The 57671-nt window shown below is 52.3% G+C and carries 45 protein-coding genes, 2 tRNA genes and 2 rRNA genes (2 of these 49 only partly in view); 41 read left to right on the plus strand and 8 right to left on the minus strand.

Annotated elements, in window-relative coordinates:
* The 28 genes from KJW29_RS28590 to KJW29_RS28725 all read left to right on the plus strand — a co-directional run.
* Positions 1-1688, plus strand: a 23S ribosomal RNA gene (locus KJW29_RS28590); it begins 1245 nt to the left of the window's first position.
* A gap of 88 nt (positions 1689-1776) precedes the next feature.
* Positions 1777-1893: ribosomal RNA gene (rrf, locus tag KJW29_RS28595) — 5S ribosomal RNA — on the plus strand.
* Between the two features lie 848 nt (positions 1894-2741).
* Complete coding sequence (locus tag KJW29_RS28600) at positions 2742-3917, plus strand: RNA-guided endonuclease InsQ/TnpB family protein (protein ID WP_214627203.1); 1176 nt, start codon at positions 2742-2744, stop codon at positions 3915-3917.
* 250 nt (positions 3918-4167) lie between these two features.
* The gene (locus KJW29_RS28605; protein ID WP_214627204.1) at positions 4168-4773 is read left to right on the plus strand and encodes a hypothetical protein; all 606 of its coding nucleotides are present in this window, start codon (positions 4168-4170) and stop codon (positions 4771-4773) included.
* Between the two features lie 36 nt (positions 4774-4809).
* Positions 4810-6030 carry a GNAT family N-acetyltransferase gene (locus KJW29_RS28610; protein WP_214627205.1) on the plus strand — a complete coding sequence of 407 codons (1221 nt, stop codon included), beginning with the start codon at positions 4810-4812 and terminating at the stop codon, positions 6028-6030.
* Between the two features lie 143 nt (positions 6031-6173).
* Positions 6174-7631, plus strand: coding sequence for an IMP dehydrogenase (guaB, locus tag KJW29_RS28615; RefSeq protein ID WP_087570014.1), 1458 nt, complete (start codon positions 6174-6176; stop codon positions 7629-7631).
* Positions 7632-7896: 265 nt separating this feature from the next.
* Positions 7897-9186: a D-alanyl-D-alanine carboxypeptidase family protein gene (locus KJW29_RS28620; RefSeq protein ID WP_087570013.1), complete on the plus strand. Its 1290-nt coding sequence runs from the start codon at positions 7897-7899 to the stop codon at positions 9184-9186.
* 149 nt (positions 9187-9335) lie between these two features.
* Positions 9336-10220, plus strand: coding sequence for a pyridoxal 5'-phosphate synthase lyase subunit PdxS (pdxS, locus tag KJW29_RS28625; RefSeq protein ID WP_214631357.1), 885 nt, complete (start codon positions 9336-9338; stop codon positions 10218-10220).
* 60 nt (positions 10221-10280) lie between these two features.
* On the plus strand, positions 10281-10871 hold the full coding sequence (pdxT, locus tag KJW29_RS28630; RefSeq protein WP_281426390.1) for a pyridoxal 5'-phosphate synthase glutaminase subunit PdxT: 591 nt from the start codon (positions 10281-10283) through the stop codon (positions 10869-10871).
* A 72-nt stretch (positions 10872-10943) separates the two neighbouring features.
* Positions 10944-12224, plus strand: a complete 1281-nt coding sequence (gene serS / locus KJW29_RS28635; protein ID WP_214627207.1) for a serine--tRNA ligase — start codon at positions 10944-10946, stop codon at positions 12222-12224.
* 189 nt (positions 12225-12413) lie between these two features.
* Positions 12414-12502 (plus strand) — tRNA-Ser (locus KJW29_RS28640).
* Between the two features lie 1067 nt (positions 12503-13569).
* A complete protein-coding gene (locus KJW29_RS28645; protein ID WP_087570004.1) occupies positions 13570-13917 on the plus strand; it encodes a hypothetical protein in 348 nt (115 codons plus the stop codon).
* A 12-nt stretch (positions 13918-13929) separates the two neighbouring features.
* On the plus strand, positions 13930-14106 hold the full coding sequence (locus KJW29_RS28650) for a hypothetical protein (protein WP_187103197.1): 177 nt from the start codon (positions 13930-13932) through the stop codon (positions 14104-14106).
* Between the two features lie 47 nt (positions 14107-14153).
* Positions 14154-14306, plus strand: coding sequence for a small acid-soluble spore protein P (locus tag KJW29_RS28655; RefSeq protein ID WP_108991715.1), 153 nt, complete (start codon positions 14154-14156; stop codon positions 14304-14306).
* Positions 14307-15073: 767 nt separating this feature from the next.
* Positions 15074-16132, plus strand: coding sequence for a hypothetical protein (locus KJW29_RS28660; protein WP_214627208.1), 1059 nt, complete (start codon positions 15074-15076; stop codon positions 16130-16132).
* A 352-nt stretch (positions 16133-16484) separates the two neighbouring features.
* On the plus strand, positions 16485-17171 hold the full coding sequence (locus KJW29_RS28665; protein ID WP_214627209.1) for a hypothetical protein: 687 nt from the start codon (positions 16485-16487) through the stop codon (positions 17169-17171).
* Between the two features lie 2 nt (positions 17172-17173).
* Positions 17174-18670: a polysaccharide deacetylase family protein gene (locus tag KJW29_RS28670; RefSeq protein WP_214627210.1), complete on the plus strand. Its 1497-nt coding sequence runs from the start codon at positions 17174-17176 to the stop codon at positions 18668-18670.
* Between the two features lie 181 nt (positions 18671-18851).
* On the plus strand, positions 18852-20366 hold the full coding sequence (locus KJW29_RS28675) for an ABC transporter substrate-binding protein (protein ID WP_246608908.1): 1515 nt from the start codon (positions 18852-18854) through the stop codon (positions 20364-20366).
* A 78-nt stretch (positions 20367-20444) separates the two neighbouring features.
* Complete coding sequence (locus KJW29_RS28680) at positions 20445-21383, plus strand: carbohydrate ABC transporter permease (protein WP_187103202.1); 939 nt, start codon at positions 20445-20447, stop codon at positions 21381-21383.
* Between the two features lie 22 nt (positions 21384-21405).
* Complete coding sequence (locus tag KJW29_RS28685) at positions 21406-22245, plus strand: carbohydrate ABC transporter permease (RefSeq protein WP_214627212.1); 840 nt, start codon at positions 21406-21408, stop codon at positions 22243-22245.
* Positions 22246-22281: 36 nt separating this feature from the next.
* Entirely contained in the window at positions 22282-24108 is a 1827-nt protein-coding gene (locus KJW29_RS28690) for a cache domain-containing sensor histidine kinase (protein WP_214627213.1), read from the plus strand.
* Positions 24083-24826 carry a response regulator transcription factor gene (locus tag KJW29_RS28695; RefSeq protein WP_214627214.1) on the plus strand — a complete coding sequence of 248 codons (744 nt, stop codon included), beginning with the start codon at positions 24083-24085 and terminating at the stop codon, positions 24824-24826. The genes KJW29_RS28690 and KJW29_RS28695 overlap by 26 nt, the downstream gene beginning before the upstream one ends.
* Positions 24827-24839: 13 nt before the next feature.
* Positions 24840-27086: a heparin/heparin-sulfate lyase HepB gene (hepB, locus tag KJW29_RS28700; RefSeq protein WP_214627215.1), complete on the plus strand. Its 2247-nt coding sequence runs from the start codon at positions 24840-24842 to the stop codon at positions 27084-27086.
* A complete protein-coding gene (locus KJW29_RS28705) occupies positions 27070-28644 on the plus strand; it encodes a sulfatase-like hydrolase/transferase (RefSeq protein WP_214627216.1) in 1575 nt (524 codons plus the stop codon). The genes hepB and KJW29_RS28705 overlap by 17 nt, the downstream gene beginning before the upstream one ends.
* A gap of 19 nt (positions 28645-28663) precedes the next feature.
* Complete coding sequence (locus tag KJW29_RS28710) at positions 28664-30592, plus strand: ulvan lysase-like protein (RefSeq protein WP_214627217.1); 1929 nt, start codon at positions 28664-28666, stop codon at positions 30590-30592.
* Between the two features lie 26 nt (positions 30593-30618).
* Positions 30619-31749 carry a glycoside hydrolase family 88 protein gene (locus KJW29_RS28715; RefSeq protein ID WP_214627218.1) on the plus strand — a complete coding sequence of 377 codons (1131 nt, stop codon included), beginning with the start codon at positions 30619-30621 and terminating at the stop codon, positions 31747-31749.
* A gap of 33 nt (positions 31750-31782) precedes the next feature.
* Positions 31783-33219, plus strand: a complete 1437-nt coding sequence (locus tag KJW29_RS28720; RefSeq protein ID WP_214627219.1) for a sulfatase family protein — start codon at positions 31783-31785, stop codon at positions 33217-33219.
* 39 nt (positions 33220-33258) lie between these two features.
* On the plus strand, positions 33259-34758 hold the full coding sequence (locus tag KJW29_RS28725) for a DUF3604 domain-containing protein (RefSeq protein WP_214627220.1): 1500 nt from the start codon (positions 33259-33261) through the stop codon (positions 34756-34758).
* 77 nt (positions 34759-34835) lie between these two features.
* On the opposite strand, the gene KJW29_RS28730 is transcribed toward KJW29_RS28725, so the two are convergent.
* Both KJW29_RS28730 and KJW29_RS28735 read right to left on the minus strand, forming a co-directional pair.
* Positions 34836-34911, minus strand: a tRNA-Arg gene (locus tag KJW29_RS28730).
* 62 nt (positions 34912-34973) lie between these two features.
* Positions 34974-35807: an aminoglycoside adenylyltransferase domain-containing protein gene (locus KJW29_RS28735; RefSeq protein ID WP_214627221.1), complete on the minus strand. Its 834-nt coding sequence runs from the start codon at positions 35805-35807 to the stop codon at positions 34974-34976.
* Between the two features lie 317 nt (positions 35808-36124).
* Between KJW29_RS28735 and KJW29_RS28740 the strand changes: the two genes are divergently transcribed.
* Both KJW29_RS28740 and KJW29_RS28745 read left to right on the plus strand, forming a co-directional pair.
* On the plus strand, positions 36125-36457 hold the full coding sequence (locus KJW29_RS28740) for a PadR family transcriptional regulator (RefSeq protein ID WP_087569987.1): 333 nt from the start codon (positions 36125-36127) through the stop codon (positions 36455-36457).
* 2 nt (positions 36458-36459) lie between these two features.
* Positions 36460-37797, plus strand: coding sequence for an FtsW/RodA/SpoVE family cell cycle protein (locus KJW29_RS28745; protein WP_214627222.1), 1338 nt, complete (start codon positions 36460-36462; stop codon positions 37795-37797).
* Between the two features lie 63 nt (positions 37798-37860).
* Here the strand turns inward: KJW29_RS28745 and KJW29_RS28750 are convergent, their stop codons facing one another.
* Positions 37861-38664, minus strand: a complete 804-nt coding sequence (locus KJW29_RS28750) for a DUF2935 domain-containing protein (protein ID WP_214627223.1) — start codon at positions 38662-38664, stop codon at positions 37861-37863.
* 396 nt (positions 38665-39060) lie between these two features.
* On the opposite strand from KJW29_RS28750, the gene KJW29_RS28755 reads away from it, so the two are divergent.
* The 5 genes from KJW29_RS28755 (at position 39061) to KJW29_RS28775 (ending at position 47219) form a co-directional block, all read left to right on the plus strand.
* The gene (locus KJW29_RS28755) at positions 39061-40020 is read left to right on the plus strand and encodes an ABC transporter permease (protein WP_246608422.1); all 960 of its coding nucleotides are present in this window, start codon (positions 39061-39063) and stop codon (positions 40018-40020) included.
* Between the two features lie 17 nt (positions 40021-40037).
* Positions 40038-40943 carry a carbohydrate ABC transporter permease gene (locus tag KJW29_RS28760; RefSeq protein ID WP_087569984.1) on the plus strand — a complete coding sequence of 302 codons (906 nt, stop codon included), beginning with the start codon at positions 40038-40040 and terminating at the stop codon, positions 40941-40943.
* Between the two features lie 116 nt (positions 40944-41059).
* Complete coding sequence (locus tag KJW29_RS28765) at positions 41060-42781, plus strand: ABC transporter substrate-binding protein (RefSeq protein ID WP_214627224.1); 1722 nt, start codon at positions 41060-41062, stop codon at positions 42779-42781.
* A 128-nt stretch (positions 42782-42909) separates the two neighbouring features.
* A complete protein-coding gene (locus KJW29_RS28770) occupies positions 42910-45195 on the plus strand; it encodes a helix-turn-helix domain-containing protein (RefSeq protein WP_214627225.1) in 2286 nt (761 codons plus the stop codon).
* A 29-nt stretch (positions 45196-45224) separates the two neighbouring features.
* Positions 45225-47219: an alpha-amylase family protein gene (locus KJW29_RS28775; protein ID WP_214627226.1), complete on the plus strand. Its 1995-nt coding sequence runs from the start codon at positions 45225-45227 to the stop codon at positions 47217-47219.
* A 76-nt stretch (positions 47220-47295) separates the two neighbouring features.
* On the opposite strand, the gene cuyB is transcribed toward KJW29_RS28775, so the two are convergent.
* A complete protein-coding gene (cuyB, locus tag KJW29_RS28780) occupies positions 47296-48018 on the minus strand; it encodes a cysteate racemase (protein ID WP_087569980.1) in 723 nt (240 codons plus the stop codon).
* A 40-nt stretch (positions 48019-48058) separates the two neighbouring features.
* Entirely contained in the window at positions 48059-49582 is a 1524-nt protein-coding gene (locus KJW29_RS28785; protein ID WP_214627227.1) for a UDP-N-acetylmuramoyl-L-alanyl-D-glutamate--2,6-diaminopimelate ligase, read from the minus strand.
* A gap of 448 nt (positions 49583-50030) precedes the next feature.
* On the opposite strand from KJW29_RS28785, the gene KJW29_RS28790 reads away from it, so the two are divergent.
* Positions 50031-50228 carry an aspartyl-phosphate phosphatase Spo0E family protein gene (locus tag KJW29_RS28790; RefSeq protein WP_087569978.1) on the plus strand — a complete coding sequence of 66 codons (198 nt, stop codon included), beginning with the start codon at positions 50031-50033 and terminating at the stop codon, positions 50226-50228.
* Positions 50229-50235: 7 nt separating this feature from the next.
* Here KJW29_RS28790 and tadA read toward each other — a convergent pair whose 3' ends face one another.
* Positions 50236-50700 carry a tRNA adenosine(34) deaminase TadA gene (gene tadA / locus KJW29_RS28795; RefSeq protein WP_087569977.1) on the minus strand — a complete coding sequence of 155 codons (465 nt, stop codon included), beginning with the start codon at positions 50698-50700 and terminating at the stop codon, positions 50236-50238.
* Between the two features lie 305 nt (positions 50701-51005).
* On the opposite strand from tadA, the gene KJW29_RS28800 reads away from it, so the two are divergent.
* Genes KJW29_RS28800 through rluF form a run of 3 tightly spaced genes read left to right on the plus strand, consistent with a single transcriptional unit; the run spans position 51006 to position 54294 of the window.
* On the plus strand, positions 51006-52835 hold the full coding sequence (locus KJW29_RS28800; protein ID WP_246608423.1) for a PAS domain S-box protein: 1830 nt from the start codon (positions 51006-51008) through the stop codon (positions 52833-52835).
* A gap of 41 nt (positions 52836-52876) precedes the next feature.
* The gene (locus KJW29_RS28805) at positions 52877-53551 is read left to right on the plus strand and encodes a Rossmann-fold NAD(P)-binding domain-containing protein (protein WP_214627228.1); all 675 of its coding nucleotides are present in this window, start codon (positions 52877-52879) and stop codon (positions 53549-53551) included.
* A 41-nt stretch (positions 53552-53592) separates the two neighbouring features.
* Positions 53593-54294, plus strand: coding sequence for a 23S rRNA pseudouridine(2604) synthase RluF (gene rluF / locus KJW29_RS28810; protein WP_087569976.1), 702 nt, complete (start codon positions 53593-53595; stop codon positions 54292-54294).
* Between the two features lie 131 nt (positions 54295-54425).
* Here the strand turns inward: rluF and KJW29_RS28815 are convergent, their stop codons facing one another.
* Both KJW29_RS28815 and motA read right to left on the minus strand, forming a co-directional pair.
* Positions 54426-55277, minus strand: coding sequence for a flagellar motor protein MotB (locus KJW29_RS28815; protein ID WP_214627229.1), 852 nt, complete (start codon positions 55275-55277; stop codon positions 54426-54428).
* Complete coding sequence (gene motA / locus KJW29_RS28820) at positions 55261-56061, minus strand: flagellar motor stator protein MotA (protein ID WP_214631360.1); 801 nt, start codon at positions 56059-56061, stop codon at positions 55261-55263. The genes KJW29_RS28815 and motA overlap by 17 nt, the downstream gene beginning before the upstream one ends.
* Before the next feature lie 305 nt (positions 56062-56366).
* Between motA and KJW29_RS28825 the strand changes: the two genes are divergently transcribed.
* Positions 56367-56660 carry a hypothetical protein gene (locus KJW29_RS28825; protein WP_087569973.1) on the plus strand — a complete coding sequence of 98 codons (294 nt, stop codon included), beginning with the start codon at positions 56367-56369 and terminating at the stop codon, positions 56658-56660.
* A gap of 101 nt (positions 56661-56761) precedes the next feature.
* Positions 56762-57671: the 5' portion of an EAL domain-containing protein gene (locus tag KJW29_RS28830; RefSeq protein WP_214631361.1), read on the plus strand. It continues 317 nt past the right edge of the window; 910 of the gene's 1227 nt are visible here — the first part of the coding sequence; the start codon lies at positions 56762-56764; its stop codon lies beyond the right edge, outside the window.

The following is a 57671-nucleotide window of genomic DNA, read 5'->3' on the forward strand; positions in this document are numbered from 1 at the left end:
GTTGAATACGGATTGAAGTTGGACCGTGAGGACTGGTGGACTGTATTCAAGTGAGAATGCCGGTATGAGTAACGAAAAGACAAGTGAGAATCTTGTCCGCCGAAAGCCTAAGGGTTCCTGAGGAAGGCTCGTCCACTCAGGGTAAGTCGGGACCTAACGCGAGGCCGAAAGGCGTAGTGGAAGGACAACAGGTTGAAATTCCTGTACCACCGTAAGCCGTTATGAGCAATGGGGTGACACAGAAGGGCAGTGACGCGGGCTGATGGAATAGCCCGTCCAAGCAGTGAGGCTGACTTGTAGGCAAATCCGCAAGTCGTTAGGCTGGGCTGTGATGGGGAGCGAAAATTGCAGTAGCGAAGGTCATGTACTCCGGCTGTCAAGAAAAGCCTCTAGCCAGGTGATGGTGCCCGTACCGCAAACCGACACAGGTAGGCGAGCAGAGCATGCTAAGGCGCGCGGAAGAACTCTCGTTAAGGAACTCGGCAAAATGACCCCGTAACTTCGGGAGAAGGGGTGCCTCGGTAGGGTGAATAGCCCGAGGGGGCCGCAGTGAAAAGGCCCAATCGACTGTTTAGCAAAAACACAGGTCTGTGCGAAGCCGTAAGGCGAAGTATACGGGCTGACGCCTGCCCGGTGCTGGAAGGTTAAGGGGAGCGGTTAGGGGCAACCCGAAGCTGTGAACCGAAGCCCCAGTAAACGGCGGCCGTAACTATAACGGTCCTAAGGTAGCGAAATTCCTTGTCAGGTAAATTCTGACCCGCACGAATGGCGTAACGAATTGGGCGCTGTCTCAACGAGAGATCCGGTGAAATTTTAATACCTGTGAAGATGCAGGTTACCCGCGACAAGACGGAAAGACCCCATGGAGCTTTACTGCAGCTTGATATTGGACTTTGGTACGATCTGTACAGGATAGGTGGGAGCCTTTGAAGCCGGAGCGCCAGCTTCGGTGGAGGCGCCGTTGGGATACCACCCTGATCGTATCGGAGTTCTAACCTGGTACCGTGAATCCGGTACGGGGACCGTGTCAGGCGGGCAGTTTGACTGGGGCGGTCGCCTCCTAAAATGTAACGGAGGCGCCCAAAGGTTCCCTCAGAATGGTTGGAAATCATTCGAAGAGTGCAAAGGCATAAGGGAGCTTGACTGCGAGACCTACAAGTCGAGCAGGGACGAAAGTCGGGCTTAGTGATCCGGTGGTACCGAATGGAAGGGCCATCGCTCAACGGATAAAAGCTACCCTGGGGATAACAGGCTTATCTCCCCCAAGAGTCCACATCGACGGGGAGGTTTGGCACCTCGATGTCGGCTCATCGCATCCTGGGGCTGAAGTAGGTCCCAAGGGTTGGGCTGTTCGCCCATTAAAGCGGTACGCGAGCTGGGTTCAGAACGTCGTGAGACAGTTCGGTCCCTATCTGTCGCGGGCGTAGGAAATTTGAGAGGAGCTGTCCTTAGTACGAGAGGACCGGGATGGACGTACCGCTGGTGTACCAGTTGTTCCGCCAGGAGCACCGCTGGGTAGCCAAGTACGGACGGGATAAGCGCTGAAAGCATCTAAGCGTGAAGCCCCCCTCAAGATGAGATTTCCCAGTATGTAAGACCCCTTGAAGACGACGAGGTTGATAGGTTCGGGGTGGAAGCACAGCAATGTGTGGAGCTGACGAATACTAATCGGTCGAGGGCTTATCCTAATCGCTTATTTGGTCATACAGCCGGTAAGCAAGCTAAAGATTCAGCTAAACTTTCGTATCCAGTTTTCAGCGTGCAATCCACGCTACGTTTGGTGGCGATGGCGGAGGGGAACCACGCGTTCCCATACCGAACACGACCGTTAAGCCCTCCAGCGCCGATGGTACTTGGACCGCAGGGTCCTGGGAGAGTAGGACGTCGCCAAGCACGAATAACCCACCGTAATTACTACGGTGGGTTTTTTGTGCGTTCAGGGACGGTTGGATGGAGGCTGTGCCTATCCAACCGTCCCTGGGCGACGTTTCTCTCCCTATAGCTGGGAGAGTGTCCGAACCCTCTGATCGAAGCAATTCGACGATGTTGGCCCGGCCTTAGAGGTAGGTTCAGACGCCGACCGGGGATGCGATTGCTTCGAAGCCAACTCACCCCCGGTGCGGAATGGACATCGCCAAGCAACGGTTGTCGCTCACACCGACAACCTGCCAACTAAACACACTAACTCCTTCACCTAAGTCGGCTACACTGACATACTGCCTCCAAAAACCTATGGTTACTCGAAAATAAGTCGATGAGACCGGCATACTTCCCTATAGACGCACCATGTCCCGCAAATAAGTCGGCGAGACCGACCTACTGAACTCCAAAAGCACCATTTCCCCAAATAAGTCGGCGACAGCGACTTGCTGAGCTCCAAACACAGCATTTCGCTTAAATAAGTCGGTGAGACCGATTTACTGAGCTCCAACCGAACCATTTCTCTTAAATAAGTCAGCCACCGACTTACTGAGCACCAACCGTAGCATTTTCCGCAAATAAGTTGGCGAGACCGACATACTGTCCTCATAAAACGTACCCTTCCTATTTCTGGATTTAACATATTAGGGCCAGAAGTCTCCCGCCTCTAAGCTACCTTACTCGCGATAGTGAGCGCATAGGCGGCGAGATGAATGGGCTGTCTTATACGAATTTTGTTCGCACAAACTCCTTTGTATACGAACATATGTATGGTAAAATTGGGTTGTGAGTAAACGGATATGTTCGATGGAGGTGGTGCAATGATACGAGCTCAAATCGTACATTTTCAGGCATCCAACAGGAATATGGACCGACTATTTGCCTGCAACCGGGAATCGGCGCGAGTGTGGAACGAATGTTTGCAATTGTCCAAGGACCATTACACGGCACATGAGAAATGGATCACACGATCAGAACTCCAGAAGCAAACCAAGGGCAGATTTCACTTGCATAGTCAGTCGATCCAGTCGGTTTGCCATAAATACCTGTTTGCCCGGGATTCCGCTTATCAAGCGGTTCAGCAGGGAGTGAAAACGGCACGGTATCCGTATAAGAACAAGAAACATTACAACACAAAATGGGCGAAAGATGGATTCAAGGTAGCCCGAAACGGGACCCTCTCCCTTTCTATGGGAAATCACCATGGCAAGAGAGAGGAGCCTATCGTGATCCATACGACCGGGCTTCCTGATGGTCAGATCAAAGAAATTGAGCTTTGTTATGACAACGAGTTATACCTGGCTGTTTCCTATGAAGACGGGTTCGAAAGCAAACATTACGAGAAGAAACAGACGGCCGGGGTTGATCCGGGTGAAATTCACACACTATCCGCTTTCTGCGAGGATGGGGAAAGCTTAATGATCACAGGACGAAAGGTGCGCTCTATTCATCGTTTACGCAACAAAAAGTTGGCGGACATTCAGCAGCTGCAGTCTAAATGCAAAAAGGGCTCACGGCAGTGGAGAAGGTACCAGAAAGCCAAACGATATATCCTCAGCAAGTCCGAAAAACAACTGAGAGATGCCTTGCACAAGACCACGAAGCTATTTGTAGATTGGTGTGTCCAGCAGTCGGTCTCCGATGTCCATATGGGAAATGTAGAAGGCGTCCAGCGAAATACGCGTAAGAAAAACCGTGTCAACCGTAAACAAGCACAGCGATTGTCGAATTGGTCTTTCGGTAAAGTGAAACAGTACTTGACCTACAAGCTGGAGCAGCAAGGCATCCAGCTCCATAGCATAGACGAATCCTATACGAGTCAGACTTGTCCAGTCTGCACGAAGAGAAATAAAGTTTCTTCGAGAACTTACCGATGTGCCTGCGGATATACGGAGCATCGGGATATTCATGGAGCGAGGAATATTCTCAGCAAAGCTCTATATGACAAGATGGTCCATTTCGTGGACGCACAAGTCAAGTATCTACGGATTGCGTAAGCAAAAAGTAGTAGATGGGCTGTTCCGCCCCATGTGCCGAAGGCACATGTTGCTTACTTAGACCACTTTCGATGACACCCATACACATGGCTAGAAGGTATGGAGTAGGAGTGGTAAACCCGCTTCTACAGCGTTGTATCGAAGTTGTTGATGGTAAGAAGCCCCCACTTCAACCTGTAAGCGTATGTGGGGGAGGTTCACGTATATACTTAGATCTGTGTTCCAAACGATTCGAAGGAGTAAAGTTACAATGATGGGAAGAACGGGTCTGATGTTTATCTGTGTATTATCGCTGTTAATGACTTCATTTTCTCAATTTGATGTGTTCCAATTATTCAATAATAGGGATTGTAGCTTGTCTCGAATCATGATGATGCATATCCAAATTCAAGAGCCCGGCGATCCTATTCAAGCGGAGCATCCGGAGAAATCATTCCGTATGAGTAAAGCTGAATTCAATCGGATTCCTTTTGTATGCCCGGATGAAAGTGTAATGATTCTCGCAGATGTACCTGATGATACGAAGGTGACGTTAGAGGAGTATTTGATGACTCGTAAAGGCCGGTTGATTGATAACTCGCAAGCACCTCATACAATAGACATCACATTCCGGGGAGGAAGCGCCGAATTAATATTTAGAAGATACGAATTGCCTGCCGATCCCGAGAAAAGCCAGTTTGATCCCATTGACGTAATGGTCGGCTACAAATGGGTAGACGAGTCGGTATCGCAGGAATTTTCTTTTGCGGTAAGGAGCAAGGCATGGTATTTTAAACTTCCCCCTAATGAACGAGGTCAAAGCCCATGCATGCCTCAAGAGCCCAATTGCGATACGGACTTCAGCATGTTACATTAGCGAGTAGTTGAACTTTACATAGATGGAGGGACTGGGATGGAACAGGAAGTACGGATTGAGCGACTCGGTTCGGATCGCTTTGATGAGAGCATGGAGCTGTCGCAATTTGCGTTTCAATATGTACGCTCGGAGCAAGAACTGGAAGCAGCGAGGGAAAGAGTGGAAGACCAGCCTTCAGACCGCTGGGCCGTTTACGTTGACGATGCCATTGCCGCGCAGGCAACGGTGCTGGAGCTGCATACCTATATAGCAGGCAAGCCATTCGCGATGGGAGGACTCGCAGGTGTCGCGACTTGGCCGGAGTATCGTCGGCAGGGCTTCGTCGGCAAGCTGCTGCTGCATTCGCTGGAAGCGATGAAGGAGAAGGGGCAGACGATTTCCTTTCTGCATCCGTTCGAATTCGGCTTCTACCGGAAGTTCGGCTGGGAGACGTACACGGAATACAAAACATACACACTGCTGCCGAACCAGCTGCCGCCACGTCTCGTAAGTCCCGGACGGGTGGAACGCGTGAACGGCTACGAGCTCCTTTACGAGGTGTATGAGTCCTACGCTTCCCGATACAATGGCGCGCTCAAGCGAGACGAGAAGTGGTGGAAGCACCGGATCAACGTTCAGAATCCGACTAAGAGGGTTATTTATCGCGATGGAGACGACAGCGTTCAAGGGTATCTCATCTATTCGGTCGCGAACAAGGAGCTGAAGGTCAAAGAGCTGATCTGCTTAAACGACGAAGCGAGGGATGCGCTATGGAGTTTTATTGCCCAGCATGACTCCATGATCGACAAAGTGACGCTGCAAGCGCCGGTCGACGACCAATTGATCGATCTGCTGCCCAATCCGAGGATCAAGCAGGAGGTTGTGCCGTATTTTATGGCGCGGATCGTGGACCTGAGGGGATTCGTCGAACAATATCCGTTCGTGCCGGGCGAAGAGTCGTTACGGGTGACGCTGGAGATCACGGACAAGCAGGCTTCTTGGAATGAAGGAACCTTCGAGCTTGTCATCGACGAGACAGGACAGGCGACACTGAACGATGCGACAAGAGGCGAAGCAGAGGGAATGGTAGGGGAACAATCGGAAAAGGGCCTGATCAGGATCGGAATCGGAGCTCTTGCGATGCTGCTGTTAAGCTACCGAACTGGGGCGGAATTATCGGGTTCCAAGCGCATACATGGATCGGCAGATGCAATAGCAATAAATCGCTTACAAGCCAGAATACCCGAACGAACAACGTATCTTCCGGATTATTTCTGAAGATTGAGAACTTTCCGTATTCGGAAGATGAGTGGAATAGTGGGATTTATCGCCTCCTGACGAGCCTTGACAGCCCCTACCCCCTCTGCTAATATTGCAATAATATATTTGAGAGGCACTGAAAATAAGGGAGGAAATTACTCGTGTGGGAAACGAAATTCGCTAAAGAAGGGCTTACGTTCGACGACGTATTGCTTGTTCCGCGCAAATCAGAGGTACTGCCTAGAGAAGTCAACATCTCCGCTCGGTTAAGCGCAGGAATCAAGCTTAACATCCCGCTCATCAGCGCAGGCATGGATACCGTTACGGAAGCTGCTTTGGCGATTGCGATCGCTCGTGAAGGCGGAATCGGTATTATTCATAAGAATATGTCCGTAGCACAGCAAGCGGAAGAGGTAGATCGCGTTAAGCGCTCGGAGAGCGGCGTTATCACGAATCCGTTCTCTCTGACTCCCGATCATCATGTGTACGATGCGGAGGAGCTTATGGGCAAATACCGGATCTCCGGCGTACCGATCGTCGATGCGGACAAGAAGCTTGTCGGCATTTTGACGAACAGGGATCTGCGCTTTGTTCATGATTATTCCATCAAGATCAGCGATGTGATGACCCGCGAGAACCTTGTGACAGCGCCAGTCGGAACAACACTGCAAGAGGCGGAAGGCATTCTGCAGAAGCATAAGATCGAGAAGCTTCCTCTCGTGGACGAGGAGAACACGCTGAAGGGTCTTATTACGATTAAGGATATCGAGAAGGCGATCCAGTTCCCTAACGCGGCAAAAGATTCGCATGGCAGATTGCTGTGCGGCGCAGCCGTCGGTATCTCCAAGGACACGATGGATCGAGCAGAAGCGCTTGTGAACGCGGGCATCGACGTTCTCGTAGTCGACTCGGCTCACGGACATCATATTAATATTCTTGAAGCGGTACGCAAGCTGCGGGCCCAATACCCGGATCTGACGATCATTGCGGGCAACGTGGCGACTGGCGAAGCGACTCGCGACCTGATCGAAGCCGGCGCATCCGTAGTCAAGGTTGGCATCGGGCCGGGCTCCATCTGTACGACTCGCGTCATCGCGGGTATCGGCGTACCTCAAATTACGGCGATCTATGATTGCGCGACAGTGGCTCGCGAATACAACGTTCCGATTATCGCGGACGGCGGCATCAAGTACTCCGGCGATATTACGAAGGCTATCGCAGCAGGCGCCAGCGCCATCATGATCGGCAGCCTGTTTGCAGGCACGGCCGAGAGCCCGGGCGAGACGGAGATCTTCCAGGGCCGCAGCTTCAAGGTATACCGCGGCATGGGCTCCCTGGGCGCCATGAAGGAAGGCAGCAAGGACCGTTACTTCCAAGAGAACGAGAACAAGCTCGTTCCGGAAGGCATCGAAGGCCGCGTGCCTTACAAAGGACCGCTTGCCGATACGGTTCACCAACTGCTCGGCGGACTTCGTTCCGGCATGGGCTACTGCGGAACGTCTTCCCTGGAAGAACTGAAGAACGATACGCAGTTCGTTCGCATTACAGGCTCCGGTCTTCGCGAGAGCCATCCGCATGACGTTCAGATCACGAAGGAAGCGCCTAACTACTCCCTGTAAGGGGCGGTTATCGTCGTTCTTCGATGTTATAGGACGGTCAGCGCATCAACGTATGTACAACTGTTACGAACACCCGTCAAACGGGATTCTAACCAGGCAGCTTGGCCATTATGGCTGAGTTGTCTGGTTTATTTTTGTAATGGCGGTTTAGATGAAGGATTCCTCATTCTGCGGGCTTGAACAGAGGTTTAATTATGACGCTCTCCTATGTTACAATTATGAGCGGATAAACCAATGGGGAAATGGGGATACGAGTGTGAAAGTAATGGGAAGGCCGATTCGGTTGTTGTCTGTCGTCGCTGCTTGCCTTGCAGTATGGATCACGGCGTTGTCGCTTGGCGCGTCCACGACGCTTGCCGTCGGGTTCGACAATAGGCCAAGCACGGAAAATTCACTTGGACTTCAAGTTAAGTCCGCTATTTTAATCGAAGCGGAGTCGGGCCAGGTGTTATACGAGGTCAATCCGGATCAACCTTTGCCGATTGCGAGTATGACTAAGCTCATGACGGAGTATATTGTGCTCGAGGAGATCTCTTCGGGTCGCCTGTCCTGGGATCAACCGGTTACGGTAAGTCCTGAGGCTGCCGATACTCATCCATCCGAATCACAAATTTATTTGGCCGCGGGCGATCAGCATACCGTAAAGGAATTATATCTGGCTATGGCCGTTGGTTCGGCCAATGATGCAACGAAGGCATTAGCTACGGTAATTGCGGGCAGTCTGCAAGCTTTCATAGCGAAGATGGAAGAAACAGCGGACAAGCTGGGTCTCGACAGCGCCGTATTCACTAGCGTGACTGGCTTCGAAGATACGACGGTAATGTCGGCCAGCGATGTCGGGAAGCTCGCGCGCATTATTTTGCTCGATCATCCGGAGTTTCTGGAATTCTCCAGCATGCAAAGCTACAAGTTCCGTGAGCGCGATAAGGATCCGATGATCAATATTAACTATATGCTGGGATCCAACGTCAATGTGCCAAGCTTCAAGAGCCTGGCGTATGAAGGCGTGGACGGCATGAAGACCGGCTTTATCAATGCGGCGGGTTATAACTTCACAGGCACGGTAAAGCGCGGCGATATGCGCTATATCAGCGTTGTTATGGATACAAGCACGAAGAACACGCGGTTCTATGAGACGGCGAAGTTGTACAACTACGCTTTTGCCACTTTCGAAAAGAAGACGGTGCTTCCTCCCAAGTCGGTGGTAGAAACGATCGAAACGGTCAAGATTAAGAAGGGCGTGCAGAAGTCGATCCCTGTCGTGACGGAGAAGGACATTACGTTCATGGTGCAGAAGGGCGTAGAGGCCGAGATTGCCATGACGAAGTCGGAGCTGACGCCGGAGAGCGAGCTGGTGGCGCCAATCGCCGCCGGGACCAAGGTCGGCACGGTGACGTACACGTACAAGGATAAGCTGACGGGCAACGACCTGAATTATACGGTTAATCTCATTACGGCGGAAGAGGCCGAGAAGGCGGGCTGGTTTAAGCTGTTCTTCCGTGCAATCGGCGAGTTTTTCGCGAATTTGTTCAACAGCATTCTGGATCTGTTCTAATGAACGGGGCTTGTCTCCTGGATAGGGCTTAATCCGACCCGCTGGCAAGGAATAAAAGCTTGTCGATTGATCGGCATTCCTGTAAAATAAATGGTTAGTACGCTTCGGCATCATACATCCGGCAAGGATGACAAATAGGAGGAAGAAAACTGATGGAAACAGGCACTTCGCGCGTTAAGCGCGGTATGGCAGAGATGCAAAAAGGCGGCGTTATCATGGACGTCATGAACGCCGAGCAAGCTAAGGTCGCGGAAGCGGCCGGCGCTACGGCAGTCATGGCGCTTGAGCGCGTACCTTCGGATATTCGCGCGGCCGGCGGCGTAGCCCGTATGGCTGACCCGACCATCGTAGAAGAGGTTATGAAAGTTGTTTCTATTCCGGTCATGGCGAAGGCGCGGATCGGTCACATCGTAGAAGCAAGAGTACTGGAATCGATGGGCGTAGACTACATCGACGAGAGCGAAGTACTGACTCCTGCCGACGAAGTGTTCCACATCAGCAAAAACGAATTCACGATTCCGTTCGTATGCGGAGCGAAGGACCTCGGCGAGGCGCTTCGCCGTATTCAAGAAGGAGCGGCTATGCTTCGTACGAAGGGTGAGCCGGGAACAGGCAATATCGTAGAAGCTGTTCGCCATCTTCGTCTGATCAACGGTCAAATCCGCAAAGTACAAGCCCTGTCGAAGGACGAGCTGTACCACGAGGCGAAAGTGCTGGGCGTTCCTTACGAGCTTCTGCTCGGCGTACACGAGAGCGGCAAGCTGCCGGTCGTTAACTTCGCAGCAGGCGGCGTAGCGACGCCATCCGACGCGGCTCTGATGATGGAGCTGGGCGCTGACGGCGTATTCGTAGGCTCCGGTATCTTTAAGTCCGACAGCCCTGAGAAGTTCGCTCGCGCGATCGTCGAGGCAACGACTCACTATCAGGACTACAAGCTGATCGCGGAAGTGTCCAAGAATCTGGGCGCGCCGATGAAGGGCATTGAGATCTCCAAGCTGGATGCTGCATCCCGTATGCAGGATCGCGGAATTTAATACTGTAACCGGCCAAGCCATCAGGCTTGGCTGGTTCTCTAAAGGAAGGCGAAGAAAGTGATGAAAATCGGCGTACTAGCGCTGCAGGGAGCTGTAGCGGAACATATACGCAGTCTGAAGGCGGCGGGCGCGGAAGCGTTGGCCGTCAAGCGCGCCCAGGAGTTGGACGAGCTGCAGGGCCTCGTCATTCCGGGCGGCGAAAGCACGACGATTGGCAAGCTGATGCGGAAGTATGGTTTCATGGATGCGATCCGCTCCTTCTCTGCGCAAGGCAAGCCCGTGTTCGGCACTTGCGCGGGACTCATCGTGCTGGCGGATGCCATTGAAGGACAAGAAGAAGCCCATCTCAGACTGATGGATATGACGGTAGCGCGCAATGCGTTCGGCCGTCAGCGCGAGAGCTTCGAGACGGATCTTCCCGTTAAGGGAATCGACGAGACGGTACGCGCCGTCTTCATTCGCGCCCCGCTCATCAAGTCGGTCGGACCGGAGGTCGACGTGCTGTCGACGTACAACGGCGAGATCGTAACAGCAAGACAAGGCACGCTGTTGGCGGCCTCGTACCACCCCGAGCTGACGGACGACTACCGTCTGCACGCTTACTTCGTCGATATGGTGAAGGAAGCGGCGGCAGCCGGCTCCAGGGCTTAATTCTAAACAAGACTTATACAGTTAGACCCGACAGATAAACGAGACTACTCCTTATGAGGGGAGCAACACAACGTGTTAGATGTTAAAATATTGCGTTCCGACCTGGCCAAGGTGGAACAAGCTTTAAAAAATAGAGGGGCGTCGCTTGAGCTCATTGCCGGCTTTACCGAGCTGGACGTGAAGCGCCGCGAGATGATCGGGGAGACGGAACAGCTTAAGAATCGCCGGAACATCGTATCCGCAGAGGTTGCCAAGCTGAAGAAGTCGGGCGGCGACGCGGAAGCGCTCATCCTGGAGATGCGCGAGGTAGGCGACCGGATCAAGGCAATCGACGAGGAGCTTCGCGAGATGGACAGCGCGGTCGAGGAGATCCTGCTGAACATTCCGAACATCCCGCACGAGAGCGTGCCGGTAGGCGCCTCGGAAGAAGAGAACGTGGAAGTGCGCCGCATTGGCGACCTGCCGTCTTTCGGTTTCGAGCCCAAAGCCCATTACGATATCGCCGCCGATCTCGGCATTCTGGACTTCGAGCGCGCGGGCAAGGTAACAGGCTCAAGGTTCACGTTCTACCGCGGTCTCGGCGCCCGTCTGGAGCGTGCCCTGATCAGCTTTATGATGGATCTGCACAGCGACCAACACGGCTACGAGGAAGTGCTGCCTCCGTATATCGTAAACAGGGACAGCCTGATCGGAACGGGTCAGCTGCCGAAGTTCGAGGAGGACCTGTTCAAGATCAAGGATACGGAATATTACCTGATCCCGACGGCCGAAGTGCCGGTGACGAACATTCACCGCGACGAGATTCTGGACATCCAGGATCTGCCGAAGAATTTCGTGGCTTACAGCGCATGCTTCCGCTCCGAAGCGGGCGCGGCGGGACGCGACACGCGCGGTCTGATCCGCCAGCATCAATTCAACAAGGTGGAGCTCGTGAAGCTGGTGAAACCCGAGGATTCCTACGACGAGCTCGAGAAGCTCACGAACGAAGCCGAGAAGGTGCTGCAGCTGTTAGGACTGCCTTACCGCGTGCTGACGCTGTGCTCGGGCGATATGGGCTTTACATCGGCGAAGACCTACGACCTTGAAGTATGGATTCCTAGCGCCAACACATACCGCGAAATTTCCTCATGCTCGAACTTCGAGGATTTCCAGGCGCGCCGCGCGGCGATTCGGTTCCGCAGAGAACCTAAGAGCAAGCCGGAATTCGTGCATACGCTCAACGGCTCCGGCTTGGCGGTAGGACGCACGGTAGCGGCGTTGCTGGAGAATTATCAGCAGGCTGACGGCTCGGTGGCCATTCCAGAAGTGCTTCGTCCTTATATGGGCGGCGTAGCGGTTATTTCGAACGGTTAAGCAAGAAGGCGAGGCCATTCCCCTATTTGGCGGCCTCGGCGGTTAGGGTAGCGTTATGAAGCTGCTGTCTTGCCGCCGTGGGCGCCACTTGGACGTGGAGAGAATGCCGTGGATGTACGACTGGGGCAAAATAGAAGTTGATTATGGATTTTGTCTTGTGGTACAATATCTTTTGTTACGCTTATATGTGGAGAGGTACCGAAGCGGTCATAACGGGGCGGTCTTGAAAACCGTTAGGGCGCAAGCCCACATGGGTTCGAATCCCATCCTCTCCGCCAGTATGAAAAACAATCAACCGATTCCTGTTCGACAGGGATCGGTTTTTTTCATACTGGCGTGGATGGGATTCGAACGGGCCGTTAAGCGAAGATGCCCAAAGGCATGTTCGTAGGCCCCGGCGTGATAGTCGCATTACCATGACCGTTTATACGGTCATGGTGCGACGGAGCGAATCCCATCCTCTCCGCCAGTATGAAAAACAATCAACCGATTCCTGTTCGACAGGGATCGGTTTTTTTCATATTGGCGTGGATGGGATTCGAACGGGCCGTTAAGCGAAGATGCCAAAAGGCATGTTCGTAGGCCCCGGCGTGATAGTCGCATTACCATGACCGTTTATACGGTCATGGTACGACGGAGCGAATCCCATCCTCTCCGCCAGTTACACGAAAATGCAAAGCCCGCGCATGCTGTCCGGGCTTTTTTTTGATTGTATAGGAAATGATGCAACCCCAAGAGTTGTGAACAAAGGAACGAGCAGCTATAGACGTTAAAAACGCCGATGGACCGAAAAGTAACTCTGATTAACGCTCATAGGCGTCAGTAACGCCTATGGCTCTAAAAAGTAGGCGAACGAGCAGCTATAGACGTTAAAAACGCCGATGGACCGAAAAGTAACTCTGATTAGCGTCCATAGGCGTTAGTAACGCTTATGGCTCCAAAAAGTAGGCGAACGAGCAGCTGAAGGCGTTAAAAACGCCGATGGACCGAAAAGTAACTCTGATTAGTGTCCATAAGCGTTAATAACGCTTATGGCTCCAAAAAGTAGGCGAACGAGCAGCTGTAAGTATAATGGGACCGATTATTTCCATTATCGCTTGGGTTGGAGCATGCCTTCCGCAGAGCCGGATTCAGCTTTTCTGCAATGGCTGGATGCCAGGGAACTTCTCTCCGCCTGGATTCGAGAGATGGGGGACAGTTTTACATTGCCGGATTACTGAGTATATACTTGGAGTTTGCTCCAACCGTCTCAGCCTTTGCGGCTGGACGGTTTTTTTGTATGGCGGCAGTGGATAAAAGGGGATGTTCCTTCGCATCTTAACGAGTGTGGAGGTGTTAGATCACAATGGCCAAATCAGACCAGCTTCGCATGGATCCGCAGCAGCTGGCGGACGCTTGGAGCCGCACGCTTCCGGAGACGATGAATGCTTCCGATCGCTGCGAGGTGCATAGGGACGAGTCGGACGCGACAGCATTGCGCGTAACGATTCATTCGGCAGGGCATGCGATGTACGAATTCGATTTCAAGGTGACGTATGTGGATAGCCGCGAGGTGCTTGTCGAGCTAATCGACGTGGAGAAGGACAACGTGTCGATCGACGAGAGACCGGATGCGATTCAGCAATTGATCCATGATTATAAGCGGCATATTCACGAGTGCGCTCAAGCATTGCAGTCATTAACACATGCATAGGAGTGATGGGGTATGTCCAAAGCGAAGGGCTCGGCAGACAAAAATTTGTCTAACGTCGTAGAGGCTCTCGAAGCAGAGCCGGTAAACAGCCATCATGCGCAGCAACTGCAGCAGGACAAAAACGATCGACGGCATCAAGATTCGCTGAATTTCGATCAACCGTCAGACTTGAGTCATCCGCGAAGCTAGGACCTGTTCCAAGCAAGCGGCATTCCAACCTTGCAGGAGGTCAGACCATGTCCAAGCCGGATTCCTATCCTAACCCGGATAGCGTGCCTCATAACCAGAAGAATCGGAAAGACCATAACGAGAGCCTGCAGGCTCCTCTTTCGGGCTCCAAAAAGACGAAGCAGCGCAACCACGTTAGCCATAATAATCCGCAGGGTTAACGCTAAGGGCAGGTTGCGGAACGATCGATGAAAAGGTTGAAGAAACGTTCGAAGAAACGCTCGAAAGAGCATAAGCCCGGTTCGGCCTTGAATGCCGAATCGGGTTTTCTTTCCGTTAAGGAAATAATGAGCCTGCAGCTGTAGGCGTTAAAAACGCCGATGGGCCGTAAAGTAACTCAGATTAGCGTCCATAGGCGATAGTAACGCTTATGGCCCCAAAAAGTAGGCGAACGAGCAGCTGTAGGCGTTAAAACCGCCGATGGACCGTAAAGTAACTCAGATTAGCGTCCATAGGCGTTATTAACGCTTATGGCCCCAAAAAGTAGGCGAACGAGCAGCTGTAGGCGTTAAAACCGCCGATGGACCGGAAAGTAACTCTGATTAGCGTCCATAGGCGTTATTAACGCTTATGGCCCCAAAAAGTAGGCGAACGAGCAGTTGTAGGCGTTAAAACCGCCGATGGACCGGAAATTAACTCTGATTAGCGTCCATAGGCGTTAGTATTGCTTATGGCTCCAAAAAGTACAAGTTTTGCAACTACTGCGCAAAGACAGTGAAACGTAAACGAATTGTGGAGAAAAGAAAAGGAAAACATCGCGCGAGTTTGGCGGCAGATCGCATATTTGAGCTTGCCAATCACTCGTCAGGTTCCGTCATGCGACCATTGACCCGGTGTCTTGGGAACGAATTAAGACCTGTTTGCTTCTAAAGCTTCCAATTTTCGTATAGAATGGAGGTGCTGTGAAAAAAATAGACGGAGGGGAACCATGAAGCTAGTACAACGAATGGGATTTACTGCACTTCTAATTCTTACATTGATCGTGGCAGGCTGCTCGAACAGCGCGCCGCCGAAAGCGGCCATGCAGGCAGCAATGGCCAAAACGACGGAGGCGGATGCCTTCAAGATGTCGATGAACATCCAGCTTGACGAGCTGGAGCTGCCATCGATTCCCGAAGCGGAGGCCAGTGGCCTGCCTGTTGCCAGCCTGACGGGCATGTTCCAGGACGCGACGATTAAGGTGGATGCCACCTACGCGAAAGAGCCCATGCGCATAGATATGAATATGGAATTCGTGCTGCCGGGCATGATGGAGATGAAGCTCGCGATTCCGATGATTATGACCAAAGAGATGCTGTACGTGAAGCCGCCTGAGATTCCGATGCTTCCACTGCCTGAGGAGACCAAAGGCAAGTATGTGGCCATCGACTTGAAGGAGCTGGCTGAGCAGCAAGGTGCGGAAATAAACATGGATCCTGCCGCCCAACAGAAGCTGATTCAGGACCTGTCCAAGACGCTGCTGGACAGCTTCGATGAGAAGACCTACTTCAGCGAAGTAAAAGCGGCGGATGCCGGCTTGCCGGAAGGCGTGAAGGCGGATCAAGTCGTCAAGTTCGCGATTACAGAAGAGAACTATCCGCAGACGGTAGAGACGATCGTGAACGACGTGCTGCCAAAGGTGCTTGATATTCTGCTAGCCAACGAAGGCGCGCTGGAGGCACTGCAAGTGCAGAAGGCCGACCTGGAGCAGGCCAAGGCGGATTGGGAGACAAACAAGACGGAGCTGCTTAACCTTCTCCAGAACGATCTGAAGGTGAATACGCTGGAGATGACAGGCGCGATCAAGGATAATTACATGGTGTATCAGAGCGGCAAGATCAGCATGGAAGTGAACGATGCGGAGAGCGGTCAGAAGGCGAAGTTCGGCGTTTCGTTCAACGGTCAATATTCGGACATCGGCAAGAAGCAGGAGTTCGAGGCATTGCCGACCGATACGGTGACGCTTGAGCAACTGATGGGTTTATTCGGAGCTCCGGCTGGCCTGTAAGACGAGAAGCAATCAAGCGAAATTCATCGTGAAGAGTTGAAAAAAGTCGTTTCCTCGTGAAACGGCTTTTTTTGTCGTACGGGGGATTCTTGCGCTGCAACCCGAAAAACGGGTTGCAGCGCACGCCGGAGTAACTTTGCAGTAGACCCCCAAAAAGACGGCAGCCTGCTCATCATGTTATGCATAGGAAAATCGACCCAATTAAACGGGTCGAATGTCTGTCTTTAGTCCAAAAGGTCCTTTTCTTGAAAATGGATATATAGTCCCGCTAATAAAGTTCTATTATCTTTTATAATAGACTGAACTAGTTCGACAATTTCCTACATAATCCTTGAAAAGGTGATGATAACCTATGATTTCCCCTTTTTTTCGTAAGAAGGGTACCCAGGAGGGACAGGAGGATCGTTCGCAAGAACTAGCAAGTCAGGAGCCTGCTCCCCCAAGCTCAGAGGAAATCTCCGAGACTCCGGTTCAGTCACCCCAGGATTCCATCTTCATTCAGAAGTCCCGTATGGACAAAAAGTCGCTGGATCTCGTGCTTGCGGTAGAACAAATGATTCAGGCCAAACAGCATACGGAGCTCCAGAATAGCGAGCTGCAGGATCGTCTCGCGCACTCTGGCGGACATATCGATCGGTTAAACCGCGATGTAAAGCAATTGACGAGGGTGATCGAGGAGCGGGAGAAGAGCATCCTGGATCTGGAGCAGAAAATCGTCGACAAGAATATGAAGGTCGATCAGGTAGCCGAGGATTACCGCGAGCTGGAGAGACGGATGACGGCCGAGATCGAGGAGTTGAAGAGCGTAATCGAGCTGGAGAAGCAGAAGTACGGCTCGCTTCAGGTCAAGCACAATGATGTGCTTGCGGAGAAGAACAAGCGCATTCATGAGCTCGAGGAGAGAATTGGCAGACAGGATGTCGAGCATCAGCACTTGAAGCAGAAGTACGAGACGACGCATCAAGAGAAAGTGTATCTGGCCAACATGATCAGCGACTTCACGAACCGGATGTCCGCGCCGATCGGAAGAGAAGGCTGAGGATGAAAAGGGATTCCTTGCGAACGTTAGAGCTATTGTCGGTAGAGGACAAGCAGGGCCGCTACGTCATAAGGATAAGCGTTGACGCAGGCAGCGAGGCCAACGGGCCGAGAGAGCTCGAGCTTCAGCTGGACGAGTTGACGTACCAGGGGCTGGGGAGACTGGCTCCGCTATCGACGGGACGCGCTCGTCTGTCTCCTTATGCGCAATACGATCCGTTTAAGCTTACATACTTAAGTTCAATGGTTAAGATCGGCAAGTACGGCGGCGAATCGTATTACTTCGACTGCTCGGCCGAATATGCATCCATGCTGGAGTCTTTGCGCGGCGGCGAGCTGCCCGGGACAGAGGCAAAGGTTGCCTGTACCTCGCCTTCGGCAGCGGTTATGGAGAAAGCGAGCAGCAGCTTGTCGTATGATCCCATCGCCGCTAAAGTAGGAGCAGTCATAAGAGTCTCCTCTATCCGCCTGCGCTCATACCTGCCTATTAACATGCGCCGGTATGCGCTGAAGTCGCTTCGTCTCTTTATGCTGACCTGCATGCTCCTCCTTGCTTGGTTCGAGCTGGAAGGTCAGATCTACATCGATGATGCGAAAGCATTAAGCGAACATCAGACCGTTATATTCGAAGGGACGGGCAGCGAGGTTCTGGGGGCTGGAGCAGCAAGCGGACATGCCTCTCTGACGGAGGGGTCTAGTGGAGCCGCTTCCTTGGCAGCCGGTGGAGCGGAAGGCGGCGGCTCGACGGGAGCGGATTTTACGACAAAGCAAGGCAAGTCGGAGTCCGCAGAAACGGGCGATGACAGTTCCGAAACGACCGACCAGAGTGCAACAGAGCCAGTCGGCGCCCACTCCGATGATGAGTCAATCAAGGGCGGTGTGGCTTCCCTAACTACGGAATTCGAGCATGTAGAAGTCATGACGCTGGATCCAGGCTCTACCGTCTACAGTCTGCCGAAGGGGTACGTCGCATTGACATTCGACGATGGTCCATCGGATTATACGAAGGCGATCGTCGATCTGCTCCGCGAGCGCGGGGTAGCGGGCACGTTCTTGTTCATAGGGCGCAATGCCGACCGTTATACGGTAGAAGCGGCTTATGCGGCGGAGCAGGGGATGGCGGTCGGCAATCATTCCTGGGATCATAGCAATTTGACCACGAAGGAGATGGATGACATCTCCGCCAACATAGCGAAGGCGAACGAGGTCATTGGGAAACACAGCGATGCGTTAGTATCCGTGTTCCGTCCGCCATATGGCGCTCTGAATGACGACATGGCGGTTGCGGCGGAGGAGCTCGGAATGAAGATGCTCATGTGGAACCGAGATCCTAAGGACTGGCAGGCCGCTAGCTCGAAGGAGATCATCCGTTATTTCAAGACGATCGACGCCTCGGGCGGCATCTACGTCATGCACGAGAAGAAGGCAACGCTGGACGCGCTGCCGGACATCATCGATTATTTGCTGGAGCAGGACCTGAAGTTCGCGGTGTTTCAGTAATACGGAAGGGTCAGAATCGGCCGAGAGGCTATTCTGATCCTTTTTTGCCGTGTTGGGGGTTGAAAAGTAAAAAATAACCCCCATAATGTATGAACATGGCTCATATTCAAGCGGTACGGTTCCCCATACAATAAAGTTGTAAGCGCAATCAAATGAAAGAGGGGGAGTTGTTTTGAAAAAGGTGTTTCGAATGGTAGCGCCAGCGATAGCGGTCATACTGATGATTTCGGGATGCAGCAACGGCAGCGGCAATGGTCAAAAGCCAGACCCAACCCAAAATCCGGGTACGGAGCAGAAGAAAGAAGCGGTGATTACCGTTGCGGGGTTTGACGACTTCTGGAAGGGCGAAGATAGCCCGGGCATGGTTATTACCAAGCAATTCAATGAGAAGTACAAGGGCGAGATCAAGGTTGAAGTCCGATACATGCCAACATCGGAGTATAACACTGCGATTCAGGCATCGATCGCCAGCAATGATCTGCCGGATATCTTCCTGAGCCCGCAAGGGATGGACGCACGCCAAATCGTGGAGAATGGTTGGGCGGCGCCCCTGGATGAATTCGTTTCCGCCGAATGGAAAAATCAGTTCATGCAAGGTTCCTTCCAGGAAGGCGTGAATATGATCGATGGCAAAACGTACACTTGGCCGTTGCGCGGTCTCAACCATCGCTCACTGCTGTATTACAACAAAAAGGTGATGCGCGATGCCGGATTGGACCCGGAGAAACCGCCAGTGACATGGGACGAGCTCCGCGAGATGTCCAAAGCGATTACGGAAAAAGGAAACGGCAAGACGTTCGGCCTTGTATTTGCCGGCGGCGAGCCGGTAGCTCTTGATCAAATGATATTGGGGCTTACGGCCTCCAAGGTTCCGACCCAAGGGGATATGCCGGGCTTTAATCTGCAAAACGGCACCTATTTGTTCGACACGCCGGAGTGGATCGGCGCGATCGAGCTGCTGCAGGGAATGAAGCAGGATGGCAGCATCATGCCGGCATCCTACAGCATGAAACCGGCTGAGGCCAACGTGTACTTCGGCGAAAATTTGGCAGCCTTCCTGATTGATCCGCGTCATCGCATGTGGCAGATCAAACGTGATGCGCCGGATGCCGAATTCGGCATTGCAGCCGTGCCTCAACAGGACGGCGAACAGCCTTATTACGGCTATACAGTCGCCAACACGGCAGGTTATATGCTGTCTGCCACATCCGAAAACAAGGAAGCGGCAGGCAAATATATTGAAGAGGCGTTCGCCTACAAAGAATTTTTCAAAAGCACGATTCAAAGCGGGGCCTCGTTGTCGCCGATTGATGAGCTGAACGCGGACGAATCGTTGTATCCGTATCCGGAATATAAAGTATTCTTTAATATTCATCAAGATACAATGCGCGAGAGTCCGAATTATGCCATCGCCAATCCGGAGACGGCGCTTGTAATTGGCGAGCTCGGCCATATTCGTCAAACCAAAATTAAACCGACGTTTGGCGAACTGTTGTTGAACTTGCTGGTGGACGACAAGTTGGACGCTGCTGCGCTCATGAAGGATTATGCGAGCAAAATGAACAAAGGTCTGCAGGATGCTATCGATAAAGTAAGCGCCACAGGCGTGAAAGTAAGCAGAGACGACTTTACGTTCCCGAATTGGGATCCGACGAAGGACTATACGCAAAGCGATTATGACGCATTGAAAAAGTAGACAGAAACGTCGGCGGCGCTTTCTTATAAATGGCGAGGAAGCGCTCCGCCGGCGGTTGTACTGCCAGAGGGGAGGTTCATGATGAAGGAAACCGCCGGTTCATCAAAAATGAGCCGAATAAGACGCAAAAAGCTGTTTTATTGTTATTTGTTTATTTTACCGCAGTTGGTCCTGTTTCTTGCTTTTACACTGTATCCGATCATCATGAGTTATGTATACAGCTTCTACAACTGGAGCGGCTTTGGGCCGCTAAAGGATTTTATAGGGTTCGAAAACTATGTAGAGACGGTTCGCGATCCGCTCTTCTGGAATGCTTTTAAAAACAGCTTTATCTTTATGTTTTTCCTGGTCATCATTCAATTGCCGTTAGCGCTGTTAATGGCCATCACTCTCAATTCGAATTGGTTAAAGGGAGCCACCCTGTTTCGTACCCTCTACTTCTTGCCGGTTGTTACAACAACCGCGGTCATTGGCGTTGTCATGCGTTTTATCTTCGGTTCTTATAACGGGTTAGTCAATGAAATCCTGATGAAGATCGGAATCATCGGCGCGCCGATCGATTGGCTGGGTTCGATGGATACCGCGTTGGTGATTGTCATTGCCGTAGGGATTTGGAAAACTTTCGGGATGAAGATGGTCTACTGGTTAGCCGCGCTGCAATCCTTGCCCAAGGAGCTTTATGAAGCTGCCAAGGTGGATGGGGCCAGCGCGGTGCAATCATTCCGCTATATTACGATCCCGCTGCTGCTGCCGGTAGGAAGCGTGATTCTGCTGTTATCGACGGTTAACGCTCTTCATGTATTTGATCTTGTGAAATCAATGACAAACGGCGGTCCCGCATTCAGCACCGATATGGTTGATTTATATATTTATCGTTATGCATTCGAAGGCATGGGCATGCCAAGATCCGGATTTGCGTCCGCGGCAGGCATATTCTATGGGATTGCGATCTTGTTCATTTCATTGATATTAGGTATTTTGGTCAAACGTTCAGGCGGCAAGAAGGCCGCGCATTAAGGTCGCAAGGAGGGAAGCCGTTATGCTGTACGCCCAAAAAAAACGAGTCGGCAAAGCGCTTGTATATCTTATATTGAGTCTAATCGGAATCATCTGGATCTATCCGTTCGTGTGGATGATTGCCGCTTCGTTGAAAACAAACACGGAGTATATTACGAAAGGTTTTAGCTTGCTGCCGGAAAAACTGCAATTCGAAAACTATGCAAGGGCATGGGATACAGCCAATTTCTCCACCTATTTTCTTAATACAACCATTATTACGGTTTCCGTTGTAGCGATTGTGATCGCGGTTTGCGCGATGACAGGGTATGCGCTAGGCCGCTTCAAATTCCCGGGCAGAATTGTGTTTATGTCCGCGATTACGGCTACGATGTTTATGCCAAAGGGATATACGATCATTCCCATCTACGTTTTCATTAATGCGCTGGGGTTGAATAATACGCTGGCGGGCATTATATTGGCAGAGGTTGGCGGCGCGCATGTCTTGTTTATTTTATTGTTTACCGCGCATTTCAGCGGCTTGCCGAAGGAGCTTGAAGAAGCGGCGGAAATCGACGGCGCAGGATTTATCCGAACCTTCGTACAAGTGATGCTGCCGCTGTCGAAGCCGATTTTTGCCACAACCGCCATTTTGCAATTTATGTGGGCGTGGAATTCATTCCTGCTCCCGCTGGTCTTTACGCTTAATAAGCCGGAGCTGCGCACGCTTGGTGTCGGCATGTACCAATTCGTAGGCGAGCATAGTATAGATTGGACTGGTATGGCGGCCGCCGCAACGATTTCGTTGCTTCCCATTATCATTATCTTCATCGTGTTCCAGCGTTATTTCGTAGAAGGCGTTGCCGGAGCGGTGAAAGGTTAAGTAGAATCGTCACGGCATGGAGAGGAATCCGGGTATATGAAGCTGCTCATCAAAAAAACCGCAATCTTCCGCAATATGAATATGCGCAATAAGCTGCTGATCATCTTTATTATGATCGGGCTTGTACCCGTATTGTTTTTTGCCGCCTTCTTCTTTCAACAGTCGAAGTCGGCATTCGAAGAGGAGTTGGGGAAATACACGCTGGAAATTTCCAAGCAGGTGGGCGGCAGACTCGATGCTTTTGTGCAGGAAATGGAACGGGTGAGCAATATTATTCGCTTCAATTCGGATGTGCAGACGATTTTATACGAATGGACGGAGGAACGAACGGCATCGTCGATCTATGCCGAGCGCAATGTACGCAGTCTTTTCGAAAATATCGGCAACTTCCGCGAGGACTTCAAAGGTATTTTCATGGTGACGGATCATGGCCTGCTTGTCTATAACGGGACTGGCGACGTAGCCAAACTTCATTATAATTTCCACGATGATCCCTGGTATCAGTCGGTGAAGGAGCAAACCCGTTTCAGGCTGAATAAGGCTCATCCGCAAACGTATGTGAAAGGAGAAGAGGTCGTAACCTTCTCCGCCCGAATAACGGATAACCGCGAGTTCAAGACAAAGGGAACGCTGCTCATCGACTTCTCGCCTCAGACCATCAAGAGCATGAGCGAAAATATTCAGCTCGGCAGTTCCGGGCATGTATGGATGATGACAGCCGATGGCGAGCCGATATTGCCGTCGCAGACGCTGCCGGATTGGCTGAAGGACGAAGAGCTGTTTAAGAAAGTGCAGCAGGAGTCCTCCGGATTTATCCCGTTCGACTATGCGGGCGTGCAAATGTTGGCCGGTTTCTATACCTCCTCGGAGACAGGCTGGAAAATCATCGGTTCGGTTCCGTTCGAGGAGCTGGCTTCCGGACTGTACGGCATTCGTACCTTTATCGTTATTTTGGCTATAGCGGCGCTGGTCGTTATTTTGTTGCTGGCAACAGCGCTGAGCCGAATGATCACCAAACCGCTTAAAGTGATGGAACATCGTATGGCGGAAGTCGGCAAGGGGAATTTCGAGACGGGGTTGCCGGTTATGGCCCGGGATGAAATAGGGCGGCTCAGCATCAGTTTCAATCGGATGATCACCGAGCTGCACCGGATGAATAACGAGGTGTTTCAATCCCAGCTCAGGGAGTATCGGCAGCAAATCCAGCTCCAAAATTCGGAGATGAGGGCGCTGCAAGCCCAGATCAACCCCCATTTCCTATACAACACACTCAACACCATTGCTTGCATTGCGGAAGTCTATGATCGGGAAGAGATTTCGGAGGTCAGCCATTCCTTGTCGCGCATGCTGCAATACAGTATTACCGGCGGTTCCACGGCAACGGTCGAGGAAGAATTAACCCATTTGTTGTCTTATATGAGTATCGTCAATGTTCGTTTTCCGATGAAATTTACGTTGGAGCTGCAGGCGGATCCCGAGATTAGGCGAATGAGCTTTATGAAGCTGATCTTCCAACCTCTCGTCGAAAATGCGGTTAATCACGGCTTCCCCGGTCTGGATCAGGGACATATTCGCGTGGAGGCCAAGCTGGACGGCGATGCGGTCATCTTTACCTTCGCAGACGACGGTATCGGCATTGCCAAGGAGAGGCTTAATCAGATTCGGGCCGAGCTGCGGCAGAAGGAAGGGGAAGGCGGGGCGGCTTCCGATCATATCGGATTGCGTAATGTCTACTATCGCTTAAACATGCTATACGGCGACCGATTTAGTATGACGATTTGGAGCAAACCCGGGGAAGGAACGCGCATTGTAATCCGCATAGAAGGAGGAGCGGCAGATGTTACGGACATTGATCGTGGATGATGAATTTTGGATGCTGGAAGGTTTGAAGAAGGTCATTAAGCGGGATTGTCCCCAGTTTACAGTGACTGCGGCGGCCAGAGATGGCGCACAGGCGCTGGAATGGCTGGAGCGGGAAAGCTTTGATCTGGTCATTACCGATATTCGGATGCCAAAGATGGACGGACTGCAGCTGCTGCAGGAGATGAGAGCGCTCGGGAAGACGATTCCCGTGCTCATCTTCTCCGCGTACAGCGACTTCGACTATGCGAAACAGGCGATTCATTACGGTGCCTTCGATTATATCTTGAAGCCGATTAATCGCAGCGAGATTCGCGCGGCATTAAATCGAATCGAAACGATGCTGACGGCTCAGGGACATCAGAGGGAAGCGCTTGTAGCGGTTACGCCGGAGCAGCCGCTGCAAGGCAAACAAGTGATTGAAGCCATGCAGAAGCTGATTCAAAGCGAATATATGCATGATTTGTCGATCGTCGCCATTGCGGACAAGCTGGGCTACAATTCGGCGTATTTAAGCCGGTTGTTCAAGCAGGAGAGCGGAGTGGGGTTTTTGCAATATTTGACGGAATATCGTTTGAAGGTTGCCGTTCAGCTCATGGAGAACAAAGGTTTCAGCATAACGGAAATAGCCAGGCAGGTGGGTTATGCGGATTATAAACACTTTCGCAAAGTGTTCAAGCAATATAAAGGAACGTCGCCCAGCGAATATATCGAAAAATAAGTGGTGAGAGCCGATGTGGAAAAAACCGTCGATGACTCCGCCTTCGGAGAGACCTTGTTTGTTTCTTCGGAAGTCCGATCTTGCGCCGTTGCGGAAGCGGCTGCAGCATGCGGATATGGGGAGTATGTGGGATCGAATGAAGGCGTTTGCTCCCCTGCGGGAGGAAGATTGGCTGCAACTGTCGATGCGAAGCACGCTCGACATCATCTATGCAATTGAATCGTATGCGCTGCAATATGTAGTGCTGGAAGAACGTTCAATCGGATTAAAAGCCAAAAAACTGGCGTTGATTGCGTCGCGTCGCGCTTTTAACCCCAATTTGCAGGATATTTCACGAGAAATCGGACGTCTGATGATTGCGATCGCGTTAGTTTATGACTGGTGCAATGCGCTGCTTGACGAAGAAGAGAAAAAAAGATTGGTTATCGAGTTGAAAAGACTCGCTTCGCTCCTGGAATGCGGATATCCGCCGACACATGAAGGTGCTTTTGTCGGACATACAAGCGAATGGATGCTTATGCGCGATATGATGGCCGCCGGCATTGCGATTTACGAAGATGACCCTGAGATGTACGACTACGCCGCAGGTCGCTTTCTGGAGGAGTTCGTTCCCGCGCGCAACTTCTTTTATCCATCGGGCTGGCATCATCAGGGAGACAACTATGGCAGCTATCGATACCAGGCAGAGCTGTTCGCCACGTGGATTTTCGGTAGAATGGGGCATGCCCGAGTATTTGATGCCCGTCAGGAGCGGGTCGGCTATCAGTGGATTTACGCTCGCCGCCCCGACGGCAAGCTGCTGCGGGATGGGGATGCCGATAATCCGTTGTATGCGGAGAAGGAATATATCAAGCTGTTCCCGCTCGTTTATTTAATGGCCGGCAACTATTATGGCAACGGGTATTTCCTGGAGCAGCAGCGGATCGAGCATCCGGTCATTCCGGACATGTATTTGCTGTTTGCTATCTTGTTTCATAATCCCGAGCTCGGCACGAAGCCGATAAGCGAGTTGCCGCTTACCCGATATTTTGCGGAACCGGCAGGGATTATGATCGCACGCACGGGCTGGAATGAGGGGGCGGTTATCGACAAACAATCCTCTGTCGCAATTGTCGAGATGAAAATCGGGATGTACCAATATAATAACCATCAGCATCTGGACGCGGGAGCCTTTCAAATTTATTACAAAGGTTATTTGGCGATCGATTCCGGTATTTACAAAGGTTCCTCGGGCAAATACCAATCGCCGCATAATAAATATTATTTCAAGCGGACGGTCGCGCATAATGCCATGCTCGTGTATGATCCGGGCGAGCTGCAGGAGCAGCCGTACATTGTGGACGGCAAGCTGACCTGGCCGAATGTAATGGATGGCGGGCAGCGCTGGCCCGGAGCGGGCAAACCTCCGCAAAACATGGAGGAGCTGCTCGGCGGCGAATACGAGCGAGGCAAGGTGCTTGCGCGCAGCTTCGGCCCCGATCCGCAAGAGCCCGATTATTCCTATTTGAAAGGCGATCTGACCAAGGCTTATTCGAAGAAGGTACGCCATTATACACGTTCATTCGTTTGTCTTAACCTGAAACAAGCCGGAGTGCCCGCCGTTCTGATCGTATTCGATGCGGTGGAGGCGGCCAGCAAGCTCTTCGAGAAGGCATGGCTCTTGCACAGCATTGAGAAGCCAGAGATATCGGGGAAGCGGACCGTAATCGCTCGCAGCGAGGATGGCTACGGCGGAGAGCTGGCGGTGGATACGCTGCTGCCGAAGCAAGCGACGATTGAACCTGTTGGCGGGGAGGGACGTCAATTCGAGTCGCGCGGCGTCCATTATGCAAATGATTTTGCGGCAACGGTCGAGCAAGGCGCCTGGCGCATAGAAGTGAGGCCGAAGGAAGCGGCGGAACGGGATTTGTTCCTGCACGCGATACAGATCAAGGACCATGACGGCGAGCAGGCTGCCGAAGCTAAGCTGGTTGAAGCGGGAGACGCCGTTGGCGTTCAGGTGCAGGGCTGGCTTGTGTTGTTCAGCCGAAGCGGGTTGTCGTTGGATGGGAAGCTGACAATCGCCGCCGATGAGTCGGGAAACAAACGCAAAATACTCGTTACGGATATAGCAAACGGAATATGGCGTGTACACGGCCGATCGACTGATGGCAAGAAACGGAGCGAGCAAGTGGAAGTAACGGAGGGCGTATTGCTTACGGAAGCTGCGGCAGGGGTTGTGCAGCTCGAAAGGATGGGAGCAGATGGAGAAGCAAGGTGAGCAAGACGGTCGGGACACGCCGGGCACATATGGTGAGCAATCGCGAGATGGGCATGGCAAGGAGGGAGCGCCGGGCAAACTCGCCAAGCCGCATGTGGTTGTCATTATGGCGGATCAACTGCGCTACGATGTCGTGAACGAGCGTTATATGCCGAATGTAAGCAGGCTGAAGGAGGAGTGCGCCTCGTTCGAGAGAGCTTACTGCGCTTCCCCGCTTTGCGTGCCGGCAAGAGGAGCATTCTTTAGCGGACTATATCCGAATGTCAACGGTTCGCTTATCAATCCTTGGGAGCCGCTCGAGGCCGAGTATGGTTATGTGCGACCGGGAACCGCCAATATGTACAGCATGATGGAAGAGGGATGGGATAGCTGGCATACGGGCAAACAGCATTTCAACAGAAAGGATATTCAGCAAAGCTGCTCCAGGACGCATTGGCATACGCTGGAGGATCATTATGGCGACTTCTTGAAGCAATATGGCAAGCGGCACCCGGGCGGCCCCGCTTTCAAAGGCATCGTGCCCGAGATGGCGGCGGGAACCACAACGCGGATTAAACGGTATTCGATTCCAACTACGGGCTGCTACGAGGAAGGACTCGACTATTTTTATGACGGATATATTGCCAAAACCTCGCTGGATGCGATTCGCGGCCGGGATCGCGGCAAGCCGCTGCTGCTAAATGCGATGTTTGTCGCGCCGCATCCGCCGCTGGATGTGCCGGAGCCATGGTACTCGATGTACAAGGACGAGCCGATTCCGGACAATGTGGCGTTGTGGTCATACGGGCAATCGCCGCTTCAGCTTTATAATCTGACCGGAGCCATCGGCAACGGTTATACGAAGGAGCAGTGGCGGTCCATCTGGCAGGTCTATTTAGGTCTGGTATCGCTGCTGGATCATTGCGTGGGGCTCCTCATCGACGAGCTGAAGGCTCAGGGGATTTACGATGAAACGTTAGTGATTTTTACAAGCGATCATGGCGAAATGCTCGGCTCGCATCGGCTTTATCAGAAAATGTGCATGTACGAGGAGTCGGTACGGACGCCATTGTTGATGAAATTTCCGGCGGACGGCCGCGTAGCTCCGCAAACGGTAGAAGCACCGGTCAGCGCCGTAGATATAATGCCGACGCTAGCCGATTATTTGCAGCTTGACGGAGAGGCGTCATTCTCAGGAGAGTCCTTGTTGCGGCTTTTAAGAAGCCAGCGGCAAGAAGCGGATGATGCGCCCGGGAATTCCTTGATGAATAGAGATCTTTTTATCCAATTTGACGGCAATGGGGCGAGAGGCAACTTCCAACGCAGCGTGGTGCGCGGAGCGCGCAAGCTTATTGTGGATATGTTTAAGAATGAGCTGTTCCTTGAATTGTACGATGTCGTGGAAGATCCGCAGGAGCAGCGCAATTTGGCCATTGAGCAGGCGCATGAGGGGGAAATCCGGTCTCTGCTTGGCAGCTTGGCGAGGCATATGGAAGCAACAAACGATTTGTTGAAGCTTCCGCCCGATGCGTACGAATCTTTTATTGCAAGCTATAGCGCTTTTATCAAACGCCCTTAGGAGAGAGGGAGGGAAAGCGATGGGTTGGCATAGGAACAAGACGCAAAAACGAGCGGGCAAGCCAATTAAATTCGACCTGCGAGGTTTCCTGGAGGGCGAGCGGACAGTGGAAGCTCTTATGCTGGACATATTGAGCCATTGCTGCGATTTGCTTGTTGAGGAACAGGTGCGGGATGTATGGAGCGGCAGCTTGGGCGGTATTTGGTGTACGGGCTGTCAGACCGTTCATGGCCGCAGCGGAGATGCGATTTTTCCGCTCTATTATTTATATTTGATCAGCAAAGAAGAGAAATACAGAGATGCGGCACGCTCTCTGCTTCGTTATATCATAGCCGCCCAGGGGGAAGACGGAGCTTGGCGCAATGAGCCGGAAGCCGATTGGAAAGGAACGACGGTTTTCCAGTTGCTTGCCTTATGTCATGCCTGCGATCAACTGACGGATCAAGAAGATGGCGAGGCGCTTAAACCCGTCATTGCCAAAGCGGCGGCTTGGGTATCCGCGACGTTCGGGGAAGGCGGTGATACCAATATCAATTATTATTTATCCTCTGCATTGGCTTTGCTGCTTTCGGACCGAATCCTGGGCAAACCTGAATATGGCGGGCAAGCCAAGCGGCTTATGCATGGATGCATCGATACCCGGCTCAGTCGGGACGGATGGTTGTTTGGCGAGAAGACGAGAATGCGTCCTTTTACGCAAATGACGTGTACGGTCGATGTCGGCTATAACCTCGATATGAGCCTTGGGGTCATGGCGGAATATGCCAAACTCACGGGTGATCCCAAAGTCATGTCGGCCGTCCTGCTGGCGCTTGCCAAACATATGGAAATGGTTTATCCCGACGGCTCGATCGATAACTCCTTTGGAAGCCGCAATTACAAATGGACGCTGTTCGGCAGCAAGACCGCGCATGGTTCCCAGATGGCCTTTATGCTGCTGGCCGACAAAAATGCTGCCTTTTATCGGGCGGCTCGGCTCCATACGAATTATTTGGCAAGCTGCATTCGTCCCGATGGACGGTTCGGTTATGGTCCGATGCATGAGCAGTTGTTCGAACAGGGATGTATACATCCCTCTATTAATCGTGCAGATGCGTTGGCTGTAGCATTGGCTTATGGCGCGGAATTCGGGCAGCGAGAACAAGAGGAATGGGATGACATGAGGAACCAGGTGCAGCTTCCTTCCGAAATCCTGTTCGGGGCCAAGTCCTACAAAGAGCTGGCGGTCCATCAATTGCGTTCGCATAATTGGATGGCAACGATTAGCTGCTCGGGAGTTCGCAATGCTCCGACCGGAGGGACGGTCGGATACTTATGGCATAAGGCCGTTGGCGCTGTGCAATTGGGCGGGATGACCGTGTATCGGCAATACGAGGCGTTTAATATGCCGAAAGCGTTGCCGGGGATGGAAGAGCCGATTGCGCCAAGAATTGAGGTTTCCCGGGAAGGTAGATTGTACAGCAATCTGTACGAACATGATGCCTATGCGAATGCTGCCGCAGTAAACAATGCGGACAGCCGCGAGAATGAGAATGGGGCTGCCGGGGCTGCAGCCGTTGTTTACGGCAAGCTCAAGGCCATGGACGAAGGCAACTGCTATGATTGCGCCGCTTTCTACAGGATTGATTATGAATTGGAAGGCGACGAATTTATCAAACGGTATGAAATCGATGTGCGACTTGCTTGCGACAATATCGCGATCGTGGAGCCGATTGTAACGGCTCGCGCAGCCGTTGCCCAGGCGGACGGACGCATTCAAGTGGAGGTTCTGCATCAACGCCAATTGATGTTGAGAGCGTCCGGCAATTCATTGCTATTGGAGCCGGAGTCATTGGCGGAGCGTTCCGTCTCTATCTTCCCATCGGTCATAACGGTGCCGCTGCGTTGGAATACAGGCAAGGTCGCGCCAGGAATCTATCGATTTCAAATCAAAATGCGAATCAAATAAAGAGATTACGCGAGAGGAGGGTCAGGATGTTGGACAAGCAGCAATGGGCGCAAGACGCATGGCGGCGCGCGGCGGGCAAGATTAAAGCAATGAGCGAGACGATCGGAGTCGGCTTCCCTCATGCGAGTCTGGCGGGCAAGTATGATCGAACCGCGGCAAGCGCCTGGACATCGGGATTCTGGCCGGGTCTGCTATGGCTTGCTTACAGAGAAGAAGGCGACGAGAGCTTGAAGCGGCTTGCGCAGACATGCGAAGCGGCCCAGGATGAGGCGCTTGACGAATTTGCAAAACTTCATCATGACGTAGGTTTCATGTGGTGTCTGAGCGCTGTAGCCAGCTACAAACTTTCGGGGGATGAACGGTCCAAGCAACGCGCCTTAAAGGCGGCGTCCATTCTGGCCGGGCGCTTTAATCCGCAAGGCAACTTCATACGGGCATGGAACAGCTATGTGTGGCGGAATGAAAAACATAACGAAGGTTGGGCGATTATTGACTGCATGATGAATATTAGCCTGCTGTTCTGGGCGACAGAAGAAACCGGGGATGCGAGGTACAGGCATATTGCGATGCGCCATGCCGATACGGTGCTGAGCCAGTTTATACGACCGGATGGTTCCGTACATCATATCGTATGTTTTAATGCGGAGACCGGCGAACGCGAGTCGGCATTAGGCGGTCAAGGCTATTCGCCGGACTCGGCCTGGGCCAGAGGCGTATCCTGGGCGATATACGGGATGGCGATTTGTTATCGTTATACGGGCCAAGAGCGGTATTTGCGGGCGAGCCAGCAAACCGCGCATTATTTTATGGCCAATCTGCCCGAAGATGGTATTCCCTATTGGGATTTCAGACTTCCCGATTATACAGATGCTCCTCGCGATGCGTCGGCAGCGGCGATTGCCGCCAGCGGCATGCTGCTCCTTGCGCGTCTATTGCCGGCGGATCAAGGCGGGATGTACGAACGATGCGCGCTGCGATTGTTGCAAGCGATTGATACGCAGTGCGCCGCCTATGGAGCGGAGGATGAAGCCATTGTGAGGCATGCGACAGGCAACTTCCCAACCGGGAAAAACATCGACACGCCGCTCATCTATGGCGATTATTTTTATGCGGAGGCTTTGACTGGATTGCTCGGCAGCCGTCAACTATTTTGGTAGAGCTCTCTATGGGGGAGCGAGGGAGGAATTACGATGAGAATTGTTTATTTGGATATCGATTCGCTGCGTCCCGACCATATGGGCTGCTACGGGTACAACCGAAATACAACACCCTACCTGGATCAAATAGCGGCAGAAGGCGTTCGCTTCAATCAGGTATATACGGCCGCTTCTCCCTGTGCGCCTTCGAGAGCCAGCTTCATGTCGGGCCGCTTCGGCATTAATCACGGGGTGCTGACCCACTGGGGGGCAGGCTGTCATTACGAATATCCGCAAGGCGACGGGCACAGCAAGGAATATCCGTTCCTGCCGCGTCTGCTTCGGGAGGCGGACTACCGCACGATTACCTTTTCTTCTTTCGGCGATCGTCACCATGCCTGGTGGTACTTCGCGGGTTGGAATGAAATTCATACGCACACGCTGAAAGGCGGCAACGAAGACGCCCATGAGGTGAACGCCGCGGTGCTGCCTTGGGTGAAGGCGCATGGCGCCGAGGACAACTACTTCCTGCATATTCAGTATTGGGATGCGCATTCCAGGTACACCTATCCTGAGCAATATGCGGAGCAATTTGCCAATGATCCCGCGCCCGTCTTTCCGACGGAGGAAGATATTAAGCGCCATCGTCAGGATACGCATCCCCGTTCGGCGACTTTCCTGCATTGGAGCGATGATTACAGCAAAATTCCGAAACGAACGATGCCGCTGGAGATTGCGGGCCGCCGGGACTACGAGAAGCTGATTAACGGCTATGACGGCGGTATTTCCTATTTGGACGAGCATATCGGTCGGTTAATGGACGCTTTTCGCGAGCTGGGCGTGCTGGATGATGTCTGTTTTATTGTCAGCGCGGATCATGCGGAGTCGTTCGGCGAGCAGGGCGTTTATTTGGAGCATGGCATGGCAACGGAGGCCGTTCATCATATCCCGCTAATTATGAAATTCCCGGGACTGAGCAAGGCGGGGCATGTGGATCAAGGGCTTCATTATAACGTTGATGTTGTGGCCACCATAGCCGATTTGGCGGGACTGCCGAAGCCGGCAGGCTGGGACGGCCGATCGCTCCTGCCGGCGCTGACGGGCGGTCAGGCGGAGAAGCGTGAATTCCTCGTGCTGGAGCATGGTCTTTATGCTTGCCAACGGGCGGTAAGGACAAAAGAGTGGCATTATATCCGCACTTATCATGAAGGTTTTTATCAGTTGGAGCCGGACATTTTATACGATTTGGAGAGAGATCCTTACCAGCGCAATAATGTTGCCAGCGAGCATCCCGAAGTCGTGCGGGAGCTTGGCGCGCAGCTTGAAGGGTGGATTGCGGAACAAATGGCGGGCAATCTCATGAAGGACGATCCCATGATGGAGATTATAGAGGACGGAGGTCCGTTCCGGTATTTAAAGCCGCACGATTGGGCGGGAAGATTGGAGCGGGCGGGACGCAAGGAAGAAGCTGCTGCTGTTCTCGGGCGCTAAGAGGCGCACCATTTCATTTTGATAAAGAGGAGAATGAATATGCAAACGTATTGGGGAGATATACACAATCATTGCGGCATCAGTTACGGTTTTGGCAGCTTGGAGAATGCGTTGAAGGCGGCGAAGGGACAGCTCGACTTTTGTGCGATTATCGGACACGCTTCCTGGTATGATATGCCCGAGCGCCGCGCTCCGCTTGAGTTTCTCGTAGATTTCCATACGAATGGTTTTGCGAAGCTGGAGGGGCATTGGGATCAGGTCAGAGAAGTCGTGAAGCAATTCAACCAAGATCACGAATTTGTTACTTTCCAGGGTTATGAGGCACATTCCAGCGAATTTGGCGATCATCATTATGTATCGCCCGACGATGATTTGCCGCTTGTCAAAGGCAAGTCGCCGGCGGATATTATCGAGCAGCTGAAGCCGCGCCGCGTCATCGCCGTTCCGCATCATGTCGGGTACACGCCGGGCTATCGCGGCGGCAACTGGGAATCGTTTAATACCGCCATCAGTCCTATCGTAGAGGTTGTATCCAAACATGGCTGCGGCATGTCGGTAAACAGCCCGTTTCCTTATTATCATGATATGGGGCCTCGTGATTCCAAAAGCACCGTATACGCGGCGATTGCCCGCAAGCACAGGATGGGTTTTGTCGGCTCGACGGATCATCATGCCGGTTATCCCGGTTCTTACGGCGATGGCCGCATGGCTGTAGTGGCTGAGGAGAAAACGAGAGAAGGGATTTGGGAGGCGATTCAAGCCCGCCGCACTTATGCCGTCAGCGGAGATAAAATCGATTGCCGGTTTACGCTCAACGGCGCTCATATGGGCAGCGAGATTGCGGTGGGAGCGGGGGCAAGAGATATTCGGCTTGATCTGACGGCATGCGATCGGATCGATAAAATCGTTATATTCAAAAACTTGCGCCCGTGGAAAGTCGTAACCGGCTGGGATATGCTGAACCAACCTTCCGTTAGCGGCTCAACGTATAAAGTAAAAGTAGAGATGGGCTGGGGAGATAATAAAGCGGGCTACTTATGGAATGCGGATGTGAAGGTAAGCGGCGGCAGCATGCGCTCTGTCGAAACCTGCTTCCGCGGCAGAAGCGTGCTTGCTCCGACTCCGGAGCTGAAGGATGATCCAGAATTGAACGCGCTTGGCAATGCCGTTCATAGTCAGTCCGATTCTCATGTGAGCTGGTCTTGTCTGACGGTTAAGAACCCGACAACGCTCCATCCGCACACAGGCGGCGTTATTCTGGAAATCGACGGCGATTTGAACACTCGGCTTGAGCTGGAGGCTAACGGCATTTCCATCGCAACCACGATTCATGAGCTGTTGAGCGGCAATATGACGCGCCACAAGCATAGCTTTAATTCGGAAGCGGTTGTCATTCATCCCGCCATCCCTGTCGCCCAATATGCGTTTAGCGGCAGCTTCACGGATTCCGAGCAGGAAGATGAGTGCGATGTTTATCATGTTGAAGTTCAACAAGAGAACGGACAATGCGCCTGGATTTCGCCGATTTATGTTGTTTAAGCCTTCGCGGTCCAATAATAAAGCCAGAGCTGATCGTATCAGTCTCTGGCTTGTTTGTTGTGGTTATGGATAAAAACTGGCGGCCCCGAGATGAATCGAACATCCGACACCACGTTTAGGAAACGTGTGCTCTATCCGCTGAGCTACGGGGCCACAGCAAGTAACATTATAACACCGGAGCCTTTGGTGGCGCAACTTAGAACTGTTCAAGAGGTTTAGTTTTGTTTTTGAAAAGATGCGTTGCTCTCTGTATGTATCAGGCGCAGAAGCTCGACTAGGTCATGAAGCCGTTTCAACTGCGAGGCATACTGTCTTGCATCCTCCCGACGCTTGATCGCGATTGCCTCGCGGATAAGCCCATGCCAACGTTCGGGCAATTGCGTAAGACCATACTCCCCGGCAGCGATCTTGCTCGTCACGCCATGCTCCCGGATGGTGTAAAATTGCCGCAACATGCCAAGCGTGCACCATTCTACTGCAAAATCCAATTGTTCCACAGGCACGGTATGCTCGTTCATATCAGACGAATGCAGGTTCTGTTCCAATCGGGCAATCCATGCGGCCCAATAGGAATTCATATTTTCAATCACGTATTGGATAAGAGCTTCGGATGATATTTCAAAATCGAAGGATAAACGCTGACCATGCACGCAGATGCCGTGTCTTTGAAGGAGCCACCATGTGATCGGATTTAAATCCCCGTCTCCATCCGATTGCATTTTTCTATCGAAATAAGTGGGGACGGGAGGGATTTCTCCGACAGACTTTCCAGCATCCTCTTGTCGGATATAGGCCCCCATTATGTCTAATCCGAAAAGAGTCGGTTCAACCTCCTTGTGCGCATCCTCAATTAATCGAATGTCGGATGGCGTTAACTTTCGATTAACGAATACGAGAAAATCTATATCGCTTGAGCCCTCAATAAAAGCATTTAGAGCAGTCGAGCCATAAACATACACAGATACTACGGTATCCTGTATGCGATTTTGGAGCGATTCGTATAACTTTCGCATAGACCTCTCAACAATTTCTGGTAATATTCCAGCCATTTCGATATCTCGCCTCCTTAATCTACCCTATAATCCGGAGTATTGAACTTACCCTCCTTATGATAAATGTAGTAAATGATTCAAAAAAGAGAAAACATCTTTAATCCTTTTTCTAGTTTTTTATAGTTGTTTTTATCTGACGATCTTTGCTCTTTTGATAAACAGAGCTACGGGCCAATGAGAAAGAGTCACAACAATGGAAATTATAATAAAATGAGCGAGGTTGAAAAAAAATCCGTTATCCGATATATTTATACCTAGATATCCGATGTATTGAATGGATCATTAACAGGAGAGGAATGAAAGGGGGAGGCTCTATGGCTATCAATAAGGAATTAATGAAGGGCAGCACGGTTATTCTTATTCTGACGCTGCTGGATCGGAAGGATATGTACGGCTACGAGATGACGAAGGAGATCGAGAGAAGCTCGGCCGGCGTCTTCACGTTTAAGGAAGGCACGTTGTATCCCATCCTCCATACGCTGGAAGCGGAGCGCCAGGTAGAGGCGTACTGGAGCGAGGAAGGCGGCCGCAAGCGGAAGTATTACCGCATTACGGACGAAGGGCGATCGCAGCTCAAAGAGAAACGCGCGGAATGGACGCTCTTCCGAACATCGGTCGACCGGGTGATCGGGGAGGGAGGCGTATGACGATGGCCAGGTCCATCTTAACGAATCCTGCCGTCGCCGCCTACCTGGATACCGTCTGCGCGCAAGTGAAGGCGAAGGCAGTGCACGATGATATCCGACTGGAGATTGTGGGGCATTTGGAGGAGCTCGTGAGCGAGAAGCTGGAGAGTGGACTTAAGACAGAGGAAGCCGTTGCTGAGGCACTGAAAGCGATGGGTAACCCCGTAGAAATCGGAAAAGGTCTGCATGCCGCCCATAGACCTAGCATGGAGTGGAATCTCATTGGTCTTATATTGATTATGGTTGCGCTTGCGGTTATATCCTTGGTGGCGGTTCATGCATCGGATGAGCGCTTATACAGATCGGGTTCTGTTTTCGTCTTTGGCGCATGCGGAATAATTGCCATGGTAGCCATTATGTTCGTTAATTATCGCCGCTTGCTTCGCTTATCCTGGCCGCTTTATTGGGGAACGGTACTATTAATGGCGTTGACTCAACTCTACGGTGTAGAGATTAATGGTTCGACTCAATGGATTGTGATAGCTAGCATCGGATTCAACGTCTTCCATGCTTCTCCATATCTGCTTCTTATCGCGATTGCCGGAATTCTGCATCTGGAGAAGAAGAGAGATGTTCATGGCAAAGGAATTGATCGAATAACGGTACTGCTTCGGAATGGGATTGTGCTGGCTATCATTCCCATTTCGCTGTATATAATAACATCTTCTATGGCACATATGCTTATCTATGTTCTTAGTGTATCGGTATTATTGTTGCTTAGCGGAAACTGGAGGCTGTTGCTGGCAACTGGCGTTTCCGGGACGGTTCTATTCACGGTATGGCAAATGCTTAATCCCGACATCCATAATTTGCTGTGGGGAAGAGTCAATGCCTATATACATAAAAATCCTGATGCGATATACCAGACTGTAAAGTCCGTGGAGGCCATCCGATCCGGGGGGCTGTGGGGGCAAGGGCTGGACAAGGAGGTTGTTATTCCTTACGCCACATCCGACATGTTGTTTTCTTATTTGGTCCACAGTTTCGGATGGGTATTCGGCGCCGTCATCATTGTTTCCAGCCTGTTGATGACGACTAGGCTGTTTAAAGTTGGCAAGAAGCTTCGCGACGATTATGCAAAAAAGCTGGTCATCGCAGTAATGGCCGTCTTGATGGTTCGGATGTTCTGGAATATTCTCATGTGTTTAGGTTGGATTCCGGTAATAGGGATGGAGATGCCCCTCCTTCTCTGGCATTCATCGGGCACTGTAATCGAATTCGCGGCGCTTGGCTTAGTACTCGGCGCATATAGAAGGAAAGACATGGTGAGCAACTCTGCCCCCATCCAATACCAGGTTTAAAGAGTTTTCGACCGTCCAACCGACGGCCGGCGGGCAAGATCTCTTGCGTGCCTTGAACGCTGCTTACCCGGTCGCCTCTTCCCGCGGCTTCGCAGGGTCGCAGTCGGGGGCGGCAATCTGTCCGCTCTCTGATAGTTTGAGCAAGTAATAACATTCTTCGCGGTACATATGATGCGGCATGAGGGGGTCGATGCGGCTGAGCAGCTCTTCGCTTAGCTCCAGCTCCTCGATTTCCTTCAGGAAAGTCATGAACACCTTCATCTCAAGATCGACGTCGGCATGAAACCTCTTGAGCGCCGGATACTGCTCCCTAAGCGTGCGGAAGTAGCCAACCAGCTCGATTGCCTTCAAATAATAGTCGTTAAAATGTTTTTCGAACTTCTGGCTTTTCTCGATCAATCGTTTCTCGACGAGATCGAGGTCGGCGGCGATCGCCCCCGCGTGTCCGGCTGCGTCGGGCAGCCATAACAGATCATGATGCAGCGACGGGAATACGGGGACACCCTTGCCCTCCCGCAACGAGATCAGTATTCGCAGATACTCCTCCAGCTCGTTGACCATGTGATTGATGAAGGTGGGGGACAGAGCCATACTGATTTGGCCGAGCAGCAACCGGTCCAGCAGATTCAGCTTGAACGTCCGAAGCTCGGTAGTTGCCTCTAGCGCGCGGTTGGTCAAATCTTCGGAAGCATCCAAGGCCATGGCATCTCGCGCCTGCTTCAACAACTGGTCGAACACGAATATGAACTGCGACGCTTTTCGAATATCTTGAAGCTCCTTGGGAGACAACGCATTATAGATAAACCTTGAGTGATCGCCCAATATTTGCAGCCAAAACGTATGCTCGAACCTGGCTTTCTCATCCATAGAATCAGTGCCCTCCATACCGTTATCGTATATTCCAAGCTTATGGGAGGAAAGGCTTGTACTATGCAATGGATTGTTATTCAAATTTGCCGATATCCCATGAAAGCCCTCTACTTGAGGGTTTTTATTCGTCTGTACGCTATAAATGGTATGCCATTTTAAAAATCGTCCGTCCGCTGCTAGCGCCTTATATGCTCGGTTTCCTGAGAAATGCCCAAGCAAATCAAGTTTTGGCCGTATTCTTCTACCACGCTGGATGATACCTTGTGGATAGGCACCGGGCATATCCGAAATCGGGAAAGGAGGCTCCATCACGATTTGACCGTCACATGGGAGCGAGCGCCGCTCGAAGATTGACGAACGACCGAAACGATAATTGAATGGGGGGAAACTGTATTGAAGGCCGATATATTCGTTCAGACCGAACTGGGCCGGGGGTCCCGAACCGGAGTCAACCGTACGTTCCGGAAAATGCTGTCTCACTGGCAGCTTTACTTGATCCTGCTCCCTCCGCTGCTGTATGTGATCGTCTTCCACTATATACCGATGTACGGCATACAGCTTGCTTTCAAACAATTCCAGGCGACGAGCGGGATTACCGGCAGTCCGTGGGTCGGACTGCAACATTTTGAACAGTTTTTCAGTTCGCCTTCCAGCTGGAGAATCATCCGCAATACGATCGGCATCAGCCTGTATTCGATCGCGGCGGGATTTGCGTTTCCAATCATGCTTGCCATCGCGTTGAACGAAGTGCGGGCGAGATTTTTCAAGAAAACGGTGCAGATGATCACTTATGCGCCTTATTTTATTTCGACGGTGGTGCTCGTCGGCATGCTGATGCAGGTTCTCGATCCGCGGGCCGGCATAATCAATCAGGTTATCACGCTATTCGGCGGAGATCCGGTCAACCTGATGGGCAAGGCGGAATACTTCAAATCCATCTACGTGTGGACCACGATCTGGCAAGGAACCGGATATTCGGCCGTTATTTATCTGGCCGCTTTGTCGGGCGTGAGCAAGGATCTGCAGGAAGCCTGCGTCATCGACGGGGCGTCCAAACTCCGGCGGATCTGGCACGTCGATTTGCCTTCCATCCGTCCGACCATCGTGATTCTGCTGGTTCTAAGCTTCGGGAGCGTGATGAACGTCGGCTTCGAGATGATTTTTCTCATGCAGAACAGCTTGAATCTGGCCACATCCGAAATCATTTCGACTTATGTGTACAAGGTTGGTTTGATCAATGCGAATTTCAGCTTCTCCACGGCAATCGGTTTATTTAATTCCGTTATCAATCTGTTCCTCCTGGTGTCGGCGAACTACTTGGCCCGGAAGTTCACCGATAACAGCCTGTGGTGAGAAAAGGAGGGGATCCGATGACGATATATCCGAATCGGCTGATTAAGGAATCGCCCGGGGACCGGGTATTCAATGTGGCAACGCACCTGTACCTGTGGATCATTTTTGTTCTGGTCGCCTATCCGTTGATTTACGTGGTAAGCGCTTCCTTTAGCGCGCCGAGCGCGGTGATCTCGGGTAAGGTTTGGCTCTGGCCCGTGGAGCCGACATTGAACGGTTACGAGGCCGTATTTAAGAACAAGCAGCTGGTCAGCGGCTTTGCCAACTCGATCTTCTACATGGTGGCCGGCACGCTGATCAATCTGGTGATGACCGTTATGGCAGCGTTTCCCTTATCCAGGAAGGAGCTTTCCGGCCGAAACCTCTTTATGGCGATCTTCGTGTTCACGATGCTCTTCTCCGGGGGGCTCATTCCGAACTTTTTACTGGTCAGGGACCTCGGCATGCTCGATACGAGGTGGGCGATGCTTCTGCCGGTGGCCTTGTCGGTGTGGAACGTGATTATCACCAGAACCTATTTTCAGGCCACTATTCCGGATGAGCTATACGAGGCGGCATCGATGGACGGATGCAACGATTTTCGCTTCCTTCTCCGTATGGCGCTTCCGCTATCTGCGCCGATCTTGGCCGTCATTGCGCTGTATTACGGGGTCGGGCACTGGAACAGTTATTTCAACGCGCTGATCTATCTGAAATCGCCGGATCTTCAGCCGCTTCAAATTATTTTGCGCAACATCCTGGTTCTGAATCAGTTGGACCCGACGATGATGCAGGATTTCGAGGCGTTGCAGCGCAAGCAGGGCCTGGTTGACATCGTCAAATATGCCGTTATCGTCGTTGCGAGCGTGCCGGTGCTGCTCATTTACCCGTTCGTGCAGAAGTACTTCGTGCGTGGGATCATGATCGGCGCCATCAAAGGCTAATGGCAAGCAAGCGCGGGAAGCGGGGGGAAGATGCGAGGGTTGCAAATCTGTTGGACTTAGCTGCATGCTAAGGGTAGGAAGGATCATCGAACGGAAAAAGAAACGGGAGGCACACCATGAAAAAAATGGTCAAAACGTTAATCTTCAGTCTTTTCTGTCTGTCACTTATTCTTGCAGGATGTACGAATAGTAAGGGGAACGGCGACCAGGCGGGCAGCCCGAACGCCTCGAACGGCGGAAACGCGGGCAATGCCGGAGAAAATGCGGTTTCCGAACCGGGCAGTTACCCGATCGTCAAAGATAAAATCACATTGCGGGTCATGGCTGCACAGATTCCTCAGGTGATCGATTTCAATACAAACGAGTTTACGAAATGGTATGAAGAGAGAACGAACATTCATGTCGAATGGGAAATCGTCCCTCCGGGCAACGTCAAAGAAAAGCTGAATCTCGTTCTGGCGAGCGGCGACTATCCGGACATCTTTCTCGGACTGGGCGTCGACGATGTCATCGAGGCCCAATATGGCGTGGGTCAGCAGGTTTTCCGGCCGCTTGACGGCTTGATAGAGCAGAATATGGCTGCTTTCAAGGACGTTCTGCAAAAGCATCCGGCCGTTAAGGGTAGAATTACCGCCACGGATGGCAATATTTATTCGCTGCCTACCTGGAACGATTGCTTCCACTGCGGCTTTGCCCAAAAAATGTGGATCAATCAAGAGTGGCTTGATAATCTGGGACTTCAAATGCCGACGACAACGGACGAATTTTATCAGGTGCTGAAAGCCTTTAAGGAAAAGGATCCGAACGGCAACGGCAAAGCCGACGAAATTCCGCTGGCCGGCGCGACCGACGGCTGGTACACGACGATCGAAGGATTTCTAATGAGTTCGTTTATCCTTCATCCGGGGATGTACAATCCGCTGAAGATGATCGTACAAGACGGAAAGGTCATGTCGATCGTCAATACGCCTGAATATAAAGAGGGACTCGCATACCTGAATAAGCTTTACGCCGAGGGGCTGATCTATCAGCCTTCGTTCACTCAGAAGATCGACCAGCTGAAGTCGATCGCCGCCAACGAGGATAGCGTGATCCTCGGCGCCTTCCCGACCGGGGCAAGCGTAGGCGTGATCGATTCTGCCACTAATCAGGAACGATACAAGCAGTATGTTACTGTACCTCCGCTTGAAGGGCCGGACGGAACGAGACAGGCTGCATTCTTCCAGTTCGACGCGGCGCAAGGCGGCGATTTGCTCATCTCTTCCAGCTCCAAATATCCGGAAGCGGCCATTCGCTGGGCGGACGGCTTGTATGAATTCGAGACGCAATACCGGATGATCAGCGGGCCTAAGGATATCGGTTGGACAACCCCGGATCCGGGTGCCGTGGGGCTGAACGGGGAACCGGCGTTGTTGAAACGTTTGAAGCCTTATACCAATGAACCGCAAAATGACGGCTGGATGCATGCGGGAGTCGAATATGCGCCGGCCGAATGGCGACTTGGCGAACAGATTGAGCCCAATGCGGATCTTTTCTCGCCGGAAGGTCTCGAAAGGCTGCTTTATGAGGAGACAGCAAAAAACTATCAACCCTATGCACCGGAAAACACGACGGTCATGCCGCCGGTCAAACTGCTTGCGGAAGAAAACGACGAGCTTCAAACGATCCGGATCGAGCTGGAGAACTATATCAACGAATCGAGCGTTCGCTTTATTACCGGCGATTTGAAGCCCGAAGCAGATTGGGACGGCTACGTGCAGAGTCTGGATAATATCGGACTCCAACGATTTGTCGAGATCAACCAAAAGGCTTACGATCGACAGTACTCGGGCAAATAAGCCAGCCGAGGCGATTAGACCGTCATAACTTCGTTATGGCGGCCTTACGCCCGTCTGCAAGATAGAAATGCCTAAAAGCATGTGCTATACTTCTTTGATAACGCTTTCGCAAGTGCAGGGGGGATTCGATGTCGTTTCTAAAGAAAAGACGCAGGCATGCCACTTTGACCAAACTGATCCTTTCCTATTTGCTTGTACTCGTGATTCCGTTGCTGATCGGAAGCTATGTTTATAAGGAAACCGTCCAACTTGCGCGGGAGGAGGCGCTCCGTTCCAATCAATCGCTTCTGGAGCAAACGCGGGCGATCGTGGACGAACGGCTGAACGAGCTGGACGCCATCTCCAAGTATATCGCGATGGACCGCAAAATCATCTCCCTCATGAACGTCGAGCGAATCGCGGAAGGTTCAAACGATTACTACAAGGTCTGGGACATCCTGAGCACGAATCCCAAGTACAATTTAACAAACAAATTTATTGTCGATTATTTTGTCTTCTTCAAAGATAATGGGCTTGTGCTTTCGTCGGATCGGTCCTATATCGGTCCGGAAGAGTTCGAGAAGAGCCTGTACCGGAATCAAGGCATCAGCCACCCTGACTGGGACAGCGTCCTGTGGGAGAACCGTCACCAGAGCCGATACGTCTCCGGCGGGCAAGTTACGATCGATGGCATGAGCCATCGCGTCATTTATTATCTGCAGTCGATTCCTTGGGAGTACAGCAGCAATCCCAAGGGGGCATTGATGATTCTGATCGATGAATCCGCCATTCAGAACCTGCTGTCCAAGATCAACCTCGGGAGAAGCGGGATGATATTCGTCGAGAATCAGGATGGGGACATCATTACGCAGCTGACGGGAGACCAGACGGTCATCTACCCGTCCGGCATTGCGGCGGGCAGCCTGCAGGCCGGAACCTACGACTCGCCTTCCGGGGAGGAGTTTATCGTGTCCCGCTCGTTGTCGACCGTCAGCGGCTGGAAATACGTTTCCGTCGTTCCGTCGAGACTGGTGATGTCCAAGGTGGACTATATTCGCAACGTTACCTTTGCCGTACTGCTGATCACTCTTACGCTCGGCGTCGTCACGGCATGCATGCTGGCCTATAGGAACTACAAGCCGGTCAAACATCTGGTCGGCAGAATCAAGGAGCTTTTCGGAACGGACAACGACAGAAGCATGAGCGAGTATGATTATCTGGACAGCAGGATCTCGGAATTGTACCGCAACAATCGGAGCATGCGCGACCAGATGCTTCGAACGACATTTTTCGAGCGGCTGCTGAACGGCGGTTTTGACGATCACGGCGAAGATTCGTTTCCGGTTCATGTAGAAGGCGAACGCTTCGGAGTCATGCTGGCGCGGATTGTGCCGGGCAAGGATAAGTCGGACAGCCGGACGGCGGAACAAATGAACAAACTGATGCTCCTCGTAAAGGATGAGCTGTGTACCGAAGCCAATATTCCCTATTATAAGGATGACCTGAACGATAACCGAATCGTGATCGTCGTTGCCTTCGAAGAGGGCGATCCGACGTCGATGAAGAAGATCGTCGAACGTTTTGAAGAGAAAGTCCGGAACAAGCTGCCCGCCGACATTCACTTCTCCGCCGGAGCGGTGTACCCGGGATTGCAGAATGTAAGCATCTCGTTCGATGAGGCCAAGCAGGCGCTCGAATACGCCCGCTATGCGAAGAACGCAAAAGCCTATATGCCTTTTAGCGAAGTGCCGAACGAGAACCAGAAGTGCTACTACCCTATCGAAATGGAACTGAAGCTCATCAGCAACGTCAAGAGCGGCGACGAAGCGGAAGTTCGCAAAATCATCCGCAAAATCAGCGAGGAAAACTTCGTGAACCGAAAGTTGACGCCCGGGATGATCGAGCAGCTCATCCATGCGCTTAAGGGAACCGTCGTACGGAGTCTCGGTCCAAATGAAATGGAACCGCAGATCGCCCGATTGCTGGAGAAAGTTCATCGGTTGGATCGGATCGAGGACATTTTCGAAGCTATTCTGGAGTCCCATTTGTTATTATGCAACGCGCTGACCGAACAGAAGAATCAGGATAAAGCAAAGTTGAAGGAGCAGCTCGCCGAGTTTGTCGAGCGATCCTATATGCGGGAGGATTTTGTTCTGAATGAGCTTGCGTCCCGCTTTCATTTTTCCGAGACGCACATGTACCAGCTGTTCAAGGAGCTGATGAACGCCACATTCTCCGATTATCTTGAAAACACGCGGATTAGGCGCGCCTGCGAGTTGCTGAACGGGGAGGAATCTACGATCCGGGACGTAGCCAAGGCGGTCGGATACAGCAGCGATCAAACGTTCCGGCGAGCATTCAAGCGAGTAATGGGAGTTGCTCCCACGGATTATATAAAAGCCACTAGAGTGTTTGATGGGACATCAACATCATGAACGATTCTTGGAGGGAGTAGGTCTGACGAATGAATAAGTTGGCTTCCAGGCAAGTACATTTGGATTTTCATACTTCCGAGTTTATATCGGGAGTCGGCGCAAAATTCGATGCAACGCAATTCCAGGATGCGCTGAGAGCGGGGCATGTAAACTCCATAACGATTTTCGCCAAATGCCATCACAGCTGGAGTTATTATCCGACCAAAGCGGGGCGGATGCATCCGACGCTCGATTTCGACCTGACCGGAGCGATGATGAACGCCGCGCATGAAATCGGCGTCAAGGCGCCGGTCTATCTTACGGTCGGCTGGTCGGCGGGGGATGCGGCCGATTTACCAGAATGCGTAGCGCGCCAGCAGGACGGCCGGATTCAGATGATCGGCGGAGAGCCGGATGCGTCGCCTTCCGATAAGCGGCCGATCGTCTCTTGGAAGTTCATGTGCCCGAGCGGCAACTATGCCGACTTGATTTACGCGCAAACCCGCGAAGTGTGCGAACGTTATCCGGAGCTGGACGGTCTTTTTTACGATATTTGCTTCCAACCTCTAGGTTGTTGGTGTGCAAATTGTCTTGCCGGCATGGAGGAACAGGGGCTGAACCCGGCTGTTGAACAAGATGCGCGCAGCTATCATACCCTCAAATGGATGCGTTTCACATCGACCTGCACAGCCATTTTGAGAGAGTTTCACCCGGATGCGTCCATTTTCTTTAACGGCGGCGCGGAGTTGAATCACAAGGAATGGCACGGCGTCCACACTCATATCGAGATGGAAGACTTGCCGACGACGTGGGGCGGATACGACAAGATGCCCGTGCGGGCCAAATATTTTGCCGCCCTTGGGCGTCAATATCTTGGAATGACCGGAAAATTCCACACGATGTGGGGCGAGTTCGGCGGGTTTAAGAGCCCGGAAGCGCTTCGCTACGAGATTGCTTCGATGATGATGTACGGCGCCCGCTGCAGCATAGGCGATCAGATGCATCCGAGCGGTCTTATGGATATGGAGACGTATCGCACGATCGGCGAAGCTTACCGCTATGCGGAACAGATCGAGGAATGGTGCTTCGAGGTCGAGGAGACGGCCACGCTGGGCGTGGTTTTATCTAACCAATCGGAAGCGGATGAAGGTCTGACCAAAATGCTGCTCGAATGCCAACTCGACTTCGACATCGCGGACCCGGAACAGGGATTGGATCGATTCGAGACGCTGATCCTGCCGGATTCCGTCGCGTTAAGCGAGGAGTCGGCCTTGCAAATTCAAAGCTATGTCGACCGGGGCGGAAGTTTGCTTCTCACGGGCGCCAGCGGCTTGAATCCGGGAAAAACCCATTTTCAGATCGATGTCGGCGCCGCCTATCAAGGGCCCTCCTTATACGAGAACGACTATGTGCTTGCTGGTGAACAATTAAAAGCAGGCATCGTATCGAGTCCGTTTTTGTTCTATGAGGGCGCGGAGCAGGTTAGCGTCAAAGATGCGGAGGTTCTGGCGACAATCCACGAACCGTACTTCAACAGGACGTACGGACATTATTGCTCGCATCAGAATACGCCCTATCGTTTGGAACCGGCCGATTACCCGGCAGCCATACGCAAAGGCAACATTATTTATGTCGCTCATCCGATTTGCACGATGTACTTCCGGCATGGCGCCAAATATCATCGCGACTATCTGATGAACGCCTTGAATCTGCTTTACCGCAAGCCTGTCATGAAAGTAAACTTGCCCAGTTGCGGTCGAGCCCGATTCGTCTATCAGCCTTCCCGGAAGCGATATATTCTGCATCTGACGTATGCCGCGCCGATTCAACGCGGCAGGACGAGCGTGATCGAGGACATGCCGCCGATTTACGACGTCGCCGTCGAGCTGACGGTCAAATCACGCGTGCAACGTGCGACATTAATTCTCCAAGGCGAATCCATCCCGTTTGTGCAGTCCGGCGACACCGTGAAGCTGACAATTCCCAAAGTTCACGGACATCAAATGGTTATTTTAGACGTGCAGGATATTCAATTTGAAGCCTAAAGGCTTTTAGCGCTTGCGCAACGAAGGGTCGCAATAAGCGTTTTCGGCGAGAAAAAAACTCCGACGTCTCAAGAGCTCAAGAGACGCCGGAGTTTTTTACTTGTTTGCCCGATAACAGGATCGACTTTTCCACCAGCACTTGCATGGCATCGACGCTGACCTCGGCCGCATGGCGGCTAAGCTTGATGCATGATAACTCGGTACAGGCGAGGATGACGCAATGGCAGCCATGCGCGGTGACCAGCTCGTCGATGAGCTCCTCCAGTTCTTCGGGCGAGAAGTCCATGTTGCTCTTTACATTTTCGTAAATGATCTTCATGCTCTTCTGCTGAATGCGTTCGTCATGCTCGTACAAATTCATGCCGTATTGCTCGCACACCTTGGCGTAGATCCCGCTGCGGATCGTACCGTTCGTGGCGAGAATGCCAATGCGGCTGCCGGCGCCGAACCGGTCGTGGATGAGCTTGATCGTCTCTTCCACCATATGAATGATGGGGATGCTCGTCATGGCCTGCATTTTGTCGTAGAAATAATGGGATGTATTGCAAGGTATCGCGATATGGGATACGCCAGCCAGCTCCAGCAGCCTCAGATCCTTCGTTATGGCTTCCAGGAACAGCTCGTCCTTGCCTTCGAGGATGACGGCAGTGCGATCCGGAGCGGTAGCGTGGTTTAAGATAATCATGTCGAGATGCTCCTGATCGCGATCGGCGGCCGTGTTCTCGATCACCTTGTCGAAGAAGACGGCAGTCGCCTTGGGTCCCATCCCCCCGATTACGCCTAAGCTTTTCTGTTCCATATGTGTGATAACCTGCTCTTCCTCCGTTATAGTGCCATTGTTAAGCCCGGCTGCTCATGATCTCTCCGACGATCTCCGCTTCGTTGAACGGAATCTCGGTCTTGCCTATCACTTGCGTCGTCTCGTGGCCCTTGCCGGCAATGAGAATGACGTCGCCTTTCCGGCTCATGGCGATCGCGTATTCGATCGCCTCGCGGCGATCGACGATGCCCCGATACTCGCCGCCTGCCGAAGCGACGGCTTCGGATACTTCAGCGATAATGGCATCGGGATCCTGATTTTTCGGATTGTCCGAAGTGACAACGCAGAAGTCCGCATATTGCGCCGCCACCTTGCCCATGGCCTCGCGCTTGCCGCTGCCATCCTTGCCGGGCGCGGCGTAGACGCCGAATACGAGAATCAGCCGTCCATCGGTAAAGGGTCGCAACGTCGTCAACGCCTTCTCGAGACTATCCTCCGTATGGGCGAAATCGATCACGACCTTGATATCATCGTCCTGATAAGCCACCTCAAGCCGTCCCTTGATACGCTGCACGGCTCGAATACCCGCCGCAATCTGCCCCAGCCCGATGCCCTGGCAATAAGCGGCGGCAACAGCCGCGAGGCTGTTGTACACATAGATTAACCCCGGCAGATTGACGCGGATATCGACTCTTCCGACGGGTGTATGCGCGACATAAGTTGTGTGGTCGGCTTCGTACTGTATGTTCGTGGCGTAGACGTCCGGCAAGGCAGTCTCATCGAACCCTGCGGACGGGATGTCCGGGACTACGCCGTACGTGAGCAATTGGGCCTTGTGATGGCGAACCTTGTCCGAGAGACGGCGTCCGTACTCGTCATCGATATTGACGACATTGTAGTCGCTCGTCAGGTCAAACAGCATGGCCTTGGCCTCGTAATATTCTTCCATCGTGCGGTGCAGCTCCAGATGATCCGGCGTCAGGTTCGTAAAGACGCCGATGCGGAAGCGGGAAGCCGCCGCCCGCTGCAGACTCAAGGCATGCGAGGATACCTCCATGACGCAGGTGTCTACGCCGGCATGCGCCATGTCCGAGAACATATGCTGCAGATGCAGCGATTCCGGCGTTGTTGGCGTCGTCGATTTCGTAGCCAGTGGCGTGTAGCCAATCATGGCGCCAATCGTACCGATTACGCCGACGGTGGCGCGCGCTTCTTCGAGAATCGACTTCACGAAATACGTTGTGGACGTCTTTCCGTTCGTTCCCGTAATGCCGATCAAGCTGAGCTTCTCCGAAGGGTTGTCGTAGAAACGCGCGGAAGCGAGCGCCAGCGCCTGTCGAGTGTCCGTCACCTTAACGACAACGATGGAGGACGGCAGGCCGGACAGCTCGACCTCGCGCTCCACGAGGATGGCCGCAGCCCCGTTCTCGGCAGCTTTGGATATATAGTGATGGCCGTCGACGGTAAAGCCGGTTATCGCGACGAACAGCCCGGACTCGGCAACCTCGCGGGAATCGAAGGCTATCGACGTTACATTCGCGACGTCCGGCTCACCCTGCAGAGCGACATAGTCCAGCTCTTCTATTAAGGCACGAAGCAGCATGCGATCAGCCCCTTTACTTATTAGCTTATTGAAATAGCAGTCGAATCATGACATCTGCCAGTGTTACTTTGCCAACCTGATTCAAATATTTATGTAAGGTGTACATATGCTCATCAAGCCGAGAACGACCATAACACCTTGATCAGCTTGCAAGGCTTAATCATCGAGAAAGGAGATGAACGCAGTAATCTCATCCTGTACTATATGAAGACATTTTACTGCAACAATTCTTAGATTACAATTGCGTCTGGAGGCCGTGAGCTGCGATGCAGGGTCGAATAGGCCTTAAGTTCTAGTAAAAGGAAAAAAAGGAACCCATCTGTCGAATCATGCCTGAAAATTATTGCCATTCGTCGACAAGATTTTACAAACTCTTTGGTTGGGACAGAGTATAATGGTACTATTCCTCACGAAGTCTGCCAGATAAGGAGTGTGCCTCGAAGCGATTATGGATAAACAACATCTGCTAACTCAGTTGCAATCGCTAAGGCTCAAGCTTCATGAAATTGCCGAGGCGCGGGGGAGTTTGACAGACCCGGCGGTCCTTGCTATTAGCGAGGAAGCCGATCAGCTTATCGTCGCACTGCAGTATCTGCAGCGCGAAGAGGCCCAGCATTCGTCCGATCTAAGAGATATAAGAAAATAGATGCTTCTCAACGATTTCGTAACCTACGGAAAAACCGGGTAAGCAGCAAAGCGCATTCCGCTTGCAGGACGCCGCTTGTGAGCTCCGTTTCGTGATTGAAACGGGGCTCTTGTAGTAGGTTCATAAGCGTTCCGGCGCAGCCGGCCTTGGGATCGACCGTGCCGTAGACGACACGCTTTACGCGGGACTGGACAAGCGCTCCGGCGCACATGGGGCAAGGCTCCAGCGTGACATAAAGCGTGCAGTCCAGCAGCCGCCAGGCGCCAATGCGTTCGCATGCGTCGCGAATGGCGACCATCTCCGCATGGGCGGTCGGGTCATGCTTCGTCTCCCGGAGATTATGACCGCGTCCAATGATTTCATTATTGCGAACGATGACCGCGCCGATGGGCACCTCTCCGATGGCTTCCGCCTTCTCGGCTTCGGCGATCGCTTCCATCATCCATTCACGATCCTCTTGCTCTCTTCTCATAGTCAGTCTCCTATTCCTGCGGGGAATGATCGTATATCCAACGAACAAATATTCCGGTGTTAACAGGCAGTGGATAATTTTGTGGATAACTAAATAATTATCAACAAAGTTGTGCACATTCCATCCACGATTGTGCATAACTATTGTGGGCAGTGTTAACGTAATGTGTATATCTGCTTTAAAATCAAGTTCAAAAGTTCGATGTCGAGTAAGCATCAGGGAATACTTCGTAATGGGAAGCGGACTTTTTGAACAACCATTGTATGCAAGTCTCCCGGATCATCTTGCGAAGGGTGGGTCACGCCTTGTCGATCAAGTCCAAGTTGACGGTGGCAATCTCGTTCATGTTGGTGTCCGTCGTCATTCTGTACCATCTGGTCAGCGAATATACCATGGTAAAAGGCTTCGAGCAATTAATGAGTGCGTCCATGCGCCAATCTTCCGAACAGGCCAGCCTTGCCGTCAGAGATTACGAGAACCGCGGCAATCCGCAAAATACAGTCGGCATCGATCGTTTGCTTCAGCCGGATGGGATATTTCTCAGGATCCTCGAAATCAATCCTTTCATTAAGGAAATTACGGTGTTCGGCAACGATTCCGGTCAGGTCAACTACGGTACGTATACATATATTGATGCTAACAACGATCCGTTCATCGCGCAAGCTCATCGGGACGAATCCTTACAATATACCACGTTCGATCACAACGGAGAATCTTATTTTCGCAGCTTCCTGGCCAGCCCCGACGCGCGCGGGCTCGTGGTCAGCGTTGTCTACGACAAGTCCAGCATCGAGAGCATGCTTGGCTTGAAGAGGCATCATGCGCTTGTCTACACAGGCATATTCCTGCTATGTACGATGATATTGACCTATATTTTGATCGGCTTCATGATTCGCCCCCTCAAGGACATATTATGGAAGGTCAATGAAGTGTCGTCCGTCCGATTTCACAAGCCGATCCAGATCAAACGCAAGGATGAGTTCGGCCTGCTTGCGCTCAAGATTAATGCCATGTCGCAAAATCTCAGTATCTATATGGATAAGCTTCGAAAGGCTTTCGAAGAGAATCGGCGGATGAAAGAACATCTGGAGTCGTTCATTAATCATTCCAATGATGCTATTCATCTCATGGATCTGGAAGGCAAGGTGATTCAGATCAATCGGGCCTTCGAGCAGTTGTTCGGGTATGAAGAGTCCGAAGTGCTCGGCATGAGGTTCCCGACCGTGCCGGACACTCACCGCATGGAGAAGCGCCAGATGATCGGCTTGCTCCTGACCGGCAAGAAGCTGCCGGCCCAAGAGACTGTACGCATGACGAAGTCGGGCGAGATCATTCCCGTCAGCGTCATGGTATCGCCGATCCGCGACTCGGACGGGACGATCCGCGCCTTCGCAAGCATCTGCCGGGATATGCGCAGCCGGAACCGGATGGAGGAGCTGCTTAGACGGTCGGAGAAGCTGACGACGGTTGGTCAGCTGGCTGCCGGAGTCGCTCACGAAATTCGTAATCCGCTTACCACGCTGCGGGGCTTCCTGCAGCTGCAGCAGCAGAGCCAGAAGCTGTCTCTAAGCCATGTAAATCTGATGCTGTCGGAGCTGGACCGAATTAATCTGATCGTCGGAGAATTCCTTATACTGGCGAAGCCGCAAGCCACGAAGTTCGTGACGAAGGATATACGCAACGTCCTCAATGATGTGCTCGTATTTCTGGATAGCGAAGCCCATCTTCATAATATCGTTTTCCGGACCGTCATTACCGAGGAGGAGTGCCGAATCTCGTGCGAGGAGAACCAGCTCAAGCAAGTTTTTATCAATCTGCTAAAAAACGCGATTGAAGCTATGCCGGGGGGAGGCTCCGTCCATATCTCTATCCAGCGCAAGGGCGACCGAATCGCAATATCGATAACGGATGAAGGGGTAGGCATTCCGGAGGAGATGATCTCGAAGATCGGCGATCCGTTTTTCACGGCGAAGGAGACGGGCACGGGGCTTGGCATTATGGTGAGCCAGCGCATCATTACCAGCCATCAAGGCACGATGGATATTCAGAGTCAGGTAAATGTTGGCACCTCCGTAAAGGTGACGCTCCCGGCACTGAAGAAGGAGCCCCAAGAAGATCTTCCTGCTGCGCAGTAAGAGGGGCTTCTCGAGAGAGAGAGAAAAGGAGAGGGTCGGCAATGGGAAGAAGGGCTATTATAGCAGGGGCAACCGGCCTGGTTGGGGGAGAGCTGGTAAAGCTTCTGCTTGGGATGAGGGAATATGAGGGGATCACCGTGCTGGTGCGCAGACGCATAAATGTTGCGCATCCCAGACTAACGCAGCTCGTGATCGACTACGAGAAGCTTGGAGAACTGCCGCCCGAGCTGTTCGCGGAAACCGACGTCTATTGCGCGCTCGGCACAACCATGAAAAAGGCGGGTTCCAAGGAGAGCTTTGAGCGGGTGGATTATCATTATCCCATGGAGCTGGGAAAGCTCGCAAAGCGGGCTGGGGCAGCGAGTTACCTGCTCGTATCCTCGACGGGAGCAGACGCGAACTCCAAGTTTTTCTACACCAGGGTCAAAGGCAGATTGGAGCGAGATCTTCAGTCGTTGTCGCTGCGCTCGCTGCATCTCTTCCGCCCGTCGCTTATTCTGGGCGATAGAGGAGAGTTCCGGTTCGGGGAGAGCGTGGCAGCGAAATTATCGGCATGGATGCCGCTATTGTTCGCGGGCCCGTTAGGCAAGTACAAGCCCGTACATGCGGAGGCAATCGCTGGAGCCATGGCGGCCGCAGCGCTGACGAAAGGGACGTTCGAAAGGATCATTCCCTCTAACCGGATAGGATCGATGGCGTCTTTGTTGCGCAAATAAGAAAGTTAGTGTAGCATACGCTACAGCGAGGTGAGGCAGCAGTGAGAATCAATAAATTTATAAGCGAGACCGGCTTCTGCTCCCGCCGGGAGGCGGATAAGCTGGTGGAGTCCGGCAAGGTAACGATTAATGGCGTAACCGCCGTTCTCGGAAGCCAGGCAGAGCAGGGCGACGATGTTCGGGTTAACGGCAGGCAAATTGGCGAGCAGCGCCGCCACGTCTATATCGCGCTTAATAAGCCAGTCGGTATTACAAGCACGTCCGAGAGCCATATTAAAGGAAATATCGTCGATTTCGTGGGACATTCCGAACGGATCTTCCCGATCGGGAGGCTCGATAAGGATTCGGAAGGACTTATTTTGCTTACGAACGACGGCGATGTGGTTAATCCCATTCTACGTTCGGAAGGCAAACACGAGAAAGAATATATCGTGACGGTGGACAGGCCCATTACGGAAGCCTTCGTCAAGGGGATGTCTACAGGGGTTAAAGTGCTGGGGAGTCTGACTCTGCCCTGCAAAGTGACGCGCGTCGCGGAGCGTACATTCCGTATCGTGCTGACGGAAGGACGCAATCGGCAAATTCGGCGCATGTGCGAGGCACTCGGTTTCCATGTCCGCAGACTAAAGAGAGTGCGGATTATGAACATTCATCTCGGCGAGTTGGCCGTAGGCAAGTGGCGCGACCTGACCGAAGATGAGCGCAGGGAGCTGTTTGATCTGCTGCAATATGAGCCGCGATAGGTGAAACGGCTGACGCCGTCCTCTGGAGGGGCAGCGCGTTTCAGGAAAAAAGAAGCTTTCGTCTCCGCATGTCGGCGAAGACGAAAGCTTCTTTGTTTTCGGACAAGCTCCTGTGCTCTGTACGGTTAGTCTCACTGTGAGGCGTTGCCGCCCACGGACAAGTTTTGTGTACTCTGCGTATTGACATAGGTGTGCAGAATGGACACTTCGACTCGGCGATTCTTCGCCTTGTTCGCGACCGAGTTGTTCTCTGCCACAGGATGGTTTTCACCATAACCGGTGGCGCTGAACCGTTTTTCATCGAGCGCTTTGTTCTCCAGCATAACATCCAGGAAGCGGACCGCGCGCATGACGCTCAGATCCCAGTTCGAGCGGAATTGCGAGTTGTGGATCGGCGTATCGTCCGTATGGCCGGCAACGATCACATCGTAATTCGGATATTGCGTAAGCATGGTCGCTATCGCCCCGGCAAGTTCCCTGGATTCGGGCTTGACAGTAGCTTGTGCCGGCGCGAATAAGGCGTTGTCGCTGATAATGATGAGCAGCTGAGACATGTTCATCTTCGTCTCCAGATCGGAGGTGAGGCCGTTCTTGTCGATATAGGCGTCGATCTTCTTCTTAAGATCCTCCAGCTCCGCTTGCTCCTTCTTAATCAACTCTTCCAGGCTGGACTCGGATTGTTGCTCTTGTTGCTGCTGGCTCTCCGTTTGCTTGTCGTTATCCTTGTCGCCGCCCTGATTTTTTTTGGTCGTATCCTCGCCTTCTTTAACGATCGAGGGAAGGTCCAGAACGCCGCTGCCGTTGCTGAGCGCAATGCTAAACGCTTGGGACATCTCTTCGAACTTCTTTACATCAACGGAATTCATCGAATAGAGAACGATAAAGAGCGCAAGCAGCAAGGTGAGCAAGTCGGCATAAGGGATAAGCCAAGATTCATCTACGTGCTCCTCGTGATCGTCATGCTTCCTATGCTTTCTGCTCAACGGCCCCTTCCTCCTTCTCTTTCATCTTCAGCCGCTCCGTAGGCGTGAGGAATACGGAAAGCTTCTGGTGAATGGCGATCGTGGATACGCCGGACTGAATGGATAACAGTCCCTCCAGCATCATCAGTCTGATCTGGATCTCTTGCTTGGAGATCCGCTTAAGTCTATTGGCAATGGGATGCCACAGGACATAACCTGTAAAGATACCAAGCAGGGTTGCGATGAACGCGCCTGCGATGGCATGCGCAAGCTTGTCCATATCGCTCATCTCGGACAGGGCGGCGACGAGGCCGACGACCGCGCCGAGTACCCCTAGCGTAGGAGCGTAAGTGCCTGCCTGCGTAAAGATCAAAGCGCCAGCCTTATGGCGGTCCTCTGTGGCGGCGATATCCTCCAGGAGAACGTCGCGGACAAGATCCTGGTCATTGCCGTCAATAATCATGCGCATGCCGTTACGCAGAAAGGTGTCCTCGATCTCGTCGACGCGAGCCTCGAGCGCTAGCAAACCTTCGCGGCGGGTGATGGATGCCCACTCCATGAAACGGCTGATCAATTCCTCGCGGGAAGTGAGCTTTTGCTCGGCGAATACGATCTTGAACAGCTTGCCGACTTTTTTGAGTTCGGACATCGGGAAGGCGACCATGACGGAGGCAACGGTGCCGAGAATAATAATCATAAAGGCTGCAGGATTCAAAAGCGACGTTAAGTGCGCGCCCTTAACCACCATCCCGCCCAGCACTGCGATTAGACCTAACACAAGACCGATAATTGTTGAGTTCTTCATCATACACCCCGTCCAGTATGTTCTATATTTGAGCCATCTACTTCTATTTATATCGTCAAAAGGGTATTCTGAAATTATAGAGGTTGTTCAAAAAGTCCGCTTTCCATTACGAAGTACTCCCTGAGGCCTACTCGACATCGAATATTGAATGCAGCCGAACCTTCCGTTGCTCACGTAGCTCTGCTACGCTCCGCTACTCAGTTTCTAGCTGCCTTCAATCTTCTCGGTACTGAAAACCGAACTTTTTGAACACGTACTTAATTGTAATACGTTTCGAACCATAATTTTAAGGAGATGTGTGAACGATGGGTGTACGACACGCGCGCGAATATGCGGATATATTGAAGGAATTAACTCAAGCGGTGGGGGATATCGAGGGCAGCTACTCCTTCTTCGAGATGGAGCCGGAAGAGTGGGCGGCGCTGCCGACATCTGATCGGCATGAGGTTATGGAAGCGTTGGCGGACGATGTCTTCTTCGGACTTGGCGAAGAGCCCGTCATCAAGGTTGGACAGGGTGAGATTGTGTACAACAACAAGCATCATATTATAGAAGTGATGCAAGGAGATAATGTCATTCACATTATTCGCCTCATCTAATCTTTACAACGTTACAGCTCTCCATTAGAATAAAAGCAAATCACAATGGCATGATAGCTAACATGTACATTACATTGGAGAGAGCGACATGACTGGTTCTCATTCGGCGGGCTCGTTGCCGCCAAGTCTTCGACTGGACGGGGGAAACGTTAGCAGCCTACTATCAACCTATTATTGCGCTCGATACGAGAAGGATTGAAGGCTACGAGGTGCTCGGAAGAGCCGTTGGCGAAAAGGGCCCGAGGAGTCTGGGGCCCTTCTTCGGCGATGATGCTATCCCGATGGAGGATCATCTGCTTGTTGACCGACTGCTGAGAGAGCAGGCAATAGCCAAGCATGCATGCCAAGAAAATCCTCCGCTGCTTTTTCTGAATCTTAAGCCAGCCTGGATCTACCGGCAAGGAGAAAAGGGCGAGCTGTATACGTTGGATCTGATCGCCAAGCATCATGCCGATCCGGCTCGCATCGTGATCGAAATAACGGAGGAAAGTTTCCATGGCTCCATGGATGTGCTGCGGGAGGTGGTCGACCGTTATCGCGCGGCCGGCTGTCTGATCGCTATCGACGATGTCGGGAGCGGCTTTAGCAGCGCCGATCGTATCGCCCAGATTCAACCCAACCTGCTCAAGATCGATATGCATATCGTCAAACGAAGCGGGACGCACAATGGCTACTATGGGGTGCTTCGTTCGTTCTCCGAGCTTGCCGAGCAGATTGGCGCCTCTTTGCTGTTCGAGGGCGTGGAGACGAGAGAGGATCTGGAGCGCGCCATCCAATCCGGCGCCAGGTACGTACAAGGTTTCTTGTTTGCGCGGGCGGGAGCCGACTTTATCGGTCCGGCAAGCTTTGCCGCCGTCATCGAGAACGAGCTGGATCGCAATCTTAGGCAGCTCGCTCATACAGAGAGGTGGTGGCAGCAGCAGGCAGAACGTCTGGCGGAGCACCTGCAGACGATTATGCTTGGAGCGGTGCTGCCGGAGAAGGCCGACGACTGGCTGGAGTTGCTTATCC

Source organism: Paenibacillus agaridevorans (genome assembly GCF_018604145.1).
GTDB classification, from domain to species: Bacteria; Bacillota; Bacilli; order Paenibacillales; family Paenibacillaceae; genus Pristimantibacillus; species Pristimantibacillus agaridevorans.

What these genes read in the sequence shown, in the direction of transcription:
- KJW29_RS28745 (WP_214627222.1), top strand. Translation starts at nt 36,460, where the DNA reads ATGGCCAGGTCCATCTTAACGAATCCTGCCGTCGCCGCCTACCTGGAT.
- KJW29_RS28805 (WP_214627228.1), top strand. Translation starts at nt 52,877, where the DNA reads ATGGGAAGAAGGGCTATTATAGCAGGGGCAACCGGCCTGGTTGGGGGA.
- tadA (WP_087569977.1), bottom strand. Translation starts at nt 50,700, where the DNA reads ATGAGAAGAGAGCAAGAGGATCGTGAATGGATGATGGAAGCGATCGCC.
- KJW29_RS28610 (WP_214627205.1), top strand. Translation starts at nt 4,810, where the DNA reads ATGGAACAGGAAGTACGGATTGAGCGACTCGGTTCGGATCGCTTTGAT.
- KJW29_RS28620 (WP_087570013.1), top strand. Translation starts at nt 7,897, where the DNA reads ATGGGAAGGCCGATTCGGTTGTTGTCTGTCGTCGCTGCTTGCCTTGCA.
- KJW29_RS28705 (WP_214627216.1), top strand. Translation starts at nt 27,070, where the DNA reads ATGGAGAAGCAAGGTGAGCAAGACGGTCGGGACACGCCGGGCACATAT.
- motA (WP_214631360.1), bottom strand. Translation starts at nt 56,061, where the DNA reads ATGAAGAACTCAACAATTATCGGTCTTGTGTTAGGTCTAATCGCAGTG.
- KJW29_RS28770 (WP_214627225.1), top strand. Translation starts at nt 42,910, where the DNA reads ATGTCGTTTCTAAAGAAAAGACGCAGGCATGCCACTTTGACCAAACTG.
- pdxT (WP_281426390.1), top strand. Translation starts at nt 10,281, where the DNA reads ATGAAAATCGGCGTACTAGCGCTGCAGGGAGCTGTAGCGGAACATATA.
- KJW29_RS28825 (WP_087569973.1), top strand. Translation starts at nt 56,367, where the DNA reads ATGGGTGTACGACACGCGCGCGAATATGCGGATATATTGAAGGAATTA.
- KJW29_RS28785 (WP_214627227.1), bottom strand. Translation starts at nt 49,582, where the DNA reads ATGCTGCTTCGTGCCTTAATAGAAGAGCTGGACTATGTCGCTCTGCAG.
- KJW29_RS28605 (WP_214627204.1), top strand. Translation starts at nt 4,168, where the DNA reads ATGATGGGAAGAACGGGTCTGATGTTTATCTGTGTATTATCGCTGTTA.
- KJW29_RS28650 (WP_187103197.1), top strand. Translation starts at nt 13,930, where the DNA reads ATGTCCAAAGCGAAGGGCTCGGCAGACAAAAATTTGTCTAACGTCGTA.
- KJW29_RS28715 (WP_214627218.1), top strand. Translation starts at nt 30,619, where the DNA reads ATGTTGGACAAGCAGCAATGGGCGCAAGACGCATGGCGGCGCGCGGCG.
- KJW29_RS28720 (WP_214627219.1), top strand. Translation starts at nt 31,783, where the DNA reads ATGAGAATTGTTTATTTGGATATCGATTCGCTGCGTCCCGACCATATG.
- cuyB (WP_087569980.1), bottom strand. Translation starts at nt 48,018, where the DNA reads ATGGAACAGAAAAGCTTAGGCGTAATCGGGGGGATGGGACCCAAGGCG.
- KJW29_RS28790 (WP_087569978.1), top strand. Translation starts at nt 50,031, where the DNA reads ATGGATAAACAACATCTGCTAACTCAGTTGCAATCGCTAAGGCTCAAG.
- hepB (WP_214627215.1), top strand. Translation starts at nt 24,840, where the DNA reads ATGTGGAAAAAACCGTCGATGACTCCGCCTTCGGAGAGACCTTGTTTG.
- KJW29_RS28645 (WP_087570004.1), top strand. Translation starts at nt 13,570, where the DNA reads ATGGCCAAATCAGACCAGCTTCGCATGGATCCGCAGCAGCTGGCGGAC.
- KJW29_RS28710 (WP_214627217.1), top strand. Translation starts at nt 28,664, where the DNA reads ATGGGTTGGCATAGGAACAAGACGCAAAAACGAGCGGGCAAGCCAATT.
- KJW29_RS28750 (WP_214627223.1), bottom strand. Translation starts at nt 38,664, where the DNA reads ATGGATGAGAAAGCCAGGTTCGAGCATACGTTTTGGCTGCAAATATTG.
- KJW29_RS28725 (WP_214627220.1), top strand. Translation starts at nt 33,259, where the DNA reads ATGCAAACGTATTGGGGAGATATACACAATCATTGCGGCATCAGTTAC.
- KJW29_RS28775 (WP_214627226.1), top strand. Translation starts at nt 45,225, where the DNA reads ATGAATAAGTTGGCTTCCAGGCAAGTACATTTGGATTTTCATACTTCC.
- KJW29_RS28665 (WP_214627209.1), top strand. Translation starts at nt 16,485, where the DNA reads ATGATTTCCCCTTTTTTTCGTAAGAAGGGTACCCAGGAGGGACAGGAG.
- KJW29_RS28660 (WP_214627208.1), top strand. Translation starts at nt 15,074, where the DNA reads ATGAAGCTAGTACAACGAATGGGATTTACTGCACTTCTAATTCTTACA.
- KJW29_RS28735 (WP_214627221.1), bottom strand. Translation starts at nt 35,807, where the DNA reads ATGGCTGGAATATTACCAGAAATTGTTGAGAGGTCTATGCGAAAGTTA.
- KJW29_RS28600 (WP_214627203.1), top strand. Translation starts at nt 2,742, where the DNA reads ATGATACGAGCTCAAATCGTACATTTTCAGGCATCCAACAGGAATATG.
- KJW29_RS28690 (WP_214627213.1), top strand. Translation starts at nt 22,282, where the DNA reads ATGAAGCTGCTCATCAAAAAAACCGCAATCTTCCGCAATATGAATATG.
- KJW29_RS28685 (WP_214627212.1), top strand. Translation starts at nt 21,406, where the DNA reads ATGCTGTACGCCCAAAAAAAACGAGTCGGCAAAGCGCTTGTATATCTT.
- KJW29_RS28760 (WP_087569984.1), top strand. Translation starts at nt 40,038, where the DNA reads ATGACGATATATCCGAATCGGCTGATTAAGGAATCGCCCGGGGACCGG.
- KJW29_RS28680 (WP_187103202.1), top strand. Translation starts at nt 20,445, where the DNA reads ATGATGAAGGAAACCGCCGGTTCATCAAAAATGAGCCGAATAAGACGC.
- KJW29_RS28655 (WP_108991715.1), top strand. Translation starts at nt 14,154, where the DNA reads ATGTCCAAGCCGGATTCCTATCCTAACCCGGATAGCGTGCCTCATAAC.
- KJW29_RS28670 (WP_214627210.1), top strand. Translation starts at nt 17,174, where the DNA reads ATGAAAAGGGATTCCTTGCGAACGTTAGAGCTATTGTCGGTAGAGGAC.
- KJW29_RS28740 (WP_087569987.1), top strand. Translation starts at nt 36,125, where the DNA reads ATGGCTATCAATAAGGAATTAATGAAGGGCAGCACGGTTATTCTTATT.
- KJW29_RS28765 (WP_214627224.1), top strand. Translation starts at nt 41,060, where the DNA reads ATGAAAAAAATGGTCAAAACGTTAATCTTCAGTCTTTTCTGTCTGTCA.
- KJW29_RS28695 (WP_214627214.1), top strand. Translation starts at nt 24,083, where the DNA reads ATGTTACGGACATTGATCGTGGATGATGAATTTTGGATGCTGGAAGGT.